51 protein-coding genes, 1 tRNA gene and 1 other annotated feature (1 of these 53 cut by a window edge) are annotated in these 53,667 nt (G+C 66.6%); of the genes, 24 read left to right on the forward strand and 28 right to left on the reverse strand.

Going from position 1 to position 53,667, the window contains the following annotated elements:
- A protein-coding gene (locus RH91_RS15625; protein WP_010163872.1) for a sialate O-acetylesterase crosses the window boundary here: on the forward strand, positions 1 to 40 show its 3' portion. 1,898 nt of this gene lie to the left of the window's left edge; only the last 40 of its 1,938 coding nucleotides appear in the window; its start codon lies off the left edge, out of view; the stop codon is at positions 38 to 40.
- Positions 37 to 936, forward strand: a complete 900-nt coding sequence (locus RH91_RS15630; protein WP_010163873.1) for an alpha/beta hydrolase — start codon at positions 37 to 39, stop codon at positions 934 to 936. Before RH91_RS15625 ends, RH91_RS15630 begins: the two co-directional genes overlap by 4 nt.
- A gap of 116 nt (positions 937 to 1,052) precedes the next feature.
- On the opposite strand, the gene RH91_RS15635 is transcribed toward RH91_RS15630, so the two are convergent.
- Positions 1,053 to 4,463, reverse strand: a complete 3,411-nt coding sequence (locus tag RH91_RS15635) for an amidohydrolase family protein (protein WP_010163874.1) — start codon at positions 4,461 to 4,463, stop codon at positions 1,053 to 1,055.
- 197 nt (positions 4,464 to 4,660) lie between these two features.
- Between RH91_RS15635 and RH91_RS15640 the strand changes: the two genes are divergently transcribed.
- Positions 4,661 to 5,662 carry an SDR family oxidoreductase gene (locus RH91_RS15640; protein WP_010163875.1) on the forward strand — a complete coding sequence of 334 codons (1,002 nt, stop codon included), beginning with the start codon at positions 4,661 to 4,663 and terminating at the stop codon, positions 5,660 to 5,662.
- A 28-nt stretch (positions 5,663 to 5,690) separates the two neighbouring features.
- Positions 5,691 to 6,521, forward strand: a complete 831-nt coding sequence (locus RH91_RS15645; protein ID WP_010163876.1) for a type 1 glutamine amidotransferase — start codon at positions 5,691 to 5,693, stop codon at positions 6,519 to 6,521.
- Between the two features lie 185 nt (positions 6,522 to 6,706).
- Here the strand turns inward: RH91_RS15645 and RH91_RS15650 are convergent, their stop codons facing one another.
- The 8 genes from RH91_RS15650 to RH91_RS15685 form a co-directional block, all read right to left on the reverse strand.
- Positions 6,707 to 7,294, reverse strand: coding sequence for a DUF4337 family protein (locus RH91_RS15650; protein WP_010163877.1), 588 nt, complete (start codon positions 7,292 to 7,294; stop codon positions 6,707 to 6,709).
- A gap of 24 nt (positions 7,295 to 7,318) precedes the next feature.
- Positions 7,319 to 7,810, reverse strand: coding sequence for a nucleoside deaminase (locus tag RH91_RS15655; protein WP_010163880.1), 492 nt, complete (start codon positions 7,808 to 7,810; stop codon positions 7,319 to 7,321).
- 63 nt (positions 7,811 to 7,873) lie between these two features.
- A complete protein-coding gene (locus RH91_RS15660) occupies positions 7,874 to 9,205 on the reverse strand; it encodes an ABC1 kinase family protein (protein WP_010163882.1) in 1,332 nt (443 codons plus the stop codon).
- Positions 9,206 to 9,220: 15 nt separating this feature from the next.
- Complete coding sequence (locus RH91_RS15665) at positions 9,221 to 9,580, reverse strand: thiol-disulfide oxidoreductase DCC family protein (protein WP_037479532.1); 360 nt, start codon at positions 9,578 to 9,580, stop codon at positions 9,221 to 9,223.
- Between the two features lie 47 nt (positions 9,581 to 9,627).
- A complete protein-coding gene (locus RH91_RS15670; protein ID WP_010163884.1) occupies positions 9,628 to 10,581 on the reverse strand; it encodes an NADP-dependent oxidoreductase in 954 nt (317 codons plus the stop codon).
- 89 nt (positions 10,582 to 10,670) lie between these two features.
- Positions 10,671 to 12,176, reverse strand: coding sequence for an efflux transporter outer membrane subunit (locus RH91_RS15675; RefSeq protein WP_010163885.1), 1,506 nt, complete (start codon positions 12,174 to 12,176; stop codon positions 10,671 to 10,673).
- A complete protein-coding gene (locus tag RH91_RS15680) occupies positions 12,173 to 15,397 on the reverse strand; it encodes an efflux RND transporter permease subunit (RefSeq protein WP_010163887.1) in 3,225 nt (1,074 codons plus the stop codon). The genes RH91_RS15675 and RH91_RS15680 overlap by 4 nt, the downstream gene beginning before the upstream one ends.
- 5 nt (positions 15,398 to 15,402) lie before the next feature.
- Positions 15,403 to 16,572: an efflux RND transporter periplasmic adaptor subunit gene (locus RH91_RS15685; RefSeq protein WP_010163889.1), complete on the reverse strand. Its 1,170-nt coding sequence runs from the start codon at positions 16,570 to 16,572 to the stop codon at positions 15,403 to 15,405.
- 137 nt (positions 16,573 to 16,709) lie between these two features.
- Between RH91_RS15685 and RH91_RS15690 the strand changes: the two genes are divergently transcribed.
- The 5 genes from RH91_RS15690 (at position 16,710) to RH91_RS15710 (ending at position 22,568) form a co-directional block, all read left to right on the forward strand.
- On the forward strand, positions 16,710 to 17,318 hold the full coding sequence (locus RH91_RS15690) for a TetR/AcrR family transcriptional regulator (RefSeq protein ID WP_029623953.1): 609 nt from the start codon (positions 16,710 to 16,712) through the stop codon (positions 17,316 to 17,318).
- 207 nt (positions 17,319 to 17,525) lie between these two features.
- A complete protein-coding gene (paoA, locus tag RH91_RS15695) occupies positions 17,526 to 18,161 on the forward strand; it encodes an aldehyde dehydrogenase iron-sulfur subunit PaoA (protein WP_010163891.1) in 636 nt (211 codons plus the stop codon).
- Positions 18,158 to 19,108, forward strand: coding sequence for an FAD binding domain-containing protein (locus RH91_RS15700; protein WP_010163892.1), 951 nt, complete (start codon positions 18,158 to 18,160; stop codon positions 19,106 to 19,108). The genes paoA and RH91_RS15700 overlap by 4 nt, the downstream gene beginning before the upstream one ends.
- On the forward strand, positions 19,105 to 21,324 hold the full coding sequence (gene paoC / locus RH91_RS15705; RefSeq protein ID WP_010163893.1) for an aldehyde oxidoreductase molybdenum-binding subunit PaoC: 2,220 nt from the start codon (positions 19,105 to 19,107) through the stop codon (positions 21,322 to 21,324). The genes RH91_RS15700 and paoC overlap by 4 nt, the downstream gene beginning before the upstream one ends.
- An 8-nt stretch (positions 21,325 to 21,332) precedes the next feature.
- A complete protein-coding gene (locus RH91_RS15710; RefSeq protein ID WP_029623955.1) occupies positions 21,333 to 22,568 on the forward strand; it encodes a flavin monoamine oxidase family protein in 1,236 nt (411 codons plus the stop codon).
- 141 nt (positions 22,569 to 22,709) lie between these two features.
- Here the strand turns inward: RH91_RS15710 and der are convergent, their stop codons facing one another.
- The 6 genes from der to RH91_RS15740 all read right to left on the reverse strand — a co-directional run bounded on the left by der (position 22,710) and on the right by RH91_RS15740 (position 27,893).
- A complete protein-coding gene (der, locus tag RH91_RS15715) occupies positions 22,710 to 24,107 on the reverse strand; it encodes a ribosome biogenesis GTPase Der (protein WP_026046621.1) in 1,398 nt (465 codons plus the stop codon).
- A gap of 50 nt (positions 24,108 to 24,157) precedes the next feature.
- Positions 24,158 to 25,510 (reverse strand): outer membrane protein assembly factor BamB family protein, encoded by a 1,353-nt coding sequence (locus RH91_RS15720; RefSeq protein ID WP_010217082.1) that lies wholly within the window; start codon positions 25,508 to 25,510, stop codon positions 24,158 to 24,160.
- Positions 25,507 to 26,205, reverse strand: coding sequence for a tetratricopeptide repeat protein (locus tag RH91_RS15725; protein ID WP_010163899.1), 699 nt, complete (start codon positions 26,203 to 26,205; stop codon positions 25,507 to 25,509). The genes RH91_RS15720 and RH91_RS15725 overlap by 4 nt, the downstream gene beginning before the upstream one ends.
- Positions 26,206 to 26,316: 111 nt before the next feature.
- Positions 26,317 to 27,198 (reverse strand): 3-methyl-2-oxobutanoate hydroxymethyltransferase, encoded by an 882-nt coding sequence (gene panB, locus RH91_RS15730; RefSeq protein ID WP_010163900.1) that lies wholly within the window; start codon positions 27,196 to 27,198, stop codon positions 26,317 to 26,319.
- A gap of 45 nt (positions 27,199 to 27,243) precedes the next feature.
- Positions 27,244 to 27,525, reverse strand: a complete 282-nt coding sequence (locus RH91_RS15735) for a DUF427 domain-containing protein (RefSeq protein WP_010163901.1) — start codon at positions 27,523 to 27,525, stop codon at positions 27,244 to 27,246.
- Positions 27,526 to 27,542: 17 nt separating this feature from the next.
- Complete coding sequence (locus tag RH91_RS15740) at positions 27,543 to 27,893, reverse strand: ArsC family reductase (RefSeq protein ID WP_010163902.1); 351 nt, start codon at positions 27,891 to 27,893, stop codon at positions 27,543 to 27,545.
- 333 nt (positions 27,894 to 28,226) lie between these two features.
- Between RH91_RS15740 and RH91_RS15745 the strand changes: the two genes are divergently transcribed.
- Positions 28,227 to 28,787 (forward strand): hypothetical protein, encoded by a 561-nt coding sequence (locus RH91_RS15745; RefSeq protein ID WP_037478876.1) that lies wholly within the window; start codon positions 28,227 to 28,229, stop codon positions 28,785 to 28,787.
- A 47-nt stretch (positions 28,788 to 28,834) separates the two neighbouring features.
- On the opposite strand, the gene RH91_RS15750 is transcribed toward RH91_RS15745, so the two are convergent.
- The 5 genes from RH91_RS15750 to RH91_RS23635 all read right to left on the reverse strand — a co-directional run bounded on the left by RH91_RS15750 (position 28,835) and on the right by RH91_RS23635 (position 32,551).
- Positions 28,835 to 30,637, reverse strand: coding sequence for an acyl-CoA dehydrogenase C-terminal domain-containing protein (locus tag RH91_RS15750; protein WP_010163904.1), 1,803 nt, complete (start codon positions 30,635 to 30,637; stop codon positions 28,835 to 28,837).
- Positions 30,638 to 30,641: 4 nt separating this feature from the next.
- Complete coding sequence (locus RH91_RS15755; protein ID WP_010163905.1) at positions 30,642 to 31,070, reverse strand: MerR family transcriptional regulator; 429 nt, start codon at positions 31,068 to 31,070, stop codon at positions 30,642 to 30,644.
- A gap of 47 nt (positions 31,071 to 31,117) precedes the next feature.
- Complete coding sequence (locus tag RH91_RS15760; protein WP_010163906.1) at positions 31,118 to 31,636, reverse strand: hypothetical protein; 519 nt, start codon at positions 31,634 to 31,636, stop codon at positions 31,118 to 31,120.
- Complete coding sequence (gene hisI, locus RH91_RS15765) at positions 31,633 to 31,995, reverse strand: phosphoribosyl-AMP cyclohydrolase (protein WP_010163908.1); 363 nt, start codon at positions 31,993 to 31,995, stop codon at positions 31,633 to 31,635. The genes RH91_RS15760 and hisI overlap by 4 nt, the downstream gene beginning before the upstream one ends.
- Before the next feature lie 232 nt (positions 31,996 to 32,227).
- On the reverse strand, positions 32,228 to 32,551 hold the full coding sequence (locus RH91_RS23635; protein WP_442852555.1) for a DUF7218 family protein: 324 nt from the start codon (positions 32,549 to 32,551) through the stop codon (positions 32,228 to 32,230).
- 89 nt (positions 32,552 to 32,640) lie between these two features.
- Between RH91_RS23635 and purF the strand changes: the two genes are divergently transcribed.
- The 3 genes from purF to RH91_RS15780 all read left to right on the forward strand — a co-directional run bounded on the left by purF (position 32,641) and on the right by RH91_RS15780 (position 36,579).
- Positions 32,641 to 34,125: an amidophosphoribosyltransferase gene (purF, locus tag RH91_RS15770; RefSeq protein ID WP_010163909.1), complete on the forward strand. Its 1,485-nt coding sequence runs from the start codon at positions 32,641 to 32,643 to the stop codon at positions 34,123 to 34,125.
- A 13-nt stretch (positions 34,126 to 34,138) separates the two neighbouring features.
- A complete protein-coding gene (locus RH91_RS15775; RefSeq protein WP_010163910.1) occupies positions 34,139 to 34,855 on the forward strand; it encodes an SDR family NAD(P)-dependent oxidoreductase in 717 nt (238 codons plus the stop codon).
- A gap of 117 nt (positions 34,856 to 34,972) precedes the next feature.
- Positions 34,973 to 35,028, forward strand: a sequence feature (sul1 is cis-regulatory element that is thought to sense ions involved in sulfur or methionine metabolism; They are found in Alphaproteobacteria).
- Positions 35,029 to 35,097: 69 nt separating this feature from the next.
- On the forward strand, positions 35,098 to 36,579 hold the full coding sequence (locus RH91_RS15780) for a SulP family inorganic anion transporter (protein ID WP_029623958.1): 1,482 nt from the start codon (positions 35,098 to 35,100) through the stop codon (positions 36,577 to 36,579).
- 104 nt (positions 36,580 to 36,683) lie between these two features.
- On the opposite strand, the gene RH91_RS15785 is transcribed toward RH91_RS15780, so the two are convergent.
- The 6 genes from RH91_RS15785 to RH91_RS15810 form a co-directional block, all read right to left on the reverse strand.
- Positions 36,684 to 37,877: an SAM-dependent methyltransferase gene (locus RH91_RS15785; RefSeq protein WP_010163912.1), complete on the reverse strand. Its 1,194-nt coding sequence runs from the start codon at positions 37,875 to 37,877 to the stop codon at positions 36,684 to 36,686.
- Positions 37,878 to 37,917: 40 nt separating this feature from the next.
- Positions 37,918 to 39,288, reverse strand: coding sequence for a cryptochrome/photolyase family protein (locus tag RH91_RS15790; protein ID WP_010163914.1), 1,371 nt, complete (start codon positions 39,286 to 39,288; stop codon positions 37,918 to 37,920).
- A 50-nt stretch (positions 39,289 to 39,338) separates the two neighbouring features.
- Positions 39,339 to 39,731, reverse strand: a complete 393-nt coding sequence (locus RH91_RS15795) for a GxxExxY protein (protein WP_029623959.1) — start codon at positions 39,729 to 39,731, stop codon at positions 39,339 to 39,341.
- A gap of 45 nt (positions 39,732 to 39,776) precedes the next feature.
- The gene (locus RH91_RS15800; protein WP_010163918.1) at positions 39,777 to 40,811 is read right to left on the reverse strand and encodes a 2-oxoacid:ferredoxin oxidoreductase subunit beta; all 1,035 of its coding nucleotides are present in this window, start codon (positions 40,809 to 40,811) and stop codon (positions 39,777 to 39,779) included.
- Positions 40,808 to 42,739: a 2-oxoacid:acceptor oxidoreductase subunit alpha gene (locus tag RH91_RS15805; protein ID WP_010163919.1), complete on the reverse strand. Its 1,932-nt coding sequence runs from the start codon at positions 42,737 to 42,739 to the stop codon at positions 40,808 to 40,810. The genes RH91_RS15800 and RH91_RS15805 overlap by 4 nt, the downstream gene beginning before the upstream one ends.
- 102 nt (positions 42,740 to 42,841) lie before the next feature.
- On the reverse strand, positions 42,842 to 43,744 hold the full coding sequence (locus tag RH91_RS15810) for a histone deacetylase family protein (RefSeq protein ID WP_010163920.1): 903 nt from the start codon (positions 43,742 to 43,744) through the stop codon (positions 42,842 to 42,844).
- A gap of 48 nt (positions 43,745 to 43,792) precedes the next feature.
- Between RH91_RS15810 and RH91_RS15815 the strand changes: the two genes are divergently transcribed.
- From RH91_RS15815 to RH91_RS15840, 6 genes are all read left to right on the forward strand, one after another.
- Complete coding sequence (locus tag RH91_RS15815) at positions 43,793 to 44,794, forward strand: alpha/beta hydrolase (RefSeq protein ID WP_010163921.1); 1,002 nt, start codon at positions 43,793 to 43,795, stop codon at positions 44,792 to 44,794.
- On the forward strand, positions 44,791 to 45,270 hold the full coding sequence (locus RH91_RS15820; RefSeq protein WP_010163922.1) for an RNA pyrophosphohydrolase: 480 nt from the start codon (positions 44,791 to 44,793) through the stop codon (positions 45,268 to 45,270). The genes RH91_RS15815 and RH91_RS15820 overlap by 4 nt, the downstream gene beginning before the upstream one ends.
- Before the next feature lie 64 nt (positions 45,271 to 45,334).
- Positions 45,335 to 46,543 carry a hydrolase gene (locus tag RH91_RS15825; RefSeq protein WP_029623961.1) on the forward strand — a complete coding sequence of 403 codons (1,209 nt, stop codon included), beginning with the start codon at positions 45,335 to 45,337 and terminating at the stop codon, positions 46,541 to 46,543.
- A complete protein-coding gene (locus RH91_RS15830) occupies positions 46,540 to 47,556 on the forward strand; it encodes an arginine N-succinyltransferase (protein ID WP_010163928.1) in 1,017 nt (338 codons plus the stop codon). The genes RH91_RS15825 and RH91_RS15830 overlap by 4 nt, the downstream gene beginning before the upstream one ends.
- Entirely contained in the window at positions 47,556 to 48,821 is a 1,266-nt protein-coding gene (locus RH91_RS15835; RefSeq protein WP_010163929.1) for an N-succinylarginine dihydrolase, read from the forward strand. The genes RH91_RS15830 and RH91_RS15835 overlap by 1 nt, the downstream gene beginning before the upstream one ends.
- 89 nt (positions 48,822 to 48,910) lie before the next feature.
- Positions 48,911 to 49,126, forward strand: a complete 216-nt coding sequence (locus RH91_RS15840; RefSeq protein WP_010163930.1) for a hypothetical protein — start codon at positions 48,911 to 48,913, stop codon at positions 49,124 to 49,126.
- 136 nt (positions 49,127 to 49,262) lie between these two features.
- Here the strand turns inward: RH91_RS15840 and RH91_RS15845 are convergent.
- Positions 49,263 to 49,339, reverse strand: a tRNA-Arg gene (locus tag RH91_RS15845).
- A gap of 123 nt (positions 49,340 to 49,462) precedes the next feature.
- Between RH91_RS15845 and RH91_RS15850 the strand changes: the two genes are divergently transcribed.
- Positions 49,463 to 49,975, forward strand: coding sequence for a hypothetical protein (locus RH91_RS15850; RefSeq protein WP_010163931.1), 513 nt, complete (start codon positions 49,463 to 49,465; stop codon positions 49,973 to 49,975).
- Between the two features lie 6 nt (positions 49,976 to 49,981).
- Here the strand turns inward: RH91_RS15850 and RH91_RS22550 are convergent, their stop codons facing one another.
- Positions 49,982 to 50,347, reverse strand: coding sequence for a hypothetical protein (locus RH91_RS22550; protein ID WP_157136954.1), 366 nt, complete (start codon positions 50,345 to 50,347; stop codon positions 49,982 to 49,984).
- Between the two features lie 120 nt (positions 50,348 to 50,467).
- Here RH91_RS22550 and trpB point away from each other — a divergent pair, with 120 nt between their 5' ends.
- Genes trpB through accD form a run of 4 tightly spaced genes read left to right on the forward strand, consistent with a single transcriptional unit; the run spans position 50,468 to position 53,587 of the window.
- The gene (trpB, locus tag RH91_RS15855; protein WP_010163932.1) at positions 50,468 to 51,724 is read left to right on the forward strand and encodes a tryptophan synthase subunit beta; all 1,257 of its coding nucleotides are present in this window, start codon (positions 50,468 to 50,470) and stop codon (positions 51,722 to 51,724) included.
- Between the two features lie 29 nt (positions 51,725 to 51,753).
- Complete coding sequence (locus RH91_RS15860; RefSeq protein ID WP_232283535.1) at positions 51,754 to 51,930, forward strand: hypothetical protein; 177 nt, start codon at positions 51,754 to 51,756, stop codon at positions 51,928 to 51,930.
- A complete protein-coding gene (trpA, locus tag RH91_RS15865; RefSeq protein ID WP_010163935.1) occupies positions 51,927 to 52,730 on the forward strand; it encodes a tryptophan synthase subunit alpha in 804 nt (267 codons plus the stop codon). The genes RH91_RS15860 and trpA overlap by 4 nt, the downstream gene beginning before the upstream one ends.
- The gene (accD, locus tag RH91_RS15870; RefSeq protein WP_010163936.1) at positions 52,727 to 53,587 is read left to right on the forward strand and encodes an acetyl-CoA carboxylase, carboxyltransferase subunit beta; all 861 of its coding nucleotides are present in this window, start codon (positions 52,727 to 52,729) and stop codon (positions 53,585 to 53,587) included. Before trpA ends, accD begins: the two co-directional genes overlap by 4 nt.
- Positions 53,588 to 53,667: the final 80 nt, after the last annotated feature.

Genomic DNA, 53,667 nt, shown 5'->3' on the forward strand with positions numbered 1-53,667 from the left:
AGCGCTCCCCGCTGGTCCTTTCGAAATGGTGGTGCGATGAAACGGATAGCGACGCTTGGCCTGCTGCTCTTGCTCGCGGGGGGTGCGCACGCACAGGACCCGGAACCCGAAAAGCCCGTACAGTTGACCACGATCAAGCTGTGGCCGAACGGCGCGCCGGGCAAGGACACCCGCCCGCCCGCGGCGGAGATCGGGCGCGATTACTGGGTGCGCAACATCCGCCAGCCGTCGCTGCTCGCCTTCCCCGCGCAGCCCGCGCACAACACCGGTGCGGCGGTCGTGATCTTCCCGGGCGGCGGGCACAAGTTGCTGGTGTGGACCAACGAGGGCACCAAGGTCGCGACCGCGCTCAACCGGATGGGGGTGTCGGCATTCGTGCTCAAATACCGGCTCGCGAACGAACCCGGCTCGCCCTTTTCGGTGGAGGGCGATGCGGCGGACGATGCGCGCCGCGCGCTGCGCTGGGTCCGCGCGCATGCCGCGGACTATGGCATCGATCCGCACCGGGTCGGGGTGATGGGGTTCTCGGCGGGCGGCGAACTGGTGTCGCTGGTCGCGGACAATCCCGAGCCGGCGGGGCGCCCGGTCACCGACGCGATCGACCATCAATCCGCGCGTCCCGACTTTCAGGTGCTGGTGTTCCCCGGTCCGCGTGGCATCCCCGCCACCGCCATCGCGCAGGCACCGCCCGCGTTCATCGTCGCGGGCAGCAAGGACCCGTGCTGCGCCACGCCGTCGGTGGCGTTGTACGAGCAATTGCGCAAGGCGGGCGTCTCCGCGGAACTCCACATGTTTGCGGACAGCGGACACGCGTTCAATCTCGATGAGTCGAACCGAATCTCGATCCTGCACTGGCCCGACCGGTTGAACGACTGGCTGGCGGACGGCGGCTGGCTGGAGGCGCGGAAGGCGATTACGCAAGAGACGAAGCGGTAGGGATCGGCGAAAGAGCGTTACGCCCGTTGCTGGCTTTTCGACGGGAAAACCCGGGCGAGAGGATCCGTCACCCCGGCACACAACCGGGGTGACGCCGCACCGCGCCAACCGATCGCTCAGTCGCCCCCCGTCACGCTGTCCCCGATCGTGTACGCCGAGCCCATCGCGCTGCCGTTCGTCCCTGCCCACCAGTACGGCGCTCGCTTGCGGGTGCCGGTGACGACCTCGTCCATCGTCAGCGGATCGTACAGCCGCCCGCCCAGCATCACGCGGTTGATCTTGTCGCTGTTGCGGATGTCGACCGTGGGGTCGGCATCGAGCACGACCAGATCGGCGAGCTTCCCGACCTCGAGCGAGCCCACGTCCTTTGCGTACCCAAGCGACGTCGCCGACATGATCGTCCCCGCGCGCAGCGCCTCGATCGGCGACCAGCCGCCACGGACGAAGCTCCACATCTCCCAATGCGGGCCGAGCCCGGCCTGCTGGCCATGCGCGCCGATCGACACCTGGATCCCGCGATCCGCGAGCTTCTTCGCCTCGCGCGCGCTGTCGCCGTCGACGTAATCCTCCTCGGGCGCCATCGTCCGCCGCGCATTCTGCGCCTCGAGCAACGCGGGCGGCGCATGCCGCGACAGCAGCGGATGCTTCCACACGTCCATATGCTGCCGCCAGTATGGATCGCCCGCCGGACCGCCATAGGTCACGACCAGCGTCGGCGTGTAGTTGGTCTTGGTCTGGCTCCACAGGCTGACGAGGTCGTCGTAGAAATGCTCGACCGGGATATTGTGCTCGACCGTGGCATTGCCGTCCTGGATCAGCGACACGTCCATCGCGTAGAGCGAGCCGCCCTCGGGGACGACTTCCATCTGCTCCGCCTGAGCCGCCGCGACGACCATCTGGCGCTGTTCGCGACGCGGTTGGTTGTAGTTCTTGACGCTGTGCGCGCCTTCCGCCTTCAGCCGCTTCACGTCGGCCAGCGCATCCTCGTAACTGTTGATCTCGGCATAGACCTCGGGGGATTTGGCGCCGTAGATGATCTCGCCGGTCGAGAAGATGCGGGGGGCGATGATCTTGCCGGTGCGCTGCATCTCGGACGCGACGAAGATCTCCGCCGCGCGCGCCGACGGATCGTGGATCGTCGTCGCGCCCATCGCGAGATTGACGATCGACGACCAGTTCTGTTGCGGGATCAGGTCATCCTCCGCCTGGATACCGTGCGCATGCGCATCGACCAGCCCGGGGATGATCGTCTTGCCAGCGACGTCGACGACCTTCGCGCCCGCCGGAACCGGCACCGATGCGCGCGACCCGACCGCGACGATGCGGTCGCCGCGGATGACGATCACGCCATCGTCGATGATGCCGCCGTCCTTGCTCGCCATCGATACGATCCGCGCCCCGACGAGCGCAACGGTGCCGGTCGGCTTGTCGGCCGCGACATCCATCGACAACGAGACGCCGGTCCTGGGCGCGGGATATTTCGGCGCATCCTCGTCCGCGGGCGCAACCCGGAATAGATCGGCGGTCCGCGCGGTGTAGAGCGTCGGCCCCATGCTCCAGTGGAGTTGCGTCCCGTCGTTCGACCAGTTGAGGAAGTCGGCGCCTTCCGAACTCACCTGCGTCGCCGGAAGCGGGCCGCCCTTCTTGTCGACCTCCACGCCCTGCGTGCCCGGGAGCAGCGGCATGACGAAGCCCTGGTAATTCTGACGGAACGCGACATATTCGCCGCTCGGCGAGACGATATAGTCGTTGACCAGCTCGCCGGTCGCATGGACGTGCTTCGCCTCGCCGGTCAGGTCGGTGCTGACCAGCTGGCGTTTTTCCTTGTCCTTCATCAGCATGAAAAGGCGGTCGTTCGATGCGCCGAACTGCGGCTCGCTGCCGTCCTTCGACACGCGCGTGATCGCCCCGCCGGTCGTCGCGACGCGGTACACGCCGCTATCCCCGCCGCCGCGCGGGGCGGTCAGATAGCCGCCGCCGCCACGCTCGAATGCGATCGTCTTCCCGTCGGGCGAGAAGGTCGGCCGCGCATAATGCCCCGCCGCGCTCGTCACCACCCGCGCCGCGCCGCCGCCCGCGGCGACAGTGCGGATCGTGCCCAGCGCCGCGTCGGTCCAGTCGACGAAGACGATCGTCTTCCCGTCGCGCGACCAGCTCGGCCACAATTCCATGCTCGCCTCGTCGCCCCTGACGAGCCGCCGCGCGGCGCCGCCCGCGACCGGCTTGGTCCACAACTTGCCGAGCGTCTCGAACACTACCGTGCGGCCGTCGGGCGATACCGTCGCCCAGCGTGGCATCTTGGTGGCAAAACGGTCGGGCGCGACCGCGATCTGCGGGTGGACCGCATCGATCACCACGCGGGTATCGTCGATCCGGAACGGGATTTGCTGCGCGGTGCCGCCGTCCGCGCCGACGCGGTTGAGCTTACCGCCGGCCCAGAACACCACAGCCTTGTTATCGGGGGTCCACGCCATGTTGGGATAGACCCCAGTGACCGCCCAGGTTTCCTGCACGTCTCGGTCGAGCGCGTCGTAGAGGCGACGCTCGTCGCCGGTCGCGAGCGTCTTGACCCACAACGTCGTCTTGCCGTGATCGCGGCGGACGAAGGCGATCCGCTTGCCATCGGGCGACGGCGTCGGCCTCACCGATCCGCCGACGCCCGAAACGGCCGTGGTCACTTCCCCGGTGTCGATGTCGTAGCGCTCTATATTGAACAGGTCGGTCCGCGAATTCTGCGCATATTCGAAGATCGGGCCGGGCGAGACGTTGCGGGTGTAATAGATCCCCTTGCCGTCGGGCGCATAGATCGGCTCGCCGAGTTCCTTCTGGAGCGTCTCGCTCGCGCGCTTGACGAGCTGGACCCCCGCCCCGCCCGAGACGTGGTACAGCCACACCTCGCCCGTGCCCAGCGAACGCCCGGTCGTGAAATGCTTCTTGGCGACGATGAAGCGCCCGTCGGGCGACCAGGTCGGCTGGTTGAGGAGGCGGAAATCCTCCTTGGTCAACTGGCGCTTGTCGCTGCCGTCGACGTTCATGATCCAGATATTGTCGCCGCCGCCGCGATCCGAGGTGAAGGCGATGCGCTTGCCATCGGGCGAAAAGCGCGGCTGGTGTTCGTAGGAGAGACCGGAGGCGATCCGCGTCGGCGTGCCGCCCGCGATCGGCATGGTGTAGATATCCCCGAGCAGGTCGAACGCGATCAGCCTACCGTCGCGCGAGACGTCGACGTTCATCCAGGTGCCGTTGTCGACCTTGATCGGGACTTCGCGCGTGCGCAGCCCGGTCGGCGCCTCGACGTTCCACTTCGGTGGCTTTTTCGCGGCGACGGCGGCGCGGACGGGCGCGGGGTTGGTCTGTTGCGTCGGCGGCGTGGTGATGGTCGCCGGACGCGTGGGTTCGGTTATCTCATTCTCCGGCGCTTGCGTCTGTTCGGGCGCGGCTTTCGCGGCGGGGGCTGGCTTCGCCTGCGCGAAAAGCTCGCCTGCCAGTAACGCTGCGGCCAGAACCGCCGTGACCCGATATTTCATCCCGCCCCCACTTATTTTAGCCCGGCGCACCGCGCCAAAGCGGCACGCTGCCATGAAGCGCCCGGGCGAAGCAACCCCGCGACCGCGCCAAGCCGGCGCGGCATTATCGCACGCGCGCGCGGACCCGAACCAACTGCCAACCGTTTGCCAGTCCATCATCGCCCCCCATCATCGCCCCGTCGGAGCCTGCCCGCGCCATGAAGATCACGCTCAAACCGATTGCCGACCAGGTCATCGTCATCACCGGTGCCAGTTCGGGGATCGGTCTCGTCACCGCCAAGAGCGCCGCCGAACAGGGCGCGAAGGTAGTGTTGGTCGCCCGCAACGAAGCCTCGCTGCGCAAGGCGGTCGAGGAGATCACCGCCAAGGGCGGCGACGCGATCTTCGCGGTTGCCGATGTCGGCGACGTCAAGGCGGTCCGCGCGGCGGCCGCCGCGGCGAAGACGCGCTACGGGCGGATCGACACCTGGGTCAACAATGCCGGCACCGCCATCTATAGCAAGCTGATCGACACGCCGCTCGACGAGCATGAAAAGCTGTTTCGCACCAATTACTTCGGCACGGTCCATGGCGCCCTGACGGCGGTGCCCTATCTGCGCGACGGCGGCGGTGCGATCATCACGGTCGGGTCGATCGCGTCGGACATCCCCTCGCCGATCCTCAGCGCCTATGCCGCGTCGAAGCATGCGGTGAAGGGGTTCGTCGATGCGCTGCGGATGGAACTGACCGCCGATGCGCTGCCGATCGCGGTGACGCTGGTCAAGCCGTCCGGGATCGACACGCCGATCGCGCAACATGCCGCCAACCATGTCGACGGCGAGGCGCTGATCCCGCCCCCGGTCTATGACCCCGCGCTCGTCGCGATCGCGATCCTCGACGCCGCGCAACACGTCCGGCGCGACATCACGGTCGGCGGCGGGGGACGCCTGCAGGTGCTGCTGGGGACGCACTTCCCGGGCATGCTCGACCGGTTCGGCGGGTTGATGACCCCGATGCTGTCGGACAAGACCCGGCCCAAGACACGCTCGACCACGTTGTTCGAGCCGGTCCAGCTGGGCCAGGAGCGGTCCGGGGTTCAGTCGGGTCGCCAGACCAGCCTCTATACCGCCGCTGAACGCCACCCCGCCGCCATGGGTGCGGTCGCACTGGCGGGGGTGGCGGGTCTCGCCGCAATCCTGCTGGCGCGCCGTCGCGCCTGATTTGCCCTGGTCCCCGGAAGGATAGCCGTTGCTGAAGGTCCTCGTCGCCGAGAGCGAAACGGTCGAAGAACGCGAAGCCCGTCGCGCGCATGCGGGCAAGAGCGCGGGGGAAAGCTATGCCGCGACACTGCGGCAGCTTCGCCCCGACGCGGAGATCACGATCGTCGCCCCCGCCGACGACGATGCGCCGCACTATTCGGTCGAGGCGTTGCGCGCATTCGACGCGGTGTTCGTCACCGGGTCGCCGCTGCACGTCTATGACGACACGCCCGAAGTTGCGCGGCAGATCGCGTTCATGCGACGGGTGTTCGCCTCGACCACGCCGTCGTTCGGATCGTGCGCCGGCCTGCAGCTCGCGGTCGCGACCGCCGGGGGCAAGGTCCGCAGGATGCCCGAGCGGATGGAGGCGGGGATCGCGCGCAGGATCACCCCGACCGAAGCGGGCCGCGCCCATCCATTGCTCGCCGGGCGCGCGCCGAGCTGGGATGCGCCCGCCATCCACGGCGACGAGGTCGAGCAGCTACCCGACGATGCGACGTTGCTCGCGAGCAACGCCGTGACGACGGTTCAGGCAGCGGAGATCCGCCATGACGGCGGCGTGTTTTGGGGTGTGCAATATCACCCCGAACTGACACCGGGCGAGATCGCCGTGGCGTTGCGGCGACAGGTGCCGGACCTGATCGAAGCGGGGCTCGCCAGCAGCGAGGCCGCGGTGCTGCAACGCGCCGACGAGCTGGACGCGTTGCAGGCCGAACCGGAGCGCCGGTCGCTCTACTGGACGCTCGGGATCGACCGCGAGTTCGCGATCGAGGCGCATCGCCGGACCGAGTTGTCGAACTTTCTGGAGTGGCTGGGATAGGCGACAACGTTCTTGCTAGTCACCCGGATCAGTGGACGGTCGATATCGGACGGTGGCGGTCGCGGGCGCGTTCGGGCCGAGGTGCCAGCCGATAGGGCTTGATGCTTGGCGTCTCGGGCAGATCGGACAGCCTACCCGCCCCTAGCTAGGCAACGGCAATCCACGCCGACGGCAAGTCCCGCCCGTTACAGCAAAAACCCCAAGCTCGCCGCAACCGCCAGAACCACCCCGACGGCCGCCACGATGCTTGCCCCGCCCGCGATCCATTTGGAGCGTGCGACCATCGCGATCGACAGCAACACGATCGCCAATTGCAACGCCGTTTCGCCGAGCTCGAACCCTTCGCCGCGCCGCGCCGCGATCTCGCCCGCTTCGCGCTGGCGCGCACCGGCGGTTTCGAGCTGGCCGATCGCATGCCCCGCCGCATCCGGCGTGCGCAGGCGAGTCGCCTCGTGCGCCCAGGCCGCGCGGTCGGCGGCGGCGGCGGTGGGTTGCGCGGCGGCGGTCTTGAGGACGGTTTCGCGGACGATCTTGGCCTGCATATAGGCGAAGCTGTCCGACGCGGCGATGCCCTGGAGCAGGCTGTCGCGTTGCGCCCCCGCCGCGCCCATGTGGACGATCGCGAGCGCGACCGCGAAGCCGCCGACCATCAGCGAGATCCGGTCGCGAAACCGGCGCTCGCGATCGCGTTCGACGCGTTCGGCGGCGCTCGCATTCTCCTCGGCGCGTTCGATCGCTTCGTCGATCAGGTCCTTGGCGTCAGCGGGTTCCATCGATGCGTCCGGTCGGCAGGAGGATTACAGGTTGGCCTGCTCGTCCTCGGGCAGGTCATCGTCGGGTCCGTAGTAGAGTTCGGCGCATTCCGCACGAAGGCATCCGCCTTCGAACACGATATCGTCACGATAGGCGTTGCGAACGAAATCGAGCGTGTCTGTATGCCGCGCCTCGAAATACATCGGATGGACGTCCGCGGCTTCAGCGCCGTAGACGACGCGCCCGACCTTCGACCAGATCGACGCCATCGTGCACATGCCGCACGGTTGGAGCGTGGAATAAAGCGTCGCGCCGCGCAGTTCGAGCTCGCCGGTCGCCTCGCACGCGCGGCGGATCGCCATCATCTCGGCATGCGCGGTCGCATCGGGGAGTTCATGCGTCTGGTTGCGTTCCCCGGCGATGATCTTGCCGTCGAGCACGATCACCGAGCCGAGCGGCGAGGTCGACGGATCGGAACCCTTGGATCGTGCGATCTCGATCGCGTGCCGCATCCACTTTTCGTCATCCTGCGTCATCTTAGGGCCTCGCCATCATCGGGGTTGCTCGGTGTGAAGCGGCTTGGCGCGCGTTCCGTTCCCTCACCCGGCCGGACGCGCGAGATACCCCTCGGCCAGGCTGCGCACGTCGACCCGCGCCTTGAGCCGCGCCGCGAGCAGCGCGGTGCCGCTGATCTTGCGCTGCACGAAGAGGGTATCGACCGGCGGGATGTGCCAGGTCGCGCGGTCGCGCGCCATGTCGATCCCCTGGTCGCGCAGCACGCCGACGAACGCGCGGTCGCCGAAGTCGAACGGCCCCGCCTTCCCCAGTTCGCCGATGATGACGCCGATCATCCGGTCGACCAATGGCCGATGCGCCGCCACCGCCGCCGGGCCGAGGAACCCGGCGGCGACCGCAGCGTCGCGCACCGCATCGCCGTCGCCCGCAAGTCCAGCGACGAGCAGCGCGCGATACCCGTCCGCGGTCGCCGCCGGAACCGCCCGTGCCGCGCCGAAGTCGAGCAGGATCAGCCGCTCGGTTTCGGGCTGCCAGCGGTAGTTGCCGAAATTGGGATCGGTCTGCATCAGCCCCCAGTCGAGCAATTCGCGCAAAACGAGGTCGATCAATTGCCCCATCACCCGGTCGCGCATCGCCTGCGGCGCGGTCTCGAGCGATTCGATCGGGACGCCCGCGACGTAATCCATCGCGAGCACGTGCGACGTGGTCAGGTCTTCGTGGAGCCCCGGGACGACGAACTGCGGCGACCCCCCGAGCAATTCCCCATAGCGCGCGAGCATGCCGCCCTCGCGCAGATAGTCGGCTTCCTCGTGGAGTTGGCGCTTCGCCTCTGCAAGCAGCGGCGCGATGTCGAGCGTCTTGGGGAGCACGCCCGACACCCGGAGCAGCGTCGCGACATTGTCGACGTCCGAATCGATGCTTCCCTGCACACCGGGATATTGCACCTTGATCGCAAGCTCACGCCCGTCGGGCATCCGCGCGCGGTGGACCTGGCCGATCGATGCCGCCGCGATCGGATGGGCCTGGAAGTGCGCGAAGCGACGCCGCCAGTCCTTGCCCCATTCCTTGGTGAGCACCGCATCGAGCTGTTGTGGCGGCATGTGGTTGGCATTATCGCGCAACCGCCCGAGGATCGTCGCGAGTTCGGGCGGGAGCATGTCGCCCGCGTCCATCGAGATCATCTGCCCGAGCTTCATCGCCGCGCCGCGCAGGTGGGACAACTGGTCCGCGACACGCAAAGCGTTGGCAGGGGTAAGGAGCAGGTCGCCCATCTTGGGGACCTCGCCGCTGGCGAGGCGACGCGCGCCTTCCGCCACCACATTCCCGGCAACCCCGCCCGCCATCCGCCCGAAAATGCCGAGGCGGGCCAGTCGTCCGCTCGGGACGGCGCGGCCCTTGGTGCGATCGTCGCTCACTTGGGGTCCTTCATGTCAGCGGTCGAGCCGGCGCGCGGCGCGTTGGAGTCGGGGGCGGATCCGCAGGAAGACCCGGTAGGTCCGTTCTAGCAGCGCCAGCACGAGCGGCGAGCGCGCGGCCAGTCCGATCGGCCGGAGCAGCGGGATCGCGCGCCACATCGCGGCGAAGGCCGCCGCGCCCGACAGCATGACGCCATTCTCCCGCGCATGGAACCGCGCGAGCAGCGCGTCCCGGTCGATCGGGCAGCTCGCGGGTTCCGCCCCCGCCACGTCGACGAAGCGGATCGCGCCTGCGCGGTCGAGCCGCTGCATCAGCGCAATCTCGCGCCGACACAGCGGGCACCCTCCATCGAACCAGATCGTCAGGTCTTGCATCGATCGCATATGGGGGCGGTGCGTCGGGATCGTTAGGGCTGGTGCGATCAGTCCGGCGCGACCGTCAGAATGACCTTGCCGCGCGGATGCTCGTGCTGCGCGAACGCCTGCGCGTCGCGGATCGCGTCGAGCGGAAATGCCTTGGCGATCGTCACCTTGACGGTCCCCGCTGCCATGAGGTCGATCACCTGCCGCAACGCCGCCGCGTCGGGCGAGGCGTGCCAGCGCGGCACCGTGCGGACGCCCATCGCCTCGGCCTTGGCCGCGTTCGGGTCGAGCGTCGAGACGAGGATGCCGCCCTTGCGCAGGACGCCGAACGAACGATCCTGGGTCTCGCCGCCCTGCGTGTCGTACACCATGTCGAGATCGTGGGCGACATCCTCGAACCGCTCGGCCTTATAGTCGACGACCTGATCGGCGCCGAGCGACCGTACGAAATCGAGGTCCTTGGCCGAGGCAGTCGCGATGACGCGCGCGCCTTTCCACTTGGCGAGCTGAACGGCGATGTGCCCGACGCCGCCCGCGCCGCCGTGGATCAGCACCGACTGGCCCGCCTCGAGCCCGCCATGATCGAACAGCCCCTGCCACGCGGTCATCGCGGCGAGCGGCACCGCGCCGGCGTCCTCGAACGAGACGCCCTCGGGGACTGCGACCGCTTCCCCTGGCTTGAGGATCACGAGCGTGCTTTGCCCGCCCCGATCGGTATCGATGAACGCGCAGACGCGATCGCCGATCTTGGCGTCCGCGCCCGCGCCGACCGCGACGACCGTCCCGGACAGGTCGCGGCCGAGGACGATCGGCAGCTTGTCCTTGCCAAGCGGCGGGTATTTACCCTCGGCGATCTTCCAGTCGACCGGGTTGACGCTCGCGACCGCAGTACGAACGAGCAGCGTCCCCGCGCCGGGTGCCGGGACCGCAACGTCGGCAAGGTCGATCACCTCGGGACCACCGAAACGTTCGATCCGGACGGCGCGGGCGTGGGAAAGGTCTGTCTCGGTCATGGGAACCTCGGTGCTGGGGTGGATCGCAATCTCAACGACCCACCCGGCCGATGGTTCTCGCGCTATTGGCGCCTTGCCGTCCCTCGCCGTCAGTTCAGCCCGCCGCCGAGCACGCGGTACACCGTCACCAGATTGGTTGCGCGCGCGAGCCGGGTCGTCACCAGGTCCTGCCGTGCGCTGTAGGACGTGCGCTGCGCATCGAGCGTGGTCAGGAACGAATCCACCCCCGCCCGGTAGCGCGCATCCGACAGCCGCGCGCCGACCTGCGCCGCTTCTGCGCGCCGGGTCCGCGCACCGAGCTGTGCGTCGATCGTGCCGCGCGTCGCGAGCGCGTCAGCGACTTCGCGGAAGGCGGTCTGCAACGTCTTCTCATAGGTCGCGACCGCGCCGAGTTCCTGCGCGCGCGCAAGCTCGAGGTTGCCCTTGCGCCGCCCGAAGTCGAAGATCGGCAGCGTCGCGCCGGGGGCGATCGACCAGCTTTGCGTGTTGTTGCCGAACAGGCCGGTCAGCGCGCTGCTGACGGTGCCGAAGCTGGTCGTGAGCGAGATCGTCGGGAACATCGCCGCGCGCGCCGCGCCGATATTGGCGTTTTGCGCGATCAACTGATGCTCCGCCTGCAACACGTCGGGGCGGCGCAGCAGCACGGAGGACTCCACGTTCCCCGGAATGACGCTCAACGTCCGGTCGACCGTGCCAAGCGTGCCCGGCAGCAGGCTGGCGGGCGTGGTCGTGCCGACGAGCAGGTCGAGCGCGTTGCGATCTTGCGCGATCAACGCGCGGCGCGTGGCGATGTCGTTCGCGGCGGCTTCGTAATTGGTCTCGGCCTGGCGTACGACCAGTTCGGACTGGGTGCCGATCCGGAACTGCGCGCGGGTGAGCTGGAGCGACTGGTCGAAGCTCTTGAGCGTCTCCTCCGAGACCGCGAGCAACTCCTGGTCCGACGCCAGCGTCAGATAGGCGGAGGCGATTTCGGAGATCAGGCTGATCCGGGTCGAGCGCTGCGCTTCCTCGGTCGCGAAATATTGCTGGAGCGCGGCCTGGCTGAGGTTGCGCAACCGCCCCCACAGATCGAGCTCGAACGACGAAATGCCGACGTTCGCGGAATAGAATTCCAGGTTCGAGCTGCTTGTCGTCGTAGTGCCGGTGCCAGTCCCGGTACCGGTACCGGTGCCGGTGCCGGTCCCGGTTCCCGTTCCGACCCCGCCGACCCCGCCCGCACCGGACGTCGAAGCGCCCAGGGCGTTGGCGTAATAGGCCGAGCCGTTGGCGTTGACCGTCGGCAACTGGTCTGCGCGCTGGACCTTATATTGTGCGCGCGCCTGCAAGACGTTCGCCGCCGCCAGCCGCAGATCACGGTTGTTCTCCAAACCAAGCGCGATCACGTCACGCAATTTCGGATCGGTGAAGAACGTCTTCCAGCCGATCTTGCTGACGTCCGGCGCATCGGTCGGTGCGGCGGGATACGGCCCGCCCTGCGGCAGGGTGGCGGGAATCGCACCGTGCGGCCGGGCATAGTCGGGCGCGAGGTTGCAGCCTGCCAGCGCGACGCTGGCGAGCAGCGCGGCGGCGGTGCGGATCGTGATCGTCATGCTCATGCTCCCTGCGGCCCAGTGTTAGGGGCAGTGTTCGGGGCGGTGTTCGGCGCGGGCGGGCCATTGGCCGTGTCCCCGTCTCCGCGCCGCTCCGGGTCGTCCGACGGCTTCTTCTTGCGACCTGCGAACAGCGCGCGGACCACGACGAAGAACATCGGGATGAAGAAGATCCCGAGCACGGTCGCGCTCAGCATCCCGCCGACGACGGCGCGACCGATCGCATTCTGTCCGCCAGCGCCCGCGCCGGTCGAGATCGCCAGCGGCATCACGCCGAAGATGAACGCGAGGCTGGTCATCAGGATCGGTCGCAACCGGATTCGTGCCGCGGCGATGGCGGCGTCGAACGCGTTCATCCCTTCCCGCATCCGTTCCTCGGCGAATTCGACGATCAGGATCGCGTTCTTCGCCGATACGCCGATCGTCGTGATCAACCCGACCTGCAGGTAGATGTCGTTGTTGAGCCCCGTCAGCATCGCCGCGAGCAACGCGCCGACCACGCCCAGCGGCACCACCAGCAGTACCGAGATCGGCACCGACCAGCTTTCGTACAACGCCGCAAGGCAGAGGAAGACGATCAGCAGCGACAAGCCGTACAGCGCGGGTGCCTGACCGCCCGAAAGCTTCTCCTCATAGGACAGTCCGGTCCATTCGAGTGACGTGCCCGGTGGGAGCTTGGCCTGGAGTTCCGCCATTGCGGCGAGCGCGGCACCGCTGCTGACGCCGGGCGCGGACCCGCCCTGCAATTCCATGGCGGGCTGGCCGTTGTAGCGGGTCAGCTGCACCGGCGCCTGCGTCCAGCGCAGCGTCGTGAAGGCACTGTACGGGACCATCGCGCCGTTCGTCCCCCGGACGTAATATTTGTCGAGGTCCTCGGGCTTGAGGCGGAACGGCGCATCGGCCTGGACGAAGACGCGCTTGACGCGGCCGCGGTCGATGAAATCGTTCACATACTGGCTGCCCCAGGCGGTCGAGATGGTGCTGTTGACCTCGCCCAGATCGAGCCCGAGCGCGCGGGCCTTGTCCTGATCGACGTCGATCTTGAGCTGTGGCGCATCCTCCAGCGCCATCGGGCGGACCTGCGCGAGCCGCTTGTCCTTCATCGCCATGCCAAGCAGCATGTTGCGCATCTGGACGAGCTTCTCGTGCCCCATGCCCGATGTGTCGACGAGCTGAAGATCGAAGCCGGTGGCGTTGCCGAGTTCCTGCACCGCAGGCGGGACGATCGCGAAGATCATCGCGTCGTGGAATTGCGAGAACGTCCCCATCGCACGCCCGGCGATCGCCTGCGCCTTGTTGGCGGCACCCGACCGGTTGTCCCAGCTCTTCAACGGAACGAACGCAAGGCCCGCATTCTGCCCCGCACCCGCAAAGCTGAAGCCGCTGATCGTGAAGACGCCTTCGACGTTCGCCTTCTCGGTGTTCATGAAATAGTCGCGGACCTGCGCAAGCCCCTCGTCGGTGCGTGCGGTGGTGGCGCCGGACGGGCCCTGCACCAGCGCGATCACCGAGCCCTGATCCTCGTCGGGCAGGAAGCCCGTCGGCAGGCGGACGAACAGCAGTGCCATCACGCCGGCGATCAGCGCGAAGACGATCATCGACCGGCCCCAGCGGTGCGCGGTCGCGCGGACACCCTTCTCGTACCGCGCGGTGCCGCGATCGAACGTCTTGTTGAACCAGCGGAAGAAGCGCGCGAGCGGGCCCTTCCCCTCGGCCTTATCGGGATCGTGCGGCTTGAGGATCGTCGCGCAGAGCGCTGGCGTGAGGATCAATGCGACCAGCACCGACAGCACCATCGCCGAGACGATCGTGATCGAGAACTGGCGATAGATCACGCCGGTCGACCCGCCGAAGAACGCCATCGGCAAGAACACCGCGGAGAGCACGAGCGCGATGCCGACCAGCGCGCTGCTGATCTCGTCCATCGACTTGCGCGCGGCTTCCTTGGGCGAGAGATGTTCGGTCGTGATCAGGCGTTCGACGTTCTCGACGACGACGATCGCGTCATCGACGAGCAGACCGATCGCCAGCACCATGCCGAACAGCGTCAGCGTGTTGATCGAATAGCCCGCCAGCGCCAGGATGCCGAACGTGCCGAGCAGCACGACCGGCACTGCGATCGTCGGGATCAGCGTCGCGCGCCAGTTCTGCAGGAACAGGTACATGACGAGGAAGACGAGTACGACCGCTTCGATCAGCGTGTGGACGACCTGTTCGATCGACAGCCGCACGAACGGGGTCGAATCGTACGGGTAGATGACCTTCACGTCGGCCGGGAAGGTCTTCTGCATCTCGGCGATGCGCGCCTTGACCGCGTCCACGGTGCCAAGCGCATTGGCCCCCGGGGCAAGCTTGATCCCGATGCCGGCGGCGGGCTTGCCGTTGTAAAGCGTGCTGAAGCCATAGTCGGCGGCCCCAAGCTCGACCCGCGCGACGTCGCGCAGGCGGACGACCGCGCCGGTTACGTCGGTCTTGAGCCGGATGTTGCCGAACTGCTCGGGCGTGTTGAGGCGGGACTGGATCGAGACGGTCGCATTGAGCATCTGGCTCGCGGGCGCGGGCTGCGCGCCGAGCTGTCCGGCGGAAACCTGGGCGTTCTGCGACTGGAGCGCGGCGGTGACGTCCGAGATCGTCAGCTGATAGCCATTGAGCTTGAGCGGATCGATCCACACGCGCATCGCATATTGCGCGCCGAACAACTGGGTATCGCCGACGCCGTTCACCCGGCTGAGCGGATCCTGGACCTTGGAGGCGAGCAGATCGGCAAGATCGGACGCGCTATGCTGGCCATTGGCCGAATAGACGCCGAGGATCAGCAGGAAGTTGGCGGTCGCCTTGGCGACCTGAATGCCCTGCTGCTGGACTTCCTGCGGGAGCAGGGGAGTCGCCGCCTGGAGCTTGTTCTGGACCTGGACCTGCGCGATGTCGGGGTCGGTCCCCTGCTCGAAGGTCAGCGTGATCGTGACCGTGCCCGCCGAGCTCGACGACGACGAGAAATACCGGAGGTTGTCGATCCCCTTCATCTGCTGCTCGATGATCTGGGTCGTGGTGTTTTCGAGCGTCTGCGCGTCAGCCCCCGGATAGGTGGCGGTAATGCTGACCGAGGGCGGCGCGATCGAGGGAAATTGCGCGATCGGCAGGCTGCGGATCGCGATCAGCCCTGCGACCATCAGGATGATCGCGACGACCCACGCGAAAATGGGTCGATCGATGAAGAAACGTGACATGCGCTTTACTGCCCCTTGGCGGCGGCAGCCGCAGCATCGGGTTTCGCGGCCTTGGCCTGCCAGCGGACGGGCTTGACCGGCGTCCCCGGCTGGAGGTTCTGCGCGCCTTCGACGATGATCCGGTCACCCGCCTTCAGTCCGGCGGTGACGAGCCAATTGTCGCCGATCGTGCGCGGTGCCGTCAGCGTACGCGGCTGGACCTTGTCGCCGGGGCCGACGATCATCACGACCGGATTGCCCTTTTCGTCGCGGCTCACCGCGCGCTGCGGGACGAGCAGTGCATTGGCCTGCGTGCCCTCGATGAACTGCGCGGTGACGTACATGCCCGGCAGCAGCAACCGGTTGGGATTGGCGAACTGCGCACGGATCGTCTGGCTGCCCGTCGCGGGATCGACCGTCACGTCGGCGAACTTGACGACGCCGTCGATCGGATAGGTCGTTCCGTCCTCGAGCTTGAGCCGCACGCGCGCCGCGCCAGCGCCGCGCGAGAGCTGGCCGGCGAGCAGCTGCTGGCGCAGCTTGAGCAGCGCCGCGCTCGACTGGGTGATGTCGATATAGATCGGGTCGAGCCGCTGGATCGTGCTCAGCGCGGTTGTCTGCGAAGCCGTCGCCAGACCGCCGGTCGTCACCGCCGAGCGGCCGATCCGCCCCGAGATCGGCGCGCGCACGGTGGTACGCCCGAGATCGATCGTCGCGGTGCGAAGCGCGGCTTCCTGTGCCGAGACGTCGGCGCGCGCCTGTTGCGCGGTGGTGATCGCGTTCTCGTAATCCTGCTTGGCGATCGCGTTGATCTTGACGAGCTCGCCATAGCGCCGCGCGAGCGCGTCGTTCGAGGCGATCGCCGCCTTGGCGCGTGACAGCGCGGCGCGCGCGCTGGCGACCTGCGCCTGGTAGGGTTGCGAGTCGATCCGGTAGAGCGGTTGTCCGGCGCGGACCTCGTCCCCCTCGGTGAACAGCCGCGCAGTAATCAAGCCATTGACCTGCGGGCGAACCTCGGAGGTTTCAAAGGCGGCGGTGCGCGCGGCGAGCTCGGTGCTGAGCGTCACCGACTGGGGCGTCAGCGTGACATAGCCGACCTGCGGCGCGGACGGTGCCGGGGGCTGCTGCTGGGCATTCCCGCCGCAGCCAGCAAGGAGGGTGGCCGTCAGGACCGCGAAGGATGAGGATTTGCGCACGATGCTTCCAATGCCTAGAGTGTGAGCAATCGATCACTCACGTTTGCCGCGCCGCGCTTACCTCTGCTGTTGATCGAGAGCAAGTGCTATAAGGGACCCGGACCATTCAGCCGCTTCGAATAAACGGATGCAAACCATTGAAATCAAGGTTGGAAAAAGCCGAGGAGCGGCGCGGGAAAATTCTTGCTGCAGCGCGGCAATTGTTTACGCGGCATGGCTTCCACGGCACCGGAGTCGCGCAGATCGCAAGCGAGTCGGGCGTCAAGGTCGGCCAGTTGTATCGCGATTTCGCTTGCAAGGAGGACATCATCGCCGCGTTGGTCGAACCCGACGTCGGGGTGTTTCTCGACGAGCAGGCGCTTGCCCTGGCAGTCGAGGCGCAGGATTTTCACCTTGTGCGGACATGGATCCGGCGCTTCATCGAGGACGATTCGACACTCGACGATGATTTCGCGCTGATGGCGGAGACCATCGCCGAAGCCACCCGCAACTTGCGCGTGGCAGCGATCGTTCACCGGGTCGACGCCCGCGTGCGCGGCAGTATCCTGACCGCGCTGGCGGTCCTGGCGCCGGGCGAGACAAAGGCCCCGCAGCGGCTTCACCTCGCCGATTTCATCATGGCGATCGGGCATGGGGTGTGGTTCCGGCGGATCTCGGATCCCAATGTCGATCATGTCGGCCTGTCGGGATATGTCGGGGGCCTGATCGATTCCGAACTGCAGCGGATCATCGTCTCGCCGGCCTGATCGCCTCGGTATATTACCGTATAGACAATTGCTTCGGGCAGCCGGGAACGCGCGTGCGGTTCAGGGCGTTATGCGGCATGAGGCCCGAAATACGGGCTCAGGACCGGGAGTCCTTCCAGAATTTCAGCGGTCGCCACGCTTTCTCGAGGCGATCCTCTACCATCAGCAGCCGGGACCAGCGGTCCCGGGCACATACGGAGCGTAGCAATGACAGACGGCGGATCCCCAGCGATTTCCCGGCGCGGTATTCTGGCGGGCGGTGCCGCCGCAGTCGCGGTGACTCAGGTTCCCGCGGTCGAGGCGCAGACCCCCGTACGGCAGGCGATGCCGGCCAAGGCGAAGATCGCGATGACGGTCAACGGCAAGCGTCGCGAGCTTGAGGTCGACACCCGCACGACCCTGCTCGACGCGTTGCGTGAGCACATGCACTTGATCGGCACCAAGAAGGGCTGCGACCACGGCCAGTGCGGCGCGTGCACGGTGATCGTCGACGGCAAGCGGATCAACTCTTGCCTCAGCCTCGCGGTGATGCATTCGGGCGACAAGATCACGACGATCGAGGGCCTCGGCACGCCGGACAAGCTCCACCCGATGCAGGCGGCTTTCATCAAGCATGACGGCTATCAGTGCGGCTATTGCACCCCCGGCCAGATCTGCTCGGCGGTGGCGGTAATTGAGGAAATCCGTGCAGGCGTGCCCAGCCACGTGACCGGCGACCTCAACGCCAAGGCCCCCATTTCCAACGCCGAGATGCGCGAGCGGATGAGCGGCAACATCTGCCGTTGCGGTGCCTATTCGAACATCCTCGAAGCCATGACCGAAGTTGCGGAGACGCGCGCATGAAGCCCTTCACCTACGAACGCGCCACCTCCCCCGCCGCTGCGGCGGCAGCGGTCGCGCGGACGCCCGGCGCCAAGTTCATCGCGGGCGGGACCAACCTGCTCGACCTGATGAAGCTCGAGATCGAAGTGCCGACGCATCTGATCGACGTCCAGGAGCTCAAGCTCGACAAGATCGAGCCGACGCAGGACGGTGGTCTTCGGGTCGGCGCGTTCGTGTCGAACACCGCGCTTGCCTCCGACGCGCGGGTTCGCCGCGATTATGGCGTGCTCAGCCGCGCGATCGTCGCGGGGGCCTCGGGCCAGTTGCGCAACAAGGCAACGACTGCCGGCAACCTGCTCCAGCGGACGCGCTGCCCGTATTTCTACGACACCAACCAGGCATGCAACAAGCGCAAGCCCGGCTCGGGCTGTGCCGCGCTCGGTGGCTACAGCCGCCAGCTCGGCATCATCGGAACGAGCGATGCGTGCATCGCGACCTATCCCGGCGACATGGCGGTCGCGATGCGGCTGCTCGACGCGAAGATCGAGACGATCAACGCGACCGGTCAGGCACGGACCATTCCGATCGCGGACTTCCATCAGTTGCCCGGCACCACCCCGCATATCGAGAACGCCTTGCAGCGTGGCGAACTGATCACCGCGGTGACGCTGCCCAAGCCGCTCGGCGGGACGCACACGTACCGCAAGGTGCGTGACCGTGCATCGTACGCCTATGCGCTCGTATCGGTCGCGGCGATCGTCCAGCCGGACGGCAGCGGTCGCGTCGCGATCGGCGGGATCGCACCGCGTCCGTGGCGGGTCGATGCCGCCGATGGGCAGTTGCGTAACGGCTCCAAGGCAGTGGTCGCCCCGCTGCTGGCGGGCGCACGGCCGACCGAAGACAATGCATTCAAGGTTCCGCTGGTCGAGCGTACGCTCGCCGCGGTGCTGGCGGAGACACGCGCATGAAGTTCACGACCCCCGCAGGCCAGAACCCGATTGACCAGGGCAAGGTCGTCGGCAAGCCGCACGACCGGATCGACGGCAAGTTCAAGACCACCGGCACCGCGCCTTATGCCTATGAACGGCATGACGTCGTCGCCAACCCGGCCTATGGCTACATCGTCCACGCGGCGATCGCCAAGGGACGGATCAGCGGGATGCATCTGGCGGAGGCGAAGGCCGCCCCCGGTGTCATCACGATCGTCACCGCGGCCGAGGCGGGCAAGCTGACCAAGGGCGACTTCAACACCGCGATGCTGCTCGGCGGCCCCGAGATCCAGCATTACCACCAGGCGATCGCGATCGTCGTCGCCGAGACGTTCGAGCAGGCACGCGCTGCCGCAAACCTCGTTCGCGTCGATTACGAGCGTGGCAAGGGTCGGTTCGACCTCGACGAGGCGCTCAAGATCGCCCCGCTCAAGGGCAATGACAGCGGCGAAGGCAGCAAGGCGCCGCCGGTCGACCGGGTCGGCGATTTTGAAGGCGCGTTCGCCAAAGCGGCGGTCAAGCTCGACGCGCGCTACACCACGCCGGACCATAGCCATGCGATGATGGAGCCGCACGCCTCGCTTGCCCGCTGGGACGGCGACAAACTGACGGTGTGGACGTCGAACCAGATGATCGCCTGGGGCAAGGGCGATGTCGCCAAGACGCTCGGCATTCCCAAGGAGAACGTTCGTCTGATCTCGCCCTATGTCGGCGGTGGTTTCGGCGGCAAGCTGTTCGTCCGTACCGATGCGATCATGGCGGCACTCGGCGCACGCGCGGCTGGGCGTCCGGTCAAGGTCGCCCTCGCCCGGCCGATGATGTTCAACAACACCACGCACCGTCCGGCGACGACGCAGCGGATCCGCATCGGCACCGATCGCAGTGGCAAGATCACCGCGATCGCGCATGAGAGTGGTTCGGGCGATCTCCCCGGTGGCGGCCCCGAGACTGCGGTCTCGCAGACCAAGCTGCTGTATGCGGGCGCGAACCGCATGACATCGATGCGTCTGGCGGTGCTCGATTTGCCCGAGGGCAATGCGATGCGCGCACCGGGCGAGGCGCCGGGGCTGATGGCGCTCGAGATCGCGATGGACGAAATGGCCGAAAAGCTTGGCATGGACCCGATCGCGTTCCGAATCGCCAACGACACGCAGGTCGATCCCGAGAAGCCCGAGCGGCGCTTCTCGCAGCGACAGCTGATCAAGGCGCTGCAGGTCGGCGCGGAGTCGTTCGGCTGGAACAAGCGCAACGCCAAGCCCGCGCAGGTCCGCGACGGGAAGTGGCTGGTCGGCATGGGTGTGGCTGCGGGCTTCCGCAACAACATGAACATGAAGTCGGGTGCGAAGGTCTCGCTCGATCGCAAGGGTGTCGTCACGGTCTATACCGACATGACCGACATCGGCACGGGATCCTACACGATCATCGCGCAGACCGCGGCGGAGATGATGGGAGTCGACATGGACCGCGTCGTCGTTCGTCTCGGCGATTCGGACTCGCCGGTGTCTTCGGGTTCGGGCGGCCAGTGGGGCGCGAACAGCTCGACCGCGGGCGTCTATGCCGCCTGCGTCAAGCTGCGCGAGGCGGTTGCGCAGAAGCTCGGGTTCAACTCGGGCGACGTCGAATTCGCCGACGGCAAGGTGCGCTCGGGCAACCGTAGCGTTTCGCTCGCCGAGGCCGCGGGTGACGCCGGGCTGACTGCCGAGGACACGATCGACTATGGCGATCTGGCCAAGCAGTATCAGCAGTCGACCTTCGCCGGGCATTTCGTCGAAGTGGGCGTCGACATGTATACGGGCGAAGTCCGCATCCGGCGGATGCTCGCGGTCTGTGCGGCGGGTCGCATCCTCAACCCCAAGTCGGCGCGCAGCCAGGTGATCGGCGCGATGACGATGGGCGTCGGCTCGGCGCTGATGGAGGAACTCGCGGTCGACAAGCGGTTCGGCTTCTTCGTCAACCACGACCTCGCGCAATATGAAGTGCCGGTCCATGCCGACATTCCGCATCAGGACGTGATCTTCCTCGACGAGACCGACCCGACCACCTCGCCGATGAAGGCAAAGGGTGTGGGCGAGCTCGGGCTGTGCGGGGTCGGCGCGGCGATTGCGAATGCGGCGTATAATGCGACCGGTATTCGTGTTCGCGACTATCCGGTGACGCTCGACAAGATGCTCGACAAGATGCCGCCGGTGGCCTGAAACCATCGATGGATAGTCGATATGATGTCGTGATCGTCGGCGGCGGTGCCTCGGGCATCGCCGCTGCACGTACGTTGGCGGGGTCGGGATTGCGGACGATCCTGCTCGAGGCGGGATCGCGACTTGGCGGGCGTGCGCATACCAAAGTCCGGGACGACCTTGCGCTAGACCTCGGATGCGGCTGGCTGCATTCGGGCGACCGCAATGCCTGGACCGGGATCGCCGAAGCCGCGGGCGTCGAGATCGACCGGCGCACCCCGGCGTGGGGACAGCAATATCGCAATCTCGGCTTTTCGCCGCAGGACCAGCGGGCGGCGCGGGACGCGTTCGAACACTGGCTGGAACGGATGGAGCAAGCCCCGCCGTCGAGCGACCGGGCGTCCGATGCCTTGCTCCCGGAGTGCGAATGGAACGGCCATATCGCGGCGATGACGGGCTTCATCAGCGGCGTGACACCGGAGCGGATCTCGGTCGCGGACTATCTGGCGTATGAGAATGCCGCCACCGACTGCAACTGGCGGCTTCCCCGTGGCTACGGCACGCTGATCACGGCGAACATGCCGCAAGACGTCGCCCACCGCCTTGCGACTCCCGTCGATCGGATCGCACTCGCCGCGGACGGGGTGCGGCTGACGACCCCTGCGGGGGATGTCAGAGCGCGCACCGTGATCCTGACCGTATCGACCACCGTGCTGGCCGGGGACACGATCGACCTGCCCTCCACGCTCGATCTGTGGCGCGCGGCGGCGGCGCAATTGCCGCTCGGGCGCAACGAGAAGCTGTTCCTCGCGATCGACGGCCCCTCGCCGTTCGAACCCGAGACGCAGGTGCTCGGCAAGCCGGGCGATCCGGCAAGCGCGTCCTGCTATCTGCTGCCGTTCGGGTGGCCGGTGATCGAATGCTTCCTGGGCGGCGACGGCGCGCGGCAGGCGGAGGCCGAGGGGGCCGATGCGGCGTTTGCGCGGGCGATCGACGATCTGGTCGCCTTGTTTGGGGCGGACGTGCGGCGGTCGCTTCGACCGGTCACCGCCTCGGCGTGGAGCGCTGATCCGCGGATTGGCGGGGCGTATAGTTGTGCGCTTCCGGGGCATGCGGAGGCGCGGACGACGTTGGCGCGGTCGTTCGATGACCGGATCTTCTTTGCCGGCGAGGCGACCAATCCGGTCGACTTCAGCACCGCGCATGGAGCGCACGACAGCGGCGTGCGCGCGGCGCGAGAGGTTTTGGGGGCGATGGGGCGGTAGCTACTTGCTTCCCCGGCGAAGGCCGGGGCCCAGTCGCGAGCCGTATGGTGGCGAGCACCGCGCCCGATGCCCTCGGCCATCTCTACTCGGCCCCGGCCTACGCCGGGGAAGCGCTCCTTTTTGTGGAGCCTCGCGCCTTCCTTACCGGTCGAACGGGTTCTTCGGCGCCCGCAACGTCAACCGTACCGGCACCGCCCCGAACCCGAGATCCCGCCGGATCCCGTTGATCAGATACCGCTGATAGCTCGTCGGCAACTGGTCGACTCGCGTGCCGAACAGCACGAAGCCCGGCGGGCGAGTCTTGGCCTGCGTCAGATAGCGCAGCTTGATCCGCTTGCCCCCCGGCGCGGGCGGCGGGTTGGCTTCGACCGCGCGTTCGAACCAGCGATTGAGCTCGCCCGTGCCGACACGGCGCGACCAAGCATCGCGCGTATCGAACGCGACCTTGAGCATCGTATCGAGCCCCTTGCCGGTCGCGGCCGAGACGGTCAGCACCGGCATGCCCTTGATCTGGCTGAGGCCATCCTCGAGCGCGGTGCGGATGCCGTTGAACAGGCTGGAGGCATTCTCCGCCACGTCCCATTTGTTGATCGCGACGATCAGCGCGCGGCCTTCCTGCAGCGCGGCGTCGGCGATGCGGAGATCCTGCGATTCGAGCCCGCGCGTCGCATCGAGCAACAACACGACGACTTCGGCGAAATCGATCGCGTGGAGCGCATCGGCGACCGACAGCTTCTCGAGCTTGTCCTGCACGTTGGCGCGCTTGCGCATGCCCGCGGTGTCGATCAGCCGGACCTTGCGTGCATCCTCGCCGGGCTCGCGATCGGGATCGTGCCAGATCCAGTCAACCGCAATCGAATCGCGCGTGATGCCCGCTTCGGGGCCGGTAATGAGACGGTCTTCGCCAAGAATGCGGTTGATCAGCGTCGATTTGCCCGCATTCGGACGGCCGATGATCGCAAGCTTGAGCGGCGCGTCGGGGGCATATTCCTCATCGACGTCCGCGTTGGGAATGTCGTCGCCCGCGGCGTCCTTCTCGGGTTCGATGAAGGGGAGCAGCGCGTCGAACAGTTCGACGAGCCCTTCGCCGTGCTCCGCCGACAGTTCGACCGGATCGCCGAAACCGAGCGCCAGCGACTCGAGGATGCCGTCGGCACCCGCCTTGCCCTCGGCCTTGTTGGCGACGAGGATGACCGGCGTGGTCGAGCCGCGCAGCCAGCGCGCGATTTCCTCGTCGAGCGGGACGATGCCCGCGCGCGAATCGAACAGGAACAGCGCGACATCGGCCTGCGCGACCGCGGCCTCGGTCTGCGCGCGCATCCGGCCGGGCAAGGACGCGGCGTCCTTGTCCTCGTAACCGGCGGTGTCGATGACGCGGAAATCGAGCCCGACGAGCGTCGCCGCCCCCTCGCGCCGATCGCGGGTCACGCCGGGGCGATCGTCGACGAGCGCGAGTTTCTTTCCGACGAGACGATTGAAGAGCGTCGACTTGCCGACGTTCGGCCGGCCGATAATAGCGACCACAGGGAGACTGGACATGCGCCTCCCTTAGGGCAAGCGCACGTCTTCGTCACCCCGCCGTGTCGCGGTTACTTATACGCCGCGAGACGACCCTTCTGATCAAGCACATACAGCGTCGAATTGGCGACCACCGGCGGCAGCGTGAACGGTGCCTTCGATTCGATCACCGTGCCGAGCTTGCCCGTCTCGACCGAGGCGGAAGCGATCTCGCCGAGCGAGTTGGTCAGCACGAGCCGACCGCCCGCAAGCACCGGGCCGTACCAGGTGATCGGGTTGGCCTTCTTCTTGTCCTTGATCGTGCCGTCCTTCTGGACCTTTTCGCTGCCGAAGTGGCGCAACTGGCTGATCCACCGCACCTTGCCGGTCGCGCGCGCGAGGCAGACGAGCCGTGCGTCGTCGGTGACGATAAAGACCCATTCGCCCGCGACCCAGGGGGTCGAGATGCCCGCGAAATTCTGCTCCCACAGCCGCTGCCCCGAGACGATCTCGAGCGCGACCATGCGGCCGCCCTGCCCGACCGCGAAGACGATCCCGCGGTCGATCACCGGGTCCGCATCGATATCGGCAAGCGACGACACCGAGGTCGAGATCGAGGACCGCGACAGCGCGTCCTGCCACAAGGTGCGGCCATTTTCGTAGCGATAGGCGTTGAGTTCGCCCGAGGAGAAGCCCGCGACGACCGTACCCTGGCTGACGGCGGGTGCCGCGACGCCGAACACGCCCTGCGTCTCGATCGAGCCCGAGGCGGTCCACACGACGGTGCCATCGGCCTGCGACAGCACGTAGAGCTGGTTGTCCTGGCTCAGCACATAGACCTGGCCGTTGGCGACCGACGGCGCACCGCGTAAAGGCGCACCCGGCTTGGCGCGCCACAATTCCTTGCCGCTCGTCGCGTCGAGCGCAACGACGTCGCCGAGGCCGTCGGTCGCGAAGACCTTGCCCTCGTCGAAGCTCACGCCGCCGCCGAAGCGCGCGCTGCGCGCCTTCTTGTCGGTCGTCGCGATGCTGGCTTCCCACGCGGACGCCCCGGTGCTCGCCGAATAAGCGTGGACGGTGGCGTTGACGTCGATCGCGAACAGCTTGCCGCCGCCGATCACCGGCGCCGCGCCGAGCCGCTGACGATTGCTGCCGCCGTCGATCGTCACGCTCCACGCGCGGGTGAGCGCATTGCCGAGCGCGAGCTGGCCCATCGACTTGGACGGGCTGCCGCCGGGCTGCGCCCAGCTGTCATTGGTCGTCGCAGGCGGCACGAGCACCTGGACTTCGCCGATCGTCTTGTCGGCGACCACGTCATTCTCGCCCTGCAGAATCGCGATGCGATTGCCGAGCACCGGGGTCTTCTTCTTGCCCTTGAACGTCGCGCAGCCGCTGAGCGCGATCGCTGAGACCGCCACCAGCAGAACTCGGTTGGTCATCTTCATTTCGATTTCTGGTCCTTCGGCTGGTTCACGGCATCTACCCCCAATACGCCCGCCATCTGAACCGCGCGTTGCCGCAGGGTCTCGGGCACGTCGGGTTCGCGGGCGATCTGGCCGTACAGGGTGCCGGCGAGATCACGACGGCCCATCCGCAGATAGGACGCAGCGACCATCTCGCCCGCGCTGCCGAACCACGGATTGCCCTTCACCGCGAGCCCGCGCAGCCGCGCGACGACGACGTCGGGCTTGATCGTATCGAGCTCGGCGCTGGTCTGGCGGACGAGCGCGAGATCGCGGAACGGCTGGCCGATCGACGCGTCGCCCGCAATCGCGGCGAACTTGGCGGCAGCGCCGCGCAGGTCGTTCTTCTGCAGCAACAGGTCCGCCTGGCTCATCATGGCAAGCGCGCGGACGCCCTTTACGTCGGAGCCCGCGAGACTGCCGAGTTCGCCGTCGGCCGCCGGACGGCGCGCGCCAATATCCTCATACGCCTTGCTCAGCGCCTCGCCCTCGTCGCCCGCGACCGATTGCTGGTGCGCGCGGTAGATCTGCCATCCGCCGAAGCCGAGGACGATCAGCACTACGATCGCGATCGCGGCGATCCCATAGCGGCGCCAGGCGGTCGCCATCTGTTCGCGACGGAGTTCCTCGTCGACTTCCCGGAGGAATGCGGCATCGGTGTTGGGTGGCACGGCCACTGGGGAACTCCATCGGATCGGGGCGGGAAGCTGCGGACCTTAGCCGCGCGCCCGCCAGAGGGAAAGCGGGCAAACGTTACGCTATGGTACGGTTCGGAAACGGAAGCGGCATCAGTCCTTGGGAGCGTAGATCTGTTCCGCGCCCGGGAAGGTGCGCGCGCGGACCTCGGCGGCGTAGGTCGCCGCTGCGGCGGAAATACGGCCACCGAGGTCGTCATATTTCTTCACGAAGCGCGCGGTGCGCTCGAACAGGCCGAGCATGTCCTCCGCGACGAGCACCTGCCCGTCACACTCCGCCGAGGCACCGATCCCGATCGTCGGGCAAGCGACCTTCTGCGTGAGTGCGATCGCGATCGGCTCGACCACGCCTTCGATCACCAGCGCGAACGCGCCGGCTTCGGCGATCGCGACGCCATCCGCGACGATCTTCTCGGCTTCGGCGGCGGTGCGCCCGCGCGCGCCATAGCCGCCGAGCGTGTTGACCGCCTGCGGGGTGAGACCGACGTGGCCCATGACCGGGATGCCGCGTTCGCTGAGGAACCGGACGGTCGGCGCCATCGCGACCCCGCCCTCGAGCTTCACCCCCGCCGCGCCGGTCTGTTTGAGCAGGAAGGCGGCGCTTTCGAACGCCTTTTCGGGCGAGGCTTCATAACTACCGAACGGCATGTCGATGATGACGACCGCATGATAGCTGCCGCGCACCACCGCCGCGCCATGCGCCGCCATCATGTCGAGTGTGACGGGGACGGTCGACGGCAGGCCGTAGATTACCTGCCCGAGACTGTCGCCGACCAGCAGCATGTCGCAATGCGGATCGAACAGCTGCGCGTTGCGCACGGTGTAAGCGGTGAGCATCACCAGCGGGTCGCCCCCCTTGCCCCTTCCGATCGTCCCTTTCCGCGCACGGATCGCGGGGACGGTGAGGCGCTTCATCGGCGCTGGCGTGGGGTTGGCGCGACTGGTCGCGGTGTCGATCGTGAAGGTCGTGGACATGGCGCGGGGATAGCGGCTTGCGCGGCCCCGCGCCAGTCGGGGGCGTCAGTCGACCGTGACGCCCTTCCAGAAGGCGAAGCGATCCTTGATCTCGGCGGCCTTGGGCTTGGGGTCGGGGTAATACCATGCCGCGTCGACGTTGCGCTTGCCGTCGACGACGAGCGTCTTGTAGCTCGCGTCGCCCTTCCACGGGCAATGCGAGTGCGTCGCGCTCGGTTCGAACAGGTCGGCGACGATGCTGTCGGCGGGGAAATAATGGTTGCCCTCCACGATCACGGTATCGTCCGACTGGGCGATCACGGTTCCGTTCCAGCGTGCGGTCGGCATGGGCTTGGTCCTTCAGGTCAGGGCTTGAGGGCCTCAACATAGGTATCAAGCTTGAAGCCTGCCAGCAGGACGTCGTCCTTGACGAGGATCGGGCGTTTGATGGCGGAGGGGTTGGCGAGCATGATGGCGAGCGCCTTGTCGGCGTCGAGGTCGGTCTTGTCAGCGTCAGGGAGCTTGCGGAAGGTGGTCCCGGCGCGGTTGAGGACGGTTTCCCAGCCGAGCTGGTCGATCCATTGGAGCAGGAGCGCGGGGTCTACGCCGGCGGTCTTGTAGTTGTGGAAGGTGTAGGGGACGCCGTTGGTATCTAGCCAGGTGCGGGCTTTCTTGACGGTGTCGCAGGCTGGGATGCCGTAGAGGGTGGCGGGCATTGGAAATCCTGATTGCTTTGCAGGCTGCGGGACAACAGAATGCGAGGGTAAACGGGTTTGCCTGTGCCACGCCAGTGGCATGGTGCGAACCGGGAACCTTGCACGGGGCGGAAGAACGATGCGGCCTGAATCCGAAAAGCGTGAAACGCCGGTAAACTATTGGCGGCTAGCGGTTATTGTGGCGCTAGGGATAGCCTGCGTCGCTGGCCTTCCCGATTTCATGCACGGTTTCGCCGACGGCTATAACGGCCGGTAGTCGATCTTCCGACCACCAGGGCGACTTGCGGCGTTCCTTGCGCGGATCGCTACCGCCGCATCGATAGGAGAGCATTCATGCGTTTGCTAATGGCTCTGGTTCTGACCGCTGGGGCTGCAACGGCACAGGTTCCGTCCCCGTCCGCCAAGGTCCAACCGCCGACCAACCCGACAATGACGGCAATCTTTGACGCAGATCAGGCGGCACGGGATACCCCCCGTACAATCGACTGGAAGATCGTTCTCCCCGCGGATCGCGCCCGGCGGGAACGGACTCAGGCGCTGCTCGACGCGGGACGGCTCGCCAGCGCCGACGACTTCTATCACGCCGCTTTCGTCTTTCAGCACGGCGAAACGCCTGACGATTTCCTGAAGGCGCATACGCTGGCGGTCGTCGCAGTGGCGCGGGGTAAAGCGGACGCGGTGTGGATTTCCGCCGCCACGCTCGACCGGTATCTGCAGCGCATCGGTCAGCCGCAAGTCTATGGGACGCAATTCAACCATCCGCCCGGCAGCAAATGGACGCAGGAACCGTACCGACGAGACCTGCTCAGTGACGCCATGCGCGAAGCAAGCGGCGTTCCACCGCTTGCCGAGCAGGAGAAGCAGCGCGAAGACTGGGAACGCCAGCTACCCTGAAACGCGCCGTATCAAGGAAAGGACACGGCGCGCTTCGGATGTGTCGCTCAAGCCGCTTCGAACATCTCCGGCGAAAGCGCCATCAGCGCCTCGGACCCGCCCTCGATCTTGCGCCGCAACGCGCCAGCCTCTGGCATCACGCGCTCGGCGAAGTAGCGCGCTGTCACCAGCTTGGCGTCGAGGAACTTCGCATCCCCCTCGCCCGCTGCCTTCAGCTTGGTCGCGGCGACCGCCATGCGCAGCCACATCAGCCCGACCGCGACGATCCCCATTAGGTGCATATAGCTGTGTGCGCCTGCGCCGACATTGTCGGGGTTCTGCATGCCGTTCTGCATGAACCACAGGGTCGCCTGCTGGAGCTCGCCATTCGCCTTCTCGAGCGCGCCCGCGAAGGTCGCGGTTGCAGGATCGGCCTTGGCGGCGGCGACTTCCTCGGCGACCACCTTGAACAGCGCCTGCACCGCGCGTCCGCCATTCTGCGCGAGCTTGCGGCCGACCAGATCCATCGCCTGCACGCCGTTGGTGCCTTCGTAGATCATCGCGATCCGTGCATCGCGGACGTACTGCTCCATCCCCCATTCGGCGATGTAGCCGTGGCCGCCGTAGACCTGCTGCGCGTTGGTCGCGATGTCATAGCCCTTGTCGGTGCCATAGCCCTTGATGACCGGCGTCAGCAGCCCGACCAGATCCGCGGCGAGCTGGCGCTCCTCCTCGGTCCCGGCGGCATGTTCGAGATCGACCTGGAGCGCGCCCCACAGGCAGAGTGCGCGGAGGCCTTCGGTCAGCGCCTTCGACTCCATCAACATCCGACGGACGTCGGGGTGGACGAACAGCGTGTCCGCCTTCTCGCCCGGCTCCTTCGCGCCGGTGAGCGAGCGGCCCTGGCGGCGGTCCTGCGCATATTGGACTGCGTTCTGGTACGCGACTTCGGCGACGCCGAGGCCCTGCAAGCCGACGCCGAGACGCGCGGCGTTCATCATGATGAACATCGCGGCGAGGCCCTTCATCTCCTCGCCGACGAGCCAGCCGATCGCGCCGTCATAATTCATCACGCAAGTCGAATTGGCGTGGATCCCCATCTTGTGCTCGATCGAACCGCAGGTGACCGCGTTGCGCTCCCCGATCGACCCGTCGTCGCCGACCATGAACTTCGGCACCACAAACAGCGAAATGCCCTTCGAACTCTCTGGCGCACCCGGGGTCTTTGCGAGCACGAGGTGGATGATGTTGCTGGTCAGGTCATGCTCGCCCGACGAGATGAAGATCTTGGTGCCCGTGATCGCATAGGAGCCGTCGCCCTGCGGCTCGGCGCGGGTGCGGATCAGGCCGAGGTCGGTGCCGCACTGCGGCTCGGTCAGGTTCATCGTCCCGCCCCATTCGCCGCTGACCATCTTGGGGACGTACTTCGCCTTCTGCGCGTCCGAGCCCTTGACCAGCAACGCCGCGATCGCGCCGTGGGTCAGGCCCGGGTACATCGCGAACGCCATGTTGGCGGAGATCATATATTCCTGGAACGCGGTCGAGACGACGTGCGGCATCGCCTGCCCGCCGAATTCCTCCGGCGCGCTGAGCGTGCCCCAGCCCGATTCGACGAACGCCTGATAGGCTTCCTTGAAGCCCTTGGGGGTCGTGACCGAACCGTCCTCATGCCGGACGCAGCCTTCCTGGTCGCCCGAATAGTTGAGCGGGAACAGCACTTCGGCGACGAACTTGCCGCCCTCGTCGAGCACCGCGTCGACAACGTCGGGGGTCGCGTTCTGGAATCCGGGGAGATTGGCGTGGCTCTGCAGGCCGATCACGTGATCGAGGATGAAACGGGTGTCGCGGACGGGGGGCGTATACTGGGGCATGGGTTCAGTCCTTCATCTGGCCGGATGAGCCATGGGTTTCGAGCAAGGTGACAAAGTCGTCGAGTTCGTGGATCGCCGCGTCGATGTCGCGTTTCTGCGCGGTCAGCAGCGAAATCCGGTCGCGGCAGCGTTCGATCGTCGTCTGGCGCTGCATCTTCCGGCCGTCGCCGATGTCATACAGGTCGATCATCTCGCGGATCTCGCCGAGTGAGAAGCCGACGCGCTTGCCGCGCAGGATCCACGCCAGCCGTGCGCGGTCGCGCTGCGAATAGATGCGAGTCGTACCCCGCCGCTCGGGCGCGATCAGGCCTTCATCCTCGTAGAAACGCAACGCCCGCGCGGTGACGTCGAATTCCGCCGAAAGGTCGGAGATGGAGAAATGATCGCGCGTCGGGTGGCGATCGATGAGGGCATAGGCGGCACCGGTGCTCATGCCCCGTGAAATAGTTGCCCTTTACGTGAACGTCAAGACGGTGTGTGTCACGGATGCACGTCGTCTCCGCAGAGCAACGTGCCGCGCGGTCCGCGCAAGGTCGACGCTTCCGACGCCGATTCGCTAAGCCGGTCGAGTGCGAGCCCGGAGATCGCCGCATGCTCGGTGCAAAGCGCCTGACAACCGGTGGGCAAGCGCCCCGGGAAGACGATCCGGTCGCCGTCGAAGCGTGCGTCGAAGGTGCAGCCGCCCGCGCGGATGGTGTCGAACGCGACGTGCAGCGTTTCGCCCGAGCGAGTCACCACGCCGGTGCCGCCGCAATGTTCACGGTCGTCATAATCGACCGTTACGCCGATCCGGTACCCGGTCGCGCTCGGGACGACGCAGACGCGGTCGGCCTCGCGGACATAAAGACCCGTGATGTCGGTGCTGTTCGGGTCGGGAATGACGCCCGCCTGGATCGCGGCCGCCTCGAGCGCGGTGGCTGGCGGGGTCGCCTTCTCCCCGGGCGCGTTCTCCCGCTGGCAGCCGGTGAGGACGAACAGCGCGAGCAGCAGGCGCTTCAACCGACTCGCGCCAGCGCGTCGCCTTCCACCCGCCGGTAGAAACAGCTGCGTTCGCCGGTGTGGCACGCGGGACCGGCGGGATCGACAATCAGCCAGACCGCGTCCTGATCGCAGTCGATCCGGATGTCGTGGACGCGCAGGACATGCCCCGACGTCTCCCCCTTGCGCCACAATGCGCCACGGCTGCGCGACCAGAAATGCGCGTCGCCGGTCTCCACCGTCAGTTTCAGCGCTTCGGCAGTCATGTGCGCGAGCATGAGGACTTCACCGGTAGCGCGGTCTGTGGCGACCGCGGTGATCAGTCCGGCGGCATCATATTTGGGGTCGAGCACGAGGCCGGTTTCGCGAAGGTCTGGCATGGGGCGCGGTGTAGCGGCAGAGATGGCCCGCGTCACCCCGGCGGAGGTGGGGGCAGCCGGGTGCCCGTCGGGCTACTTGTCGGGTACTGGCGAGTCCTACTCGAGACGGCTTGGGGCTTTTTCGAAGGCAGGCCCCCGGGAGTCTTGCAGACTATCGCGCGTTGTCTCGCGGAGTTTTAGGTTCCCGCTTCCGCGAGCGTTCTGTGAAACTGCCCGTCATCCTGAACTCGTTTCAGGATCCAGCCCTCCGCGAGTCCGGACTGTGCCTGTTGCGCGGTGGATGCTGAAACAAGTTCAGCATGACGGCAGCGAGTGGGCGTGGAGTGAAGAGAAAACAGCCGATTGCGTTTCTGCAGAGGTCTCGCGCAGGCGGGGAAACCGCTGACGGAGCACCAGCGATTCGAGCCGCCTTCTCCTGCGAGGCGACATTCTCGCGCACATCCTCGTACAGTTTGTCGTCCTCAATGCTCCGCCCGCGATCCTTCGCCGTGCTGAACGCCTTGCGCGGGACAACAATTGATCCCCGAAGGCCGCCGGAACGAACAATGCGACCAATCGCTCCCCATGATGTGACAAAAGCGCGACAAAGCCGGAGAGCCCCCCTATATGGCCAATCGAAGCTCTACCCTCCCCCGAAGGGCGCCAATGCTCACAACCAATCCGTTCGAAGCCCCCGAAAACGGGGACAAACTGCATGAAGAATGCGGTGTCTTTGGTATCTCCGGAGCGGCCGACGCCGCCCGGCTCGTTGCGCTGGGGCTCCACGCGCTCCAGCATCGCGGACAGGAAGCGGCTGGCATCACCAGCTTCGACGGTGCCGAATTCCACACTCACCGCGCAATGGGCCACGTCGCGGGCAATTTCGACCGCGAGGATATCATGGTCCCGCTGCGCGGCACGGTCGCGTGCGGCCATGTGCGCTACTCGACCACGGGCGAGACCGCGCTCCGCAACGTCCAGCCGCTCTACGCCGACCTCGCCTCGGGCGGGTTCGCGATCGCGCATAACGGCAATATCTCGAACGCGATGCGGTTGCGCCGCGATCTCGTCCGGCGCGGCTCGATCTTCCAGTCGACCAGCGATACCGAGACGATCATTCATCTCGTCGCGACGTCCAACTACCGCACCGTCGTCGACAAGTTCATCGATGCGTTGAAGCGCGTCGAGGGCGCCTATTCGCTGATCGTGATGACGCCCGAGGGCATGATCGCGTGCCGCGATCCGCTCGGCATTCGCCCGCTCGTGATGGGCCGGATCGAACAGTCGGACGGCAGCCAGGCGGTGATCTTCGCGTCCGAGACGGTCGCGCTCGACGTGGTCGGCGCGACCTTCGTCCGCTCGATCGATCCGGGCGAACTCGTCATGGTCAAGGGCAGCGAGATCACCTCGCATCGCCCGTTCGCGCCCGTGTCGGCGCGGCCGTGCATCTTCGAATTCGTCTATTTCTCGCGCCCCGATTCGATCTCGGAGGATCGCAGCGTCTACACCGTCCGCAAGGCGATCGGCGCACAGCTCGCGATCGAAAGCCCGGTCGATGCCGACCTCGTCATCCCGGTCCCCGATTCGGGCACCCCGGCGGCGCTGGGCTATGCGCAGGAATCGGGGATCCCGTTCGAACTCGGGATCATCCGCTCGCATTATGTCGGGCGCACCTTCATTCAGCCGGGCGACAAGGTTCGTCACCTTGGTGTGAAATTGAAGCACAACGCCAATCGCGCGCTGATCGCGGGCAAGAAGATCGTGCTGATCGATGATTCGATCGTGCGCGGGACGACCAGCCTCAAGATCGTTGAGATGATGCGCGAAGCAGGCGCGGCCGAGGTCCATATGCGTATCGCGAGCCCGCCGACGCGGCATTCGTGCTTCTACGGCGTCGACACGCCCGAGCGCGCCAAGCTGCTCGCCGCGACCAAGAATCTCGAGGAGATGGCGGCGTATATCAAGGCCGACAGCCTCGCGTTCGTCTCGATCGACGGGCTGTACAAGGCGCTCGGCGAGCCGCAGCGCAACGCGATCCGCCCGAGCCATTGCGATGCCTGCTTCACTGGCGACTATCCGACCACGCTGACCGACCAGGACGATGTCTCGTCGGTCGATCAGTTCGCGCTGCTGGCCGAACGCGTCAGCTGAGGATCGCAAGACGATGACTGATGGGAACCGCCCGCTCGCTGACCGGGTCGCGCTCGTTACCGGTGCCTCCAAGGGCATCGGTGCCGCGACCGCCATCGCACTTGGCGCAGCGGGGGCGCATGTCGTCCTCACCGCCCGGACCAGCGCCGGCCTCGAGAGCGTCGAGAATGCGATCTTCGACGCAGGCGGGTCGGCAACGATCGCGCCGCTCGACCTGACGCAGGCGGAGGCGATCGCGCGGCTGGGTTCGGCAATCGGCGAACGCTGGCCCGCGCTCGACATTCTCGTGCTCAACGCAGCGATGCTCGGCACACTGGCACCCGTGCCCGCGATCGACCCCAAGGAAATGGCGAACGTCCTGACGCTTAACGTCAGCGCGCAAGCGGCCTTGATCGCGGCCTTCGATCCGATGCTGCGCAAGTCGAACCACGCGCGCGTCATCGGCATCACCTCGAGCGTCGGGCGCAAGCCGCGGGCGTATTGGGGGCTTTACGGCGCGTCCAAGGCGGCGTTCGAGACGATCGTATCGGCATACGGCGACGAGATGGAACGGATCAGCAACATCCGCACCGCGATCCTCGACCCCGGCGCGACCCGCACCGACATGCGCCGCCGCGCCTATCCGGGCGAGGAACCCAAGTCGGTCAAGGAACCGAGCGTAGTGGCAGAGCGGATCGTCGCGCTGCTGACCGAGGATTTCGCGACGGGGCATTTCGAACGCGTCGGGTGACCGCTTTCGTCGCTGGGCCACCTTCAGCCGTCCTTCCCGCCTTCGCGGGAATGACGGTAGTAGCGGAAGGTACGAGCTTGATCGCTCGCTGATACGCCGCTAAGGGACGCGCACTCGCATGGACCCGGTGCAAATCCGGGTGGCTCTTTCAGCCGCCGATCCGCTGGATAACAGAACACATGGATAGCGAAGTCACCGACCCCGCAAGCGGTCCGGTGCCATGTGCCTGCGTTTGGTATCTCATGACATTTTCAACTTTTCGAACCCAATGGTTCTCCTCGTTCGCCGACGTGCGGCGCGAGACGCTGGCCGGCATCGTCGTCGCGCTCGCGCTCATTCCCGAAGCGATCGGCTTCTCGATCATCTCGGGCGTCGATCCGCAGGTCGGGCTGTATGCCTCGGTCGCGATCGCGATCGTCATCTCCTTCATCGGCGGTCGTTCCGCGATGATCTCGGCCGCGACCGCGGCGGTAGCGGTGGTGGTGACGCCGCTGGTGCGCGATCACGGCGTCCCGTATCTTTTCGCCGCGACCATCCTGATGGGCGTGTTCCAGATCCTCGCGGCGGTGCTGCGGCTCGACCTGGTGATGCAGTTCGTTTCCCGATCGGTGATAACGGGCTTCGTCAACGCATTGGCAATCCTCATTTTCATGGCGCAGTTGCCGCAGCTGACGGGCGTGACCTGGCATAGCTTCGCGCTGGTCGCGGGCGGTCTGGCGATCATCTATCTGCTGCCGCGCCTGACCAAGGCGGTGCCCTCCCCGCTGGTCGCGATCGTCGTGCTCGCGGTGATCAGCATCGCGCTCGCGTTGCCGGTGCGCACCGTCGGCGACATGGGGCGCCTGCCTTCCGGGCTGCCGTCCTTCGCGCTGCCGCAGGTTCCGCTGACGTGGGAGACGCTGCGGATCATCCTGCCCTATTCGCTGACGATGGCGGCGGTCGGGCTGCTCGAATCGCTGCTCACCGCGCAGATCGTCGACGACATGACCGACACCGAAAGCAACAAGCGCCGTGAGTGCGCGGGCCAGGGCGGGGCGAACATCGTCGCCGCATTGGTCGGCGGAATGGGCGGGTGTGCGATGATCGGCCAGTCGGTGATCAACGTGACCTCGGGCGGGCGCAAGCGGCTGTCGACGTTCATCGCCGGCGCGTTCCTGCTGTTCCTGCTCGCGGTAGCCGGCCCTGTGGTCGGGCGGATTCCGATGCCCGCGCTGGTCGCGGTGATGATCATGGTCGCGATCGGGACGTTCAGCTGGAATTCGATCCGCAACCTCCGCCGGCATCCGCCGACGTCCTCCGCAGTGATGCTGGTGACGGTCGCGGTCGTCGTCGCGACACATGATCTTGCGCAGGGCGTACTCGCGGGGGTGCTGCTGTCGGGCATCTTCTTCGCGGGCAAGGTCCGGCGGATGGTATCCGTCGCGCGCACGACGGGCGCGGACGGCGTTGTCTATCAGGTCAGCGGGCAGGTTTTCTTTGCCTCGGTCGACCGCGTCACAAGTGCGTTCCTGCCCGAGCAGGGCGCGCCGGTGACGATCGACGTAAGCGACGCGCACTTCTGGGACATTTCGGGGGTCGGCGCGCTCGACAAGATCATCGCCCGGTTGCGGCGGGACGGATCGGTGGTCGAGGTGATCGGCTATAATCGCGCGAGCGCCGATCTCGTCGATCGCTATGCCTTGCACGACAAGACCGGGTTCGAGCTTGGCGTGGTGCCGCACTGATGGCGGTCGATATGCCGGGTTGATCGCGACCGTTCGTTTCGAGCGTGACTGTTAAACCCGGCGCAGCGTGGGGGTCGCGTTTCCGCACACCTTCCGACTTGCCGTCAGACCTTTACCAGCGTGACCTGCGCGACGTCGATCCCCTGCCCGCGGAACCCGCCTTCGCAGTACATCAGATAATAGCGCCACAAGGCGATGAACTTACTGTCGAACTTCGCCGGAAGACGCCCAGCAACTACTGCCGCGTCGAACGCGACACGCCACCGGCGCAGCGTCTCGGCATAGTGCAGCCCGAAGCTGCGGTTGTCGCGCCACGCGAGCCCATGCGTCTCGGCGAGTGCGCGGAAGCGGCTCTGCGACAACAGCATCCCGCCGGGGAAGACGAACCGCTGGATGAAATCGACGTTCGCGGCATAGGCCTCGAAGATCGCGTCATCGATCGTGATATACTGGATCGCCGCCCGCCCGCCGGGCTTGAGCACGCGTGCGATGGCGGCGAGATACGTCCCCCAATAGTCCTGTCCGACCGCCTCGACCATCTCGATGCTGGCGATCCCATCATACTGGCCGGAGACGTCGCGATAATCGGTGCGCGAGACGGTCACGCCCGAAAGCCCCGCCTCCGCGATACGGTCGTTGACCGCGCGTTCCTGCTCGCTCGACAGCGTGATCGCATCGACCCGCAACCCGCGCCGCGCCGCCGCCTCGGCAAAGCCACCCCAGCCGCAGCCGATCTCGAGCACGGTCTGCCCGGGTGACAGTTTCAGCCGATCGAGGATCGCATCGTTCTTGCGCGCCTGTGCCGCCGTCAGGTCCTCGGTCGTCATCGCCGCTTCGTCGAACAAAGCGGCCGAGTACATCATGCTCGGATCGAGCCAGAGGCTATAGAAGTCGTTGCCCAGATCGTAGTGGAAATGGATGTTGCGCCGGGACCCCGCGCGCGAGTTGCGGCGCAGGGCATTGCGCCAGCCGCGCAGCATGCGGATCATTCCACCCGACCGCGCCGTCCCACCCAAAGAGCGCCGGTTGCGCATGAACAGCTCGAACAGCACGGTCGGGTCGGGACTGGTCCACTCACCCTTGGACCAGGCGACGTACCAGCCCGCCGAGCCCCCGGTCACCAGCCGCATCAACGCGCGCCAGCGACGCAGGTCGACCACGGCTGCGGGTCCGGGTGCCCGCCCGCCGAGCAGTCGCCTGCCCCCGCCCGGCAAGGTTGCCGCGAGCGATCCCTCTACCAGACCGGAATCGATCCGGTCGAGCACGGCGTTGAACGGTTTTACGAATACCCCAAACATCGCGCCCCCCTCGCATCCCGGGGCGTGGTTGCCAAGCCGCTCAGCGCACCTGTTTCACCGCCTGCAACGCGCGCTCGCGCGCCTCGCGGTGTCCGATGATCTTGGGCGGGTAGGCCTTGGGGCGGCAGCCTGCCTCCTCGGGGTCGTGGATCGCGTCGCCCTTCACGTCGGCGAGTTCGGGAACCCATTCGCGGATATACGCGCCCGCGTCGAACTTGGGCGACTGGACCAGCGGCGCCATGATCCGGACGAACATGTTCGAATCAATCCCGGTGCCCGCGGTCCATTGCCAGTTGACCGAGTTGGAGCCGTAATCGCCATCGACCAGGCAATCCCAGAACCACCGCTCGCCTTCGCGCCAGTCGATCAGCAGATGCTTGATCAGGAAGCTCGCGGTGATCATGCGGACGCGATTGTGCATCCAGCCGGTCTTCCAGAGCTGACGCATCCCGGCGTCGACGATCGGATAACCGGTGCGGCCCTGCTGCCACGCCTTGAGGTCGGCGTGGGCATCCTTGCCGCTGCGCCACGGCATCGCATCATACTTCTCGCGGGCGTTTTTCGAGCCGTATTCCGGATATTGCAGGATGACGTTCTGCGCATAGTCACGCCAGCCGATCTCGCTCAGGAAGACGTCGACCGACCCGCCGACATCGGCGACGGCGTGCCACACCTGCGCCGCGGAAAGCTCGCCAAAATGCAGGTGCGGCGACAGACGGGAACTGCCCTCCTGCGAGGGGAAGTTTCGCGTGTCGTCATAGTCATCCGCCTGCTTCTTGAAGGCGTTCAGGCGATTGTGTGCGGCATCCTCGCCGGGGGTCCAGTCGTCCGAGAAGCCGGTCGACCAGTCGGGCTTGGTCGGCAGCAGCGTCCAGTCGGCGAGCACGTCGCTCTTGGGCCATTTGGACGGCGCCGGGATCTTCGCAGGTTTGTGGATCGGCGCGGGCGGCGGCATGTGCTGCTTGAGCGCACGCCAGAACGGGGTGTAGATCTTGTACTGCCCGCCGCTGCCAGTCGTGATCGATCCGGGGCGCGCGAGGTAATTGCCGTCATGGCAGACGAGATCGAGGTGCTTGGCGACGGCTTCCTCGGCCTTGCGCCACCACGGTTCGAAATGGCGGATGCAATGGACTTGCGTCGCGCCGGTTTCCTCGGCGAGTTGCGCTAGCACCTCGACGCACTTCCCTCGGCGCAGGATCAGCCGCGAGCCCTTCTCGCGCAGGTCCGAGTCGAGGCCTTCCAGGCTGTGGTGGAGCCACCAGCGCGAGGCGCCGCCCATCGCGTATTTCTCGGGGGTGTCGTCGTCGAGGATGTAGACCGGGATCACCGGTCCATCGTTGATCGCGGCGAGGAGAGCGGGCTGGTCGGCCAGCCGGAGGTCTCGGCGGAGCCAGAGGATGATTGGGGTCAAGACAGTTATATCTCACACAAAGACACAAAGGCACAAAACAGAAGCAGAAGTCAGTTTCGGTAATAGTTGTTGGCGATCCGGCGGATCCCGTCTTTGAACGTACCGGCACCAAAGTTCATCAGTAAGCCGAGCGGCAGCTCCATCAGTCGCAGATAGGTCAGCACCTGCTTGCCATGGACGGGAACGAAACTCTCCGTCGATTTTAGCTCGAGCAACAACCGTCGTTCGACAAGGAGATCGATCCTGAACCCCTCGTCGAGCGCAATACCCTCGAACAGGATTGGAACAGCCTTTTGCCGTTCAACCTGCAAACCCCGCCTCGAAAGCGATTGAAACAGGCAGGCTTCGTAGACGGACTCGAGAAGACCCGGCCCCAGGGCGGCGTGCAGCTTGTAGCCGCAATCCACCGCAACCCGTGCCAGGTCTTCAAGAGCATCGTCCAACTCTTCACCTTTTAGTGGCTTAGTGTCTTTGTGTGAGGCCAATCCTCACATCGAATGCGGTTCCTTCTCCACCTGCCACGTCTGCCCCTGCGACAGCAGCTTCTGCAGGTCGGGCGTCTTGCCCTTCGCGGCTTCCGCATTCTGCGTCACGACAGCACTTTCGAACGTCGGCTTGGGATCGTCGAACAGCACGCCAAGAGCCATCGGGAACATCCCGAAGGGCATCTCGACCAGCATGTGCGCAAGACCGCGGTTGGTCTGGTCATGCACGATCACGCCCGCCGCCGCCCAATCGCCGTCGACCACGTCGACAACCTTGAGCACCAGCCGGTCCATGTCCATCGCCAGCCCCTTGGTGCCGGCCTCGAACAGCAACGGCTTGCCATGCTCGACCCAGAGCTGGTTCGCGCCCGCGTTCTTCTTCTCGGTGAAGGGCGCGAAGACGTCGTCGTTATAGACGATGCAGTTCTGGAAGATCTCGACGAACCCGGTGCCCTTATGCGCATGCGCTGCCTTCAGGACGCCGACGAGGTTCTTGTGGATGTCGATCGCCCGCGCGATGAACCGGCCGCCTGCCCCGAGCGCGAAGGCGCACGGGTTGGCGGGCGTGTCGACCGAGCCGAACGGGGTCGATGGCGTCCGCGTCCCGACGCGCGACGTCGGGGAATACTGCCCCTTGGTGAGGCCGTAGATCTCGTTGTTGAACAGCAGGACCTGGCAATCGAGATTGCGGCGGATCAAATGCATCGTGTGGTTGCCACCGATCGACAGCGCGTCGCCGTCCCCGGTGATGATCCAAACGTCGAGATCTGGGTTGGCGAGCTTGACGCCCGTCGCCACCGCCGGCGCACGACCATGGACCGTGTGGAAGCCGTAGGTCTCCATATAATAGGGAAAGCGCGACGAGCAGCCGATGCCGCTGACGAAGACGGTGTTTTCCGGGCGCGCGCCGATTTCGGGCATCGTGCGCTGGACTGCCTTGAGCACGGCATAGTCGCCGCAGCCCGGGCACCAACGGACTTCCTGATCGGTTTCCCAGTCCTTCGGCGTGGTCTTCGCGATGGGGGTCATGTCGTTCATGGGTTCACAGCCTCCGGGCTGGGCAATTGAGTTTCGCTGGGGGGCACAAAGTCGCCCTCGGCGGGGAGATGGCCGTCGATCGCTTCCTCGATCTCGGAGATGAGGAATGGCTGACCCGACACCTTGTTGAGCGGCTTGGCATCGACCAGGAACTGGTCGCGGAGCACCGTCTTCAGCTGACCGGTGTTCATTTCCGGCACCAGGATGGTGTCGTAACCCTTTAGCAACGCACCGAGATTCGCCGGCATCGGCCAGATGTGACGGATGTGGATGTGTGCCACGTCACGGCCCTTGGCACGCGCGCGGCGGACCGCCTGGTGGATCGGCCCGAAGGTCGAGCCCCAGCCGACGATCGCGAGCTTGCCCGAGGTCTCGCCGAGCTCGACGGTCTGGTCAGGCACCGCGATGTTCGCGACCTTGTCGCGGCGGATTTCAGTCATCTTCTGGTGGTTTTCGGCACCATAATCGATGTTGCCGGTGCCGATCGCCTTCTCGATCCCACCGATGCGGTGGAGCAGGCCGGGCGTGCCGGGCTTGACCCACGGACGCTTGAGATTCTCGTCACGCGCATAGGGAAGGAAGCCGCCCTCGGGGACTTCTTCGAGATACTCGACCGGGAACGGCGCATAGGTCGACATGTCGGGGACGAGCCACGGCTCGGCGGCATTGGCGATATAGCCGTCGGTCAGCAGCATCACCGGGGTCATGTACTGGACCGCGATCCGCACCGCCTCGATCGCGACGTCGAAGCAATCCGACGGCGAGCGTGCCGCGAGGACCGGCATCGGCGCATCGCCGTTACGGCCATAGACCGCCTGATACAGATCCGACTGCTCGGTCTTGGTCGGCAGGCCGGTCGAAGGACCGCCGCGCTGCGAGTTGACGATGACGAGCGGGAGCTCGGTCATGATCGCAAGCCCCATTGCCTCGCCCTTGAGCGCAATGCCCGGGCCCGACGACGAGGTCACGCCAAGCTGCCCGGCGTAGGACGCGCCGATCGCCGAAGCGATCGCGGCGATCTCATCCTCCGCCTGGAAGGTGGTGACGCCATATTCCTTGAGGCGCGACAGGAAGTGGAGGATCGCCGACGCGGGCGTGATCGGATAGCCGCCGAAGAACATCGGAACATCGGCAAGCTGGACGCCTGCGACCAGCCCGAGCGAGATCGACTCGGCGCCGGTGACGGTGCGGTACAGGCCGGGTGCGGTCGGTGCGACGCCGATGTGATGCTGCTTCATCGGGCCCGCCAGTTCGGCGGTCTCGCCGTAAGCATGGCCTGCGTTCAAAGCGGCGATGTTCGCCTCGGCGAGTACGGGGGCCTTGGCGAACTTGGTCTTAAGCCAGTCGACGATCGGGGCGCGATCCCGATCGAACATCCAGAGCGCGAGCCCCAGCGTCCACATGTTCTTGCAGCGGAGCGCCTCCTTGTTGCCAAGGCCGAACGGCTTCACCGCATCCAGCGTCAGCTGCGAGATGTTAAAGCTGAGGAGCTGCCACTTGGCGAGGCTGCCGTCGGTCAGCGGGTTGGCGGCGTATTTCGCCTTGGCGAGGTTGCGTTCGCCGAACTCGCCTTCGTCCGCGATGATCAGGCCACCCGCCTTAAGCGCAGGCGCGTTCACCTTGAGCGCCGCCGGGTTCATCGCGATCAACACGTCGGGCGCGTCGCCCGCGGTTTCGATCGCGGTCGAGCCGAAGTTGATCTGGAACGCGGACACACCGAACAGCGTGCCTTGCGGTGCTCGGATTTCGGCGGGGAAATCCGGGAAGGTCGCCAAATCATTGCCCGACAGCGCAGTCGACAGCGTGAACTGCCCCCCGGTCAACTGCATACCGTCGCCCGAGTCGCCGGCGAACCGGACGACGACGGACTCTGCGGTGGGGTGGGCGGAGGCTTCTTGGGGGGTAACTTCGTGCGCGGCGGTCGCCATCAGCGTCTTGTCCTACGGGTAATCGTTGTCATGCCCTTATGCCTCGAACGGCGCAGGGCCAAGGTAGTTTCAATAAGGGGCGGTGCAACCGCTGCTTTCCGGTCACCCGGCGGCGGCGAAGGCCGCGCCGAGCGTGAGGATCGCGCGGACATGCCGTTCGGCCAGCGCGACCACGTCCGCGCCATAGCCGCCACCGACCGTACTCGCCAGCGGAATGCCCCGATCGATCGCGAGCCGCGCGACGAGATTCTCGCGCGCGACCAGCCCGTCGTCGGTCAGTGCGAGCCGCCCGAGCCGGTCGTTCGCGAGCGGGTCGATCCCGGCCTGGTAGAGAATGATCTGCGGTCGAACCTCGTCGAGCATCGGCACCAGCGTCGACTCGAGCGTGGCGAGATAGTCCGCGTCGCCGGTCGCATCGGGCAGGCCGACATCGAGCGTCGAGCGCGCCTTGCGAACCGGGAAATTCTTTTCGGCATGGATCGAATAAGTCGCGATCTGGGGATAGCCGGCGGTCAGCGCGGCGGTGCCGTCGCCCTGATGGACGTCGCAATCGACCACCAGCACGCGCAGGCCGTCCTCTTCCGCGAGCCGAACCGCCGCGATCGCGAGATCGTTGAAGACGCAATAGCCGGCCCCCGTCGCGGCGAGCGCGTGATGGCTGCCGCCCGCGGTATTGGCGGCGAACCCCCGCTCCAGCGCGATCTTGCCGGCGAGCCACGTACCGCCGGGCACCACCGCCGCGCGCGCCGCGACCGACTCGGTCACCGCGAAACCGATGCGTCGCTCCTTCTCGCGGGGGACACGTGCCTCGAGCACCTCTGCTACATAATCGGCGTCATGCACCGCTTCGAGCCAATGGAGCGGCATGGCGTCCGGCACATGCCACGCGACCCCTGCCCCTTCGGCCTCGAGACGATTGCGGATCGCCGCATTCTTGCTGAGCTGGCTGGGATTGTTTGCCTGTCCCGAAGCGACATAGGCGGGGTGATGGACGACCGCGATCATCCTGCCTAGGTAGGTGCGAGACTGGCAGAGACCAATGGAGAGCGCCGCATGACCGACAGCAGCACCCCGCCCGAAACCCCTACCCCCTATGTTCGCGCGGACGTCGCGGGCTTCCTTGCGTTCCTCAACAACCTCCCCGGCCCCCGCACGCACGAGATGGAGCCCCCCGTCGCGCGCGCTGCCTATGCCGCGATGAAGGACATCGCCGATCCGCCGGTCGGCGAGCTCGGGCTGATCAGGGATATTGCGATTCCGGGTCCGGCGGGCGCGATCCCCGCGCGGCTGTTCGACGTGCAGGCGGATCGCGTGCCCGGGCCGCTCGTGCTGTTCTATCACGGGGGCGGGTTCGTGATCGGCGACCTCGACACACATGCGAGCTTCTGCGCCGAGATTTCGCGCGCGCTCGATCTTCCCGTGCTCGCGGTGGATTACCGGCTCGCGCCCGAACAGCCCTGGCCCGCCGCGCCAGACGATTGCGAGGCAGCGGCGCGCTGGGCGGCAAGCGGACCGGCCGAACTGGGGCGCGGCGTCACTGCGCTGGTGCCGTGCGGCGACAGCGCGGGGGGCAACCTTGCGATCGTCGTCACCGCAGCGTTGCGGGACGAGCCTGCGGCGGTGCCCGTGATCGCGCACCTGCCCTTCTATCCCGCGACCGATACGAGCAAGCCGTACCCATCCTACGACCAGTTCGCCGAGGGCTATCTGCTCACCCGCGCGACGATGGAGTGGTTCAACGTCGCCTATCAGGCCGAGGCCGAGCATGTCCGCGCCTCGCCGTTGTTGGGTGGCCTCGCCGGGATGCCCCCCGCCGTCGTGGTCACCGCGAGCCTCGATCCGATCCGCGATCAGGGCCGGGCCTATGCCGCCGCGCTGGCGGAAGCCGGCGTCGCGGTCGTGTTCCGCGAAGCCGTCGGCAACATCCATGGCTTCGTCACGCTGCGCAAGGCGATCCCGTCGTCGGCGGGCGACGTCGCCGGGGCGCTCGTTGCGGCCAGAGCGCTGATCGCCGAGGCCGAAGCGCAGCGCGTGATGGCACAGGCAGCGGCATGACCGATCCGACGACGCTGCCCTATCGTCCCTGTGCCGGGCTGATGATCCTGAACGCGGAAGGGAAGGTCTTCGTTGGCCAGCGGATCGATACCAAGGTCGAGGCGTGGCAGATGCCGCAGGGCGGGATCGACGACGGCGAGGATGCCGAGACCGCTGCTTTGCGCGAGTTGCGCGAGGAGACTGGGATCACGCCCGACAAGGTCGATCTGATTGCCGTGTCTCCGCAGGAGCTGTTCTACGATCTGCCCGAAGACCTCGTCGGACGTGTCTGGAAGGGCAAGTGGCGCGGTCAGCGGCAGCGGTGGTTTCTGTATCGTTTCAAGGGCCTGGACAGCGATATCGACATTGCGACCGAACATGAGGAGTTTAAGGAATGGGCGTGGGTCGACCCCGCGACCCTTCCCGAGATCATCGTCCCGTTCAAGGCGCCGCTCTACCGCGAGGTCCTTGCCGTGTTTGCAGACCATCTCGGCTGAGGTGGCAAATCGTTTCCGTCGCAACGGACTGGAGCCGATCGCAAACCCAAGCTAGGCTGCTTCGATGAGGGGATTAAACGAACACGAAAGCGCAGCGATCGCGGTCGCGCGCGCGCAGCCGATGCTGCGGCAGGTCGAGCAATGGTCGGCGGTCAATTCGGGAACACGCAATCTTGCCGGACTGTCCGCGGTTGCGGACATGCTGGTTGCAGCATTCGGTGTGCTTCCAGGTAAAGTCGCTTTGATTGAAGGGGATACAGCCGAGAGTGTAGGCTCTGACGGAAGTGTCGCGATCCTGGATCATGGTCGCCACCTGCATCTGAGCGTTCGCCCGGAAGCGCCCGTGCAATTGCTGCTGACCGGCCATATGGACACCGTCTATCCGGTCGACCACGCGTTCCAGACGCTGACGAAGCGCGACGACGGGACGCTCAACGGCCCCGGCGTCGCGGACATGAAGGGTGGCCTTGCGGTAATGCTCGCCGCGCTGGTCGCAGTAGAGACGAGCCCGCTCGCGGCGCGGATCGGCTATGACGTCGTCATCAATTCCGACGAGGAAACCGGCTCCTTCTCCTCCTCCGCGCTGATCCGCCGGATGGCGCAGGGCAAGATCGCCGCGCTCACCTACGAACCCGCGCTGCCCGACGGCACGCTTGCGGGCGCACGCGGGGGCACGGGCAATTTCTCGATCGTCGCCACCGGGCGCAGCGCGCACGCCGGGCGCAACCCGGAGGATGGCCGCAACGCGATCGTTGCCGCAGCCGATCTCGCGGTCCGCCTCCACGCGGCGCGCGGGGATGGGCTGGCGGTCAATCCGGCGCGCATCGAAGGCGGCGGGCCGAACAACGTCGTTCCCGACCACGCCGTCCTCCGCATCAACTTCCGCCCCGCCGATCACGCCGCGATCGCGCGCGCGCAGGCGTTGCTCGACGCCACGATCGCTGCCGTGGCGGCGCATCATGACGTCACCATCGCGCTTCACGGCAGCTTCAATCGCCCGCCCAAGCCGATCGACGCGGGGGCGGCACGCCTGTTCGAGCTGGTGAAAACGTGCGGCGCGGATCTCGGCCTCGCCATCGGCTGGCGCGCGACCGGCGGGGTGTGCGACGGCAACACCATTGCCGCGTGCGGCGTCCCCGTGGTCGACACGATGGGCGCGCGCGGCGGCGCGATCCATTCCCCGGACGAATATCTGATCGTCGAGTCCCTCCCCGAGCGTGCGGCGCTGTCCGCGCTCACCATCTTGCGTATCGCCGAAAAGGGCCAGTTGTGACCTACCGTATCCGCGCCGCGCGCGACTCCGACCTCAAGCCGCTATACGAAATGGCCAAGCTGACCGGCGGCGGCTTCACCAATCTTCCGCCTGACCGGACCGCGCTGACCGCAAAACTCGAACGCAGCGCCGCCGCCTTCGCGCGCGACGACGATACCAAGGCGGACGATCTGTTCGTGCTGGTATTGGAGAACACCGAGACCGGCGAGGTCCGCGGCACCTGCCAGATCTTCACGCATGTCGGACAGAGCTACCCTTTCTACAGCTATCGGCTGGGCACGCTGACGCAGCATTCGAAGGAACTCGGCCGGACGTTTCGCGCCGACATGCTCGGGCTGACGACCGATCTCGAAGGGTGCAGCGAAGTCGGCGGTCTGTTCCTCCATCCGGGCGAACGCGCGGGCGGGCTCGGGCTGTTGCTCGCGCGCAGCCGTTATCTGTTTATCGCCAAGCATCGCGCGCGCTTTGCCGACCGCGTTCTGGCGGAACTCCGCGGGATCATCGACGAAGCGGGCGGCTCGCCATTCTGGGATGGGCTGGCGGGGCGCTTCTTCGGGATGAATTTCCAGGACGCCGACCAGTTCAATGCGGTGCAGGGGCACCAGTTCATCGCCGACCTCTTCCCCAAGCACCCGATCTACACCGCGATGCTCCCCGAAACCGCGCGCGCGGTGATCGGCCTGCCGCACCCGTCGGGCCGGGCCGCGATGAGAATGCTGGAAAACGAAGGGTTTGCGTATGAGAATTACGTCGACATCTTCGATGGCGGCCCCACGATGATCGCCAAGACCGACGCGGTCCGCACGATCCGCGACGTCCAGACCTCGACCGTGGTCGCGACCGATTTCGACGGCGGCGACCAGGCGCTGATCGCGAGCGGACGGCTGGCCGACTTCCGCTGCGTCTATGGCGACGTGCGCGCGTGCACCGGCGGGGTGGTGATCTCCCCGACCGTCGCGCGCGCGCTCGAGATCATCGAGGATGCCACCATCTGCCATGTCCCGAGGGTGTGATGCCGACCGAGATCAACTTCGACGGAATCGTCGGGCCGAGCCATAATTTCGCGGGTCTCAGCCCCGGCAATCTCGCCGCGACGCAGAATGCCGGGACGACCTCCTGGCCGCGCCATGCCGCGCTCGAGGGGATCGCCAAGATGCGCGCCAATCTCGCGCTCGGGCTGACGCAGGGGATCCTGCTCCCGCACGACCGGCCCAACCGGCGCTGGCTCGCGTCGCTGTCGACCGATTATGCCAGCGCGCCGCCATTGCTGCGCGCACAGGCAATGTCCGCCTCGGCGATGTGGGCGGCGAATGCGGCGACGGTCTCGCCAGGCACTGACACCGCCGACGGGCGGTGCCACTTCACGCCCGCGAACCTGCTGACGATGCCACACCGCAGCCACGAGGCGCACGAGACAGCGCGGCAGCTCGCGATCGCCTTTGCCGACCCGGCGCACTTCGCGCATCACGCGCCGATCCCCGCGCCGTTCGGCGACGAGGGGGCGGCGAACCACATGCGGCTTGCGCGAAGCCATGGTGAGCCCGGGATCGAGCTGTTCGTCTACGGCAAGTCGGGCGGGGCCTTCCCCGCACGCCAGTCGCGCGTGGCAAGCGCGGCGGTCGCGCGCGCGCACGGGCTCGACCCCGCGCGAACGCTGTTCCTCGCGCAGTCGCCGGATGCGATTGCGGCAGGGGCGTTCCACAATGACGTCGTTGCGGTCGCCAACGAACAGGTGCTGTTCGTCCACGAACATGCGCTCGCCGATCGCGACGCCGCTTACGCCGAGATCCGGCAGGCGGCACCGTGGGTCGAGATCGTCGAGGTGCCCGCCGACGCCGTATCGCTGGCGGACGCGGTGTCCTCCTATCTGTTCAACGCGCAACTGGTCACGCCACCCGATGGCGTCATGACGTTGATCGTTCCAGTTGAAGCCGCCGGGCATCCGCGCGTGGCGGCATGGCTGGAGACGATGCTCGCCGGGAACGGGCCGATCCGCCGGGTCGAGACGGTCGACGTACGACAATCGATGGCGAACGGCGGGGGTCCGGCGTGCCTGCGATTGCGGGTCGTCGCCGATCCGAAGACGATCGATCCGCGGTTCCTGGTCGACGCGGCGAAGCTCGATTCGATTGCGGCGGTCGTGTCCGAGCACTGGCCGGAAACGATCGTTCCGGATCAGATCGTCGGCACGTCTCCCGATCTGGCGCTGGTTCAGACGGTTTCCAGCGCACGCGCGGCGTTGCTGCGGGTGCTGGCGCTCGAAGGTGTGCTCGACTGAAGCTGTCGCGTTAAGTTACAGGTAACCATCTCCGGTAACGCGACAGCGCGCGAAACCGCCATTGGCCCGGCGCTTGCTACCAAAGGCGTATGTGGACCAAATTCAGCAGCCTGTTCGTCATCAAGAACAAGTTCGAGGCCTTTGGCGTGATCTACGCGCTCGCGGTCGGCGCGGTCGAGCGCGGCGCGCATTACCTCGAGCAATATCCGGGGTTCGGCGGATATCTGCTTTTCGCCGTCTGCCCGATCGCGGTGTTCATGGCCGGCGCGCGTATTCTGGATTCGGTGGAACGCGACGCGGGGTGACACGGGCGTGCGGGGATCGTGCGCTGTAAAGCCGTCGACTCCGGCGACCCCATGACCGCGGGCGTACGATGTCCAGACGCAAGAAAGGCCGGAACATTGCTGTTCCGACCCTTGCCCGCCATGCGGCGGAAATAGATGGTGCACCCAGAGCGATTCGAACGCCCGACCCTCAGATTCGTAGTCTGATGCTCTATCCAGCTGAGCTATGGGTGCCTGGAGAGGCGCTGTTAGCCGCGACATTTCGGGGGCGCAAGCGCTTTTCCAAAAAAAGTCACAAAGTTCGACGGTGCCGTCGCACGTTGCGCCCGCCCGGCCATCGGCATAGAGCAAGCGCAAATGACCTATCGTTCAGCGCCCAGCCATCTTCTCTTCCTTTCGCTCTTTCTGGCGGGCGGCTGCGCGGCACCGCGGGCGGCGACCTTCCCGTCGCTCCTGCCCCGTCCGATCGAATCGCGCAGCGATGCCGAGCCGGTCGCGCCCGTGACGATCGTCGAGCCCGACCCGGCGACCGATGCGACGCTGGTCGACCTGCAGAAGACGATCGATACGGCGGGCACGACCTTCGATGCCGCCGCCGATACTGCCGACCGGCTCGCCAGGGCGGCGCACGGGGATGCGGTCGGCAGCGATCGCTGGATCACGGCGCAGACCGCGCTGGGGCAACTCGACGGGCTGCGCGCGACGACCTCGTCGGCGATCACCGATCTCGACGAGCTTGCGCTGACGCGCGCCGCGAGCGGCAAGCCGGACTATCCGGCGATCGCAACGCTGCGCCAGACCGCACAGGCCGCGCTCGACTCGCAGGCGGCGCGGATCCAGACCATCCAGGCGCGCCTCACCCCGGCCTGAGCGGGCTCACGCACCGCCGGTCGTCGACAAAACGGTCTTCGTGCCTTTGTGGCTTTGTGCGTGATCTTCTTTTCTTTGGAAGATTTGATCACGCAAAGACGCAAAGCCACGAAGAGAAGAAGCGCGGCAACGCTGCGGCAGGCCGCACCTGACGCGCGTGCGGCGCGCATCGCGGCTATCGAGACACGTCTCACGCCGGCCTGAGTAGGCGCACGCACCGCCGGTCGTTAACAAAACGGTCTTCGTGCCTTTGTGGCTTTGTGCGCGATCTTCTTTTCTAAGGAAGATTTGACCGCACAAAGACGCAAAGCCACGAAGAGAAGAAGAAGTGCCCGAGGGAATGGCGTTCCGATGGGTGACCTGGCGCGGCATTGATGCAGACCGCTTCGCGGCTTTGCGGCTTTGCGTGAGTCATTCGTCCCAACCAGCGGACGACGACGATCCAGGCAAACCCCCTTGGAACCGGCCCGCATCCTGCTAAACGCTCAGCCGATGACAGTTTCCCTCACCACCCCGCCCGCCGGACAGGCCAACAGCCTGCGCCAGCAACCCGACGACAACGGGCATTTCGGCCAGTTCGGTGGCCGCTACGTCGCCGAGACGCTGATGCCGCTCGTGCTCGAGCTCGACCAGGCGTATCGCGCGGCCAAGGCCGACCCGGCGTTCCAGGCGCAGTTCGACGATCTGCTCGCACATTATGTCGGCCGCCCGAGCCCGCTCTATTATGCCGAGCGCCTGACCGAGACGCTCCGCGAATCCGCGCCCGAGGGCAAAGGGGCGCAGATCTGGTTCAAGCGCGACGAGCTGAATCACACCGGCGCGCACAAGATCAACAATTGCATCGGGCAGATCCTGCTCGCGATGCGGATGGGCAAGACCCGGATCATCGCCGAGACCGGCGCCGGCCAGCACGGCGTCGCCACCGCGACGGTCTGCGCGCGCTTCGGGCTGCCGTGCGTGATCTACATGGGCGCAAAGGACATCGCGCGTCAGGCGCCCAACGTGTTCCGCATGAAGCTGCTTGGCGCGGAAGTGCGCCCGGTGACGAGCGGGTCGCATTCGCTCAAGGATGCGATGAACGAGGGGATGCGCGACTGGGTCGCGAACGTCCACGACACCTTCTACATCATCGGCACCGCCGCTGGCCCGCATCCCTATCCGGAGATGGTCCGCGACTTCCAGAGCGTGATCGGCACCGAGGCGCGGGCGCAGATGCTGTCGCGAATCAACCGCCTGCCCGACATGCTCGTCGCGGCGATCGGTGGCGGGTCGAACGCGATCGGGCTGTTCCACCCGTTCCTCGATGATGCCGACGTCAAGATGCTTGGCGTCGAAGCCGCCGGGCGTGGGCTCGACAAGGAGCACGCCGCCAGCCTCGCGGGCGGCGCACCGGGGATCCTCCACGGCAACAAGACCTATCTGCTGCAGGACGAGGACGGCCAGATCACCGAGGCGCATTCGATCTCGGCCGGGCTCGACTATCCGGGGATCGGGCCCGAGCATTCGTGGCTCCACGAGATCGGACGGGTCGAATATACGTCGATCACCGATACCGAGGCGCTCGATGCGTTCCAGCTGCTGTGCCGGACCGAGGGCATCATCCCCGCGCTCGAACCGGCCCATGCGATCGCCGCCGTCGCCAAGCGTGCGCGCGAGATGGACCGCGACCAGATCATCCTCGCCAATCTGTGCGGGCGTGGCGACAAGGACATCTTCACTGTCGCCGAAGCGCTCGGGGTAGCGATATGAGCGTGCGGGGGGGCGGTATTTCCGATGTCGTGACCGCTGCCGTAGTCGGCGCTGTCGTCGCGCTGATCGTGCGCGAAGTCAGCGCGTTCGGCATCGACGTGCAACGCTGGACGCTCCACGTCCCGCGCGCGCTCGATTCCGCGAAGATCGGCGCGATTGCGGGTGCCGCGAGCAACCTCTTTGGCAACTGGAGGTCGGGGAGATGAGCCGCCTCTCCGCTGCTTTCGCCAAGGGCCACCCCGCGCTCGTCGCGTTCGTTACCGCAGGCGACCCCACCCCTGCCGCGACCGGCGCGATCCTCGACGCGATCGTCGAGGGCGGCGCAGACGTGATCGAGCTCGGCATGCCGTTCACCGACCCGATGGCGGACGGCCCCGCGATCCAGGCGGCGAACATCCGCAGCTTGCTCGCGGGCACGCGCACCGCCGACATCCTCGGCATCGCTAAGGCGTTCCGGGCGCGGCACCCGGATACGCCGCTGGTCCTGATGGGCTATGCCAACCCGATGACGATCCGCGGGGGGGACTGGTTCGCCGCCGCCGCGCAGGACGCGGGGGTCGACGGCATCATCTGCGTCGACATTCCGCCCGAGGAAGACGCCGAACTCGGCCCTGCGCTCCGCGCCGCCGGGATCGACCCGATCCGCCTCGCCACGCCGACGACCGACGCCGCCCGCCTGCCCACCGTGCTCGATGGCGCGAGCGGCTTCGTCTATTACGTCTCGGTCGCGGGCATCACCGGTCTGCAACAGGCAGCGCAGGCGTCGATCGAATCCGCCGTCGCGCGTCTGAAGGCCTCGACCGACCTGCCGATCGCAGTCGGCTTCGGCGTCCGCACCCCCGATCAGGCGGCAGCGATCGCAAAGGTCGCGGACGGCGTCGTCGTCGGCTCGGCGATCGTCGAGCTGGTCGCGCAGCACGGTGCCGCTGCGCCGGACGCGGTGCGCACCTATATTCAATCCCTGTCGACGGCCGTCCACGCCGCCCGCGAAGGAATCCCCACATGACCTGGCTCACCAGCGTCCGCAACGCGCTCTCGCTCGTCGTTCCGATCAAGAAGGAGACGCCCGACACGCTCTGGCACAAGTGCAAGGGCTGCGGGCAGATGGTGTTCGTGAAAGAGCTCGAGGACAATCTCTATGTCTGTCCGCATTGCGATCATCACGAGCGGATCGGGCCAATCCTGCGGTTCCAATATGTCTTCGATGCAGGCTCCTACAAGATCGTGCCGCTGCCAAAGGTGCCCGACGACCCGTTGAAGTTCCGCGATACCAAGCGCTACGTCGACCGGATCAAGGCCGCGCGCGCCGCGACGTCCGAGGGCGATGCGCTGATCACCGCGCGCGGGACGATCGAGGGGCGTCGCGCCGTCATCGGCGTGCAGGACTTCGCGTTCATGGGCGGATCGATGGGTCTTGCGGTCGGCGAGGCGTTCGTTCGCGGGGTGGAGACCGCGATCGAGGATAATTGCCCGTACATCATCTTTACCGCCGCGGGCGGCGCGCGGATGCAGGAGGGCATCCTGTCGCTGATGCAGATGCCGCGCGCGACCGTCGCGATCCAGATGCTCCACGATGCCGGGCTGCCCTACATCGTCGTGCTGACCGATCCGACCACGGGCGGCGTCACCGCTAGCTATGCGATGCTCGGCGATGTCCAGATTGCAGAGCCGGGCGCGCTGATCGGCTTCGCGGGCCAGCGCGTGATCGAGCAGACGATCCGCGAGAAATTGCCCGACGGGTTCCAGCGCGCAGAATATCTGCTCGAGCACGGCATGATCGACATGGTGAAGCACCGCCGCGACTTGCGCGCGACGCTGGCGAGTTTGATCGATTATCTGGGCGGCGCACGCGTAGCGGCGTGATTACTCTCCCTCTCCCCGCTTGCGGGGAGAGGGCAAGCGAGGCGAAGCCGACGCGAGGGAGAGGGGCATTACGGTTGGGG

The sequence above is a fragment of the Sphingomonas sp. PAMC 26617 genome (assembly GCF_000242835.1).
Lineage (GTDB): Bacteria > Pseudomonadota > Alphaproteobacteria > Sphingomonadales > Sphingomonadaceae > Sphingomonas.

Excerpts from the sequence above, each read along its gene's own strand:
- RH91_RS15720 (WP_010217082.1), bottom strand. The coding sequence starts at position 25,510 with ATGAAGATGACCAACCGAGTTCTGCTGGTGGCGGTCTCAGCGATCGCG.
- RH91_RS15810 (WP_010163920.1), bottom strand. The coding sequence starts at position 43,744 with ATGATCGCGGTCGTCCATCACCCCGCCTATGTCGCTTCGGGACAGGCA.
- RH91_RS15800 (WP_010163918.1), bottom strand. The coding sequence starts at position 40,811 with ATGAACGACATGACCCCCATCGCGAAGACCACGCCGAAGGACTGGGAA.
- RH91_RS15840 (WP_010163930.1), top strand. The coding sequence starts at position 48,911 with ATGTGGACCAAATTCAGCAGCCTGTTCGTCATCAAGAACAAGTTCGAG.
- RH91_RS15655 (WP_010163880.1), bottom strand. The coding sequence starts at position 7,810 with ATGACGCAGGATGACGAAAAGTGGATGCGGCACGCGATCGAGATCGCA.
- RH91_RS15735 (WP_010163901.1), bottom strand. The coding sequence starts at position 27,525 with ATGCCGACCGCACGCTGGAACGGAACCGTGATCGCCCAGTCGGACGAT.
- RH91_RS15635 (WP_010163874.1), bottom strand. The coding sequence starts at position 4,463 with ATGAAATATCGGGTCACGGCGGTTCTGGCCGCAGCGTTACTGGCAGGC.
- RH91_RS15670 (WP_010163884.1), bottom strand. The coding sequence starts at position 10,581 with ATGACCGAGACAGACCTTTCCCACGCCCGCGCCGTCCGGATCGAACGT.
- accD (WP_010163936.1), top strand. The coding sequence starts at position 52,727 with ATGACCTGGCTCACCAGCGTCCGCAACGCGCTCTCGCTCGTCGTTCCG.
- hisI (WP_010163908.1), bottom strand. The coding sequence starts at position 31,995 with ATGCCAGACCTTCGCGAAACCGGCCTCGTGCTCGACCCCAAATATGAT.
- RH91_RS15825 (WP_029623961.1), top strand. The coding sequence starts at position 45,335 with ATGAGGGGATTAAACGAACACGAAAGCGCAGCGATCGCGGTCGCGCGC.
- RH91_RS15780 (WP_029623958.1), top strand. The coding sequence starts at position 35,098 with ATGACATTTTCAACTTTTCGAACCCAATGGTTCTCCTCGTTCGCCGAC.
- RH91_RS15675 (WP_010163885.1), bottom strand. The coding sequence starts at position 12,176 with ATGAGCATGACGATCACGATCCGCACCGCCGCCGCGCTGCTCGCCAGC.
- trpA (WP_010163935.1), top strand. The coding sequence starts at position 51,927 with ATGAGCCGCCTCTCCGCTGCTTTCGCCAAGGGCCACCCCGCGCTCGTC.
- RH91_RS15665 (WP_037479532.1), bottom strand. The coding sequence starts at position 9,580 with ATGCAAGACCTGACGATCTGGTTCGATGGAGGGTGCCCGCTGTGTCGG.
- panB (WP_010163900.1), bottom strand. The coding sequence starts at position 27,198 with ATGTCCACGACCTTCACGATCGACACCGCGACCAGTCGCGCCAACCCC.
- RH91_RS15740 (WP_010163902.1), bottom strand. The coding sequence starts at position 27,893 with ATGCCCGCCACCCTCTACGGCATCCCAGCCTGCGACACCGTCAAGAAA.
- RH91_RS15710 (WP_029623955.1), top strand. The coding sequence starts at position 21,333 with ATGGATAGTCGATATGATGTCGTGATCGTCGGCGGCGGTGCCTCGGGC.
- RH91_RS15750 (WP_010163904.1), bottom strand. The coding sequence starts at position 30,637 with ATGCCCCAGTATACGCCCCCCGTCCGCGACACCCGTTTCATCCTCGAT.
- RH91_RS15700 (WP_010163892.1), top strand. The coding sequence starts at position 18,158 with ATGAAGCCCTTCACCTACGAACGCGCCACCTCCCCCGCCGCTGCGGCG.
- purF (WP_010163909.1), top strand. The coding sequence starts at position 32,641 with ATGCTCACAACCAATCCGTTCGAAGCCCCCGAAAACGGGGACAAACTG.
- RH91_RS22550 (WP_157136954.1), bottom strand. The coding sequence starts at position 50,347 with ATGCCGCGCCAGGTCACCCATCGGAACGCCATTCCCTCGGGCACTTCT.
- RH91_RS15815 (WP_010163921.1), top strand. The coding sequence starts at position 43,793 with ATGACCGACAGCAGCACCCCGCCCGAAACCCCTACCCCCTATGTTCGC.
- RH91_RS15820 (WP_010163922.1), top strand. The coding sequence starts at position 44,791 with ATGACCGATCCGACGACGCTGCCCTATCGTCCCTGTGCCGGGCTGATG.
- RH91_RS15680 (WP_010163887.1), bottom strand. The coding sequence starts at position 15,397 with ATGTCACGTTTCTTCATCGATCGACCCATTTTCGCGTGGGTCGTCGCG.
- paoC (WP_010163893.1), top strand. The coding sequence starts at position 19,105 with ATGAAGTTCACGACCCCCGCAGGCCAGAACCCGATTGACCAGGGCAAG.
- paoA (WP_010163891.1), top strand. The coding sequence starts at position 17,526 with ATGACAGACGGCGGATCCCCAGCGATTTCCCGGCGCGGTATTCTGGCG.
- RH91_RS15745 (WP_037478876.1), top strand. The coding sequence starts at position 28,227 with ATGCGTTTGCTAATGGCTCTGGTTCTGACCGCTGGGGCTGCAACGGCA.
- RH91_RS15850 (WP_010163931.1), top strand. The coding sequence starts at position 49,463 with ATGACCTATCGTTCAGCGCCCAGCCATCTTCTCTTCCTTTCGCTCTTT.
- RH91_RS15755 (WP_010163905.1), bottom strand. The coding sequence starts at position 31,070 with ATGAGCACCGGTGCCGCCTATGCCCTCATCGATCGCCACCCGACGCGC.
- RH91_RS15630 (WP_010163873.1), top strand. The coding sequence starts at position 37 with ATGAAACGGATAGCGACGCTTGGCCTGCTGCTCTTGCTCGCGGGGGGT.
- RH91_RS15775 (WP_010163910.1), top strand. The coding sequence starts at position 34,139 with ATGACTGATGGGAACCGCCCGCTCGCTGACCGGGTCGCGCTCGTTACC.
- RH91_RS15640 (WP_010163875.1), top strand. The coding sequence starts at position 4,661 with ATGAAGATCACGCTCAAACCGATTGCCGACCAGGTCATCGTCATCACC.
- RH91_RS15785 (WP_010163912.1), bottom strand. The coding sequence starts at position 37,877 with ATGTTTGGGGTATTCGTAAAACCGTTCAACGCCGTGCTCGACCGGATC.
- RH91_RS15650 (WP_010163877.1), bottom strand. The coding sequence starts at position 7,294 with ATGGAACCCGCTGACGCCAAGGACCTGATCGACGAAGCGATCGAACGC.
- RH91_RS15835 (WP_010163929.1), top strand. The coding sequence starts at position 47,556 with ATGCCGACCGAGATCAACTTCGACGGAATCGTCGGGCCGAGCCATAAT.
- trpB (WP_010163932.1), top strand. The coding sequence starts at position 50,468 with ATGACAGTTTCCCTCACCACCCCGCCCGCCGGACAGGCCAACAGCCTG.
- der (WP_026046621.1), bottom strand. The coding sequence starts at position 24,107 with ATGTCCAGTCTCCCTGTGGTCGCTATTATCGGCCGGCCGAACGTCGGC.
- RH91_RS15805 (WP_010163919.1), bottom strand. The coding sequence starts at position 42,739 with ATGGCGACCGCCGCGCACGAAGTTACCCCCCAAGAAGCCTCCGCCCAC.